Source organism: Cognatundibacterium aquatile, assembly GCF_014699135.1.
Lineage (GTDB): Bacteria > Pseudomonadota > Gammaproteobacteria > Burkholderiales > Burkholderiaceae_D > Undibacterium > Undibacterium aquatile.
The window spans coordinates 115343-173013 of record NZ_JACOFT010000006.1 but is presented as its reverse complement, the minus strand read 5'-3'; the positions used below and the strand labels follow the sequence as shown (position 1 = coordinate 173013).

At 51.5% G+C, this 57671-nt stretch carries 49 protein-coding genes (2 of these 49 running past the window's edge); 38 read left to right on the top strand and 11 right to left on the bottom strand.

The features are described 5' to 3' along the window. Nucleotides 1-217, top strand: the 3' end of a protein-coding gene (locus H8K26_RS15755; RefSeq protein ID WP_190480799.1) for an MFS transporter. Its footprint begins 989 nt before the window's first position; the window shows 217 of its 1206 coding nt (coding positions 990-1206); its start codon lies beyond the left edge, outside the window; its stop codon occupies nucleotides 215-217. A gap of 130 nt (nucleotides 218-347) precedes the next feature. Next, entirely contained in the window at nucleotides 348-2099 is a 1752-nt protein-coding gene (locus H8K26_RS15750; RefSeq protein WP_190480798.1) for a hypothetical protein, read from the top strand. Nucleotides 2100-2220: 121 nt separating this feature from the next. On the opposite strand, the gene H8K26_RS15745 is transcribed toward H8K26_RS15750, so the two are convergent. Beyond that, on the bottom strand, nucleotides 2221-3570 hold the full coding sequence (locus H8K26_RS15745; protein WP_190480797.1) for an MFS transporter: 1350 nt from the start codon (nucleotides 3568-3570) through the stop codon (nucleotides 2221-2223). A gap of 149 nt (nucleotides 3571-3719) precedes the next feature. On the opposite strand from H8K26_RS15745, the gene cyoA reads away from it, so the two are divergent. The 18 genes from cyoA to H8K26_RS15655 all read left to right on the top strand — a co-directional run bounded on the left by cyoA (nucleotide 3720) and on the right by H8K26_RS15655 (nucleotide 29812). Then, complete coding sequence (gene cyoA, locus H8K26_RS15740) at nucleotides 3720-4742, top strand: ubiquinol oxidase subunit II (protein ID WP_190480796.1); 1023 nt, start codon at nucleotides 3720-3722, stop codon at nucleotides 4740-4742. Nucleotides 4743-4744: 2 nt separating this feature from the next. Beyond that, the gene (gene cyoB, locus H8K26_RS15735; RefSeq protein WP_190480795.1) at nucleotides 4745-6748 is read left to right on the top strand and encodes a cytochrome o ubiquinol oxidase subunit I; all 2004 of its coding nucleotides are present in this window, start codon (nucleotides 4745-4747) and stop codon (nucleotides 6746-6748) included. Continuing rightward, nucleotides 6741-7376, top strand: a complete 636-nt coding sequence (cyoC, locus tag H8K26_RS15730) for a cytochrome o ubiquinol oxidase subunit III (protein WP_190480794.1) — start codon at nucleotides 6741-6743, stop codon at nucleotides 7374-7376. Before cyoB ends, cyoC begins: the two co-directional genes overlap by 8 nt. Next, nucleotides 7373-7831, top strand: a complete 459-nt coding sequence (gene cyoD, locus H8K26_RS15725) for a cytochrome o ubiquinol oxidase subunit IV (RefSeq protein WP_190480793.1) — start codon at nucleotides 7373-7375, stop codon at nucleotides 7829-7831. Before cyoC ends, cyoD begins: the two co-directional genes overlap by 4 nt. After that, nucleotides 7828-8682, top strand: coding sequence for an SURF1 family protein (locus tag H8K26_RS15720; protein ID WP_190480792.1), 855 nt, complete (start codon nucleotides 7828-7830; stop codon nucleotides 8680-8682). The genes cyoD and H8K26_RS15720 overlap by 4 nt, the downstream gene beginning before the upstream one ends. Then, the gene (locus tag H8K26_RS15715) at nucleotides 8666-9976 is read left to right on the top strand and encodes an ATP-binding protein (RefSeq protein WP_190480791.1); all 1311 of its coding nucleotides are present in this window, start codon (nucleotides 8666-8668) and stop codon (nucleotides 9974-9976) included. The genes H8K26_RS15720 and H8K26_RS15715 overlap by 17 nt, the downstream gene beginning before the upstream one ends. A gap of 13 nt (nucleotides 9977-9989) precedes the next feature. Next, complete coding sequence (locus H8K26_RS15710) at nucleotides 9990-10526, top strand: response regulator transcription factor (protein ID WP_186898185.1); 537 nt, start codon at nucleotides 9990-9992, stop codon at nucleotides 10524-10526. Between the two features lie 280 nt (nucleotides 10527-10806). Next, complete coding sequence (recC, locus tag H8K26_RS15705; RefSeq protein ID WP_190480790.1) at nucleotides 10807-14253, top strand: exodeoxyribonuclease V subunit gamma; 3447 nt, start codon at nucleotides 10807-10809, stop codon at nucleotides 14251-14253. Continuing rightward, complete coding sequence (gene recB / locus H8K26_RS15700) at nucleotides 14250-17951, top strand: exodeoxyribonuclease V subunit beta (protein WP_190480789.1); 3702 nt, start codon at nucleotides 14250-14252, stop codon at nucleotides 17949-17951. Before recC ends, recB begins: the two co-directional genes overlap by 4 nt. Beyond that, a complete protein-coding gene (gene recD, locus H8K26_RS15695; RefSeq protein WP_190480788.1) occupies nucleotides 17948-19903 on the top strand; it encodes an exodeoxyribonuclease V subunit alpha in 1956 nt (651 codons plus the stop codon). The genes recB and recD overlap by 4 nt, the downstream gene beginning before the upstream one ends. Before the next feature lie 203 nt (nucleotides 19904-20106). Beyond that, nucleotides 20107-20859, top strand: a complete 753-nt coding sequence (locus H8K26_RS15690; protein ID WP_190480787.1) for an isoprenyl transferase — start codon at nucleotides 20107-20109, stop codon at nucleotides 20857-20859. A gap of 48 nt (nucleotides 20860-20907) precedes the next feature. Next, entirely contained in the window at nucleotides 20908-22353 is a 1446-nt protein-coding gene (locus tag H8K26_RS15685) for a mannose-1-phosphate guanylyltransferase/mannose-6-phosphate isomerase (protein ID WP_190480786.1), read from the top strand. 687 nt (nucleotides 22354-23040) lie between these two features. Continuing rightward, a complete protein-coding gene (urtA, locus tag H8K26_RS15680) occupies nucleotides 23041-24294 on the top strand; it encodes an urea ABC transporter substrate-binding protein (RefSeq protein WP_190480785.1) in 1254 nt (417 codons plus the stop codon). Between the two features lie 237 nt (nucleotides 24295-24531). Then, nucleotides 24532-26163, top strand: coding sequence for an urea ABC transporter permease subunit UrtB (urtB, locus tag H8K26_RS15675; protein WP_190480915.1), 1632 nt, complete (start codon nucleotides 24532-24534; stop codon nucleotides 26161-26163). Continuing rightward, nucleotides 26163-27245 (top strand): urea ABC transporter permease subunit UrtC, encoded by a 1083-nt coding sequence (gene urtC, locus H8K26_RS15670; protein WP_190480784.1) that lies wholly within the window; start codon nucleotides 26163-26165, stop codon nucleotides 27243-27245. Before urtB ends, urtC begins: the two co-directional genes overlap by 1 nt. A gap of 20 nt (nucleotides 27246-27265) precedes the next feature. Then, a complete protein-coding gene (gene urtD, locus H8K26_RS15665) occupies nucleotides 27266-28108 on the top strand; it encodes an urea ABC transporter ATP-binding protein UrtD (protein ID WP_223827071.1) in 843 nt (280 codons plus the stop codon). A gap of 51 nt (nucleotides 28109-28159) precedes the next feature. Next, on the top strand, nucleotides 28160-28858 hold the full coding sequence (gene urtE, locus H8K26_RS15660; RefSeq protein ID WP_190480782.1) for an urea ABC transporter ATP-binding subunit UrtE: 699 nt from the start codon (nucleotides 28160-28162) through the stop codon (nucleotides 28856-28858). Nucleotides 28859-28888: 30 nt separating this feature from the next. Then, nucleotides 28889-29812, top strand: a complete 924-nt coding sequence (locus H8K26_RS15655) for an urease accessory protein UreD (RefSeq protein ID WP_190480781.1) — start codon at nucleotides 28889-28891, stop codon at nucleotides 29810-29812. A 99-nt stretch (nucleotides 29813-29911) separates the two neighbouring features. On the opposite strand, the gene H8K26_RS15650 is transcribed toward H8K26_RS15655, so the two are convergent. Together H8K26_RS15650 and H8K26_RS15645 are read right to left on the bottom strand one after the other, a co-directional pair. Then, entirely contained in the window at nucleotides 29912-30097 is a 186-nt protein-coding gene (locus H8K26_RS15650; RefSeq protein WP_190480780.1) for a hypothetical protein, read from the bottom strand. 209 nt (nucleotides 30098-30306) lie between these two features. Then, nucleotides 30307-31128, bottom strand: a complete 822-nt coding sequence (locus H8K26_RS15645) for a hypothetical protein (RefSeq protein ID WP_190480779.1) — start codon at nucleotides 31126-31128, stop codon at nucleotides 30307-30309. A 579-nt stretch (nucleotides 31129-31707) separates the two neighbouring features. On the opposite strand from H8K26_RS15645, the gene H8K26_RS15640 reads away from it, so the two are divergent. The 7 genes from H8K26_RS15640 (at nucleotide 31708) to H8K26_RS15610 (ending at nucleotide 36769) form a co-directional block, all read left to right on the top strand. Further along, nucleotides 31708-32010 (top strand): urease subunit gamma, encoded by a 303-nt coding sequence (locus tag H8K26_RS15640; protein ID WP_190480778.1) that lies wholly within the window; start codon nucleotides 31708-31710, stop codon nucleotides 32008-32010. Between the two features lie 8 nt (nucleotides 32011-32018). Next, nucleotides 32019-32345, top strand: coding sequence for an urease subunit beta (locus tag H8K26_RS15635; RefSeq protein ID WP_190480777.1), 327 nt, complete (start codon nucleotides 32019-32021; stop codon nucleotides 32343-32345). After that, nucleotides 32342-34039, top strand: a complete 1698-nt coding sequence (gene ureC, locus H8K26_RS15630) for an urease subunit alpha (RefSeq protein ID WP_190480776.1) — start codon at nucleotides 32342-32344, stop codon at nucleotides 34037-34039. Before H8K26_RS15635 ends, ureC begins: the two co-directional genes overlap by 4 nt. Nucleotides 34040-34043: 4 nt before the next feature. Further along, on the top strand, nucleotides 34044-34568 hold the full coding sequence (ureE, locus tag H8K26_RS15625; protein ID WP_190480913.1) for an urease accessory protein UreE: 525 nt from the start codon (nucleotides 34044-34046) through the stop codon (nucleotides 34566-34568). A gap of 20 nt (nucleotides 34569-34588) precedes the next feature. Next, entirely contained in the window at nucleotides 34589-35269 is a 681-nt protein-coding gene (locus tag H8K26_RS15620; protein ID WP_190480775.1) for an urease accessory protein UreF, read from the top strand. Nucleotides 35270-35334: 65 nt separating this feature from the next. Then, on the top strand, nucleotides 35335-36027 hold the full coding sequence (gene ureG, locus H8K26_RS15615; RefSeq protein WP_223827059.1) for an urease accessory protein UreG: 693 nt from the start codon (nucleotides 35335-35337) through the stop codon (nucleotides 36025-36027). A 118-nt stretch (nucleotides 36028-36145) separates the two neighbouring features. Next, nucleotides 36146-36769 carry a HupE/UreJ family protein gene (locus H8K26_RS15610; protein WP_190480774.1) on the top strand — a complete coding sequence of 208 codons (624 nt, stop codon included), beginning with the start codon at nucleotides 36146-36148 and terminating at the stop codon, nucleotides 36767-36769. Nucleotides 36770-36792: 23 nt separating this feature from the next. Here the strand turns inward: H8K26_RS15610 and H8K26_RS15605 are convergent, their stop codons facing one another. Then, nucleotides 36793-37428, bottom strand: coding sequence for a TetR/AcrR family transcriptional regulator (locus H8K26_RS15605; protein ID WP_190480773.1), 636 nt, complete (start codon nucleotides 37426-37428; stop codon nucleotides 36793-36795). A 252-nt stretch (nucleotides 37429-37680) separates the two neighbouring features. Between H8K26_RS15605 and H8K26_RS15600 the strand changes: the two genes are divergently transcribed. The 4 genes from H8K26_RS15600 to H8K26_RS15585 all read left to right on the top strand — a co-directional run bounded on the left by H8K26_RS15600 (nucleotide 37681) and on the right by H8K26_RS15585 (nucleotide 45167). Then, nucleotides 37681-38865 (top strand): lipid-transfer protein, encoded by a 1185-nt coding sequence (locus H8K26_RS15600; RefSeq protein ID WP_190480772.1) that lies wholly within the window; start codon nucleotides 37681-37683, stop codon nucleotides 38863-38865. Between the two features lie 92 nt (nucleotides 38866-38957). Further along, nucleotides 38958-40100 (top strand): acyl-CoA dehydrogenase family protein, encoded by a 1143-nt coding sequence (locus H8K26_RS15595; RefSeq protein ID WP_223827058.1) that lies wholly within the window; start codon nucleotides 38958-38960, stop codon nucleotides 40098-40100. Nucleotides 40101-40223: 123 nt separating this feature from the next. Continuing rightward, complete coding sequence (locus tag H8K26_RS15590) at nucleotides 40224-41363, top strand: CaiB/BaiF CoA transferase family protein (RefSeq protein WP_190480771.1); 1140 nt, start codon at nucleotides 40224-40226, stop codon at nucleotides 41361-41363. A gap of 486 nt (nucleotides 41364-41849) precedes the next feature. Next, nucleotides 41850-45167 carry an amidohydrolase family protein gene (locus H8K26_RS15585; RefSeq protein ID WP_190480770.1) on the top strand — a complete coding sequence of 1106 codons (3318 nt, stop codon included), beginning with the start codon at nucleotides 41850-41852 and terminating at the stop codon, nucleotides 45165-45167. A gap of 113 nt (nucleotides 45168-45280) precedes the next feature. Here H8K26_RS15585 and H8K26_RS15580 read toward each other — a convergent pair whose 3' ends face one another. The 3 genes from H8K26_RS15580 to H8K26_RS15570 all read right to left on the bottom strand — a co-directional run bounded on the left by H8K26_RS15580 (nucleotide 45281) and on the right by H8K26_RS15570 (nucleotide 47353). Beyond that, on the bottom strand, nucleotides 45281-45850 hold the full coding sequence (locus tag H8K26_RS15580; RefSeq protein WP_190480769.1) for a cytochrome b: 570 nt from the start codon (nucleotides 45848-45850) through the stop codon (nucleotides 45281-45283). Nucleotides 45851-46098: 248 nt separating this feature from the next. Continuing rightward, nucleotides 46099-46668, bottom strand: a complete 570-nt coding sequence (locus H8K26_RS15575) for an outer membrane beta-barrel protein (RefSeq protein WP_190480768.1) — start codon at nucleotides 46666-46668, stop codon at nucleotides 46099-46101. 403 nt (nucleotides 46669-47071) lie between these two features. Next, nucleotides 47072-47353: a hypothetical protein gene (locus H8K26_RS15570; RefSeq protein ID WP_190480767.1), complete on the bottom strand. Its 282-nt coding sequence runs from the start codon at nucleotides 47351-47353 to the stop codon at nucleotides 47072-47074. A 71-nt stretch (nucleotides 47354-47424) separates the two neighbouring features. On the opposite strand from H8K26_RS15570, the gene H8K26_RS15565 reads away from it, so the two are divergent. The 6 genes from H8K26_RS15565 (at nucleotide 47425) to H8K26_RS15540 (ending at nucleotide 52155) form a co-directional block, all read left to right on the top strand. Next, on the top strand, nucleotides 47425-48546 hold the full coding sequence (locus H8K26_RS15565; RefSeq protein ID WP_223827057.1) for a DUF2855 family protein: 1122 nt from the start codon (nucleotides 47425-47427) through the stop codon (nucleotides 48544-48546). 486 nt (nucleotides 48547-49032) lie between these two features. Then, entirely contained in the window at nucleotides 49033-49407 is a 375-nt protein-coding gene (locus H8K26_RS15560; RefSeq protein WP_190480766.1) for a DUF7674 family protein, read from the top strand. A gap of 60 nt (nucleotides 49408-49467) precedes the next feature. Continuing rightward, nucleotides 49468-49863, top strand: a complete 396-nt coding sequence (locus tag H8K26_RS15555) for an ankyrin repeat domain-containing protein (protein WP_190480765.1) — start codon at nucleotides 49468-49470, stop codon at nucleotides 49861-49863. Nucleotides 49864-49984: 121 nt separating this feature from the next. Next, on the top strand, nucleotides 49985-50824 hold the full coding sequence (locus H8K26_RS15550) for an HNH endonuclease (RefSeq protein ID WP_190480764.1): 840 nt from the start codon (nucleotides 49985-49987) through the stop codon (nucleotides 50822-50824). A 92-nt stretch (nucleotides 50825-50916) separates the two neighbouring features. Next, on the top strand, nucleotides 50917-51396 hold the full coding sequence (locus tag H8K26_RS15545; RefSeq protein WP_190480763.1) for a hypothetical protein: 480 nt from the start codon (nucleotides 50917-50919) through the stop codon (nucleotides 51394-51396). Nucleotides 51397-51540: 144 nt separating this feature from the next. Beyond that, nucleotides 51541-52155: a hypothetical protein gene (locus tag H8K26_RS15540; protein ID WP_190480762.1), complete on the top strand. Its 615-nt coding sequence runs from the start codon at nucleotides 51541-51543 to the stop codon at nucleotides 52153-52155. Nucleotides 52156-52257: 102 nt separating this feature from the next. Here the strand turns inward: H8K26_RS15540 and H8K26_RS15535 are convergent, their stop codons facing one another. The 3 genes from H8K26_RS15535 to nirK all read right to left on the bottom strand — a co-directional run bounded on the left by H8K26_RS15535 (nucleotide 52258) and on the right by nirK (nucleotide 55286). Continuing rightward, a complete protein-coding gene (locus H8K26_RS15535) occupies nucleotides 52258-52908 on the bottom strand; it encodes an SCO family protein (RefSeq protein ID WP_190480761.1) in 651 nt (216 codons plus the stop codon). After that, on the bottom strand, nucleotides 52905-53753 hold the full coding sequence (locus tag H8K26_RS15530; RefSeq protein WP_223827056.1) for a formylglycine-generating enzyme family protein: 849 nt from the start codon (nucleotides 53751-53753) through the stop codon (nucleotides 52905-52907). Before H8K26_RS15530 ends, H8K26_RS15535 begins: the two co-directional genes overlap by 4 nt. Before the next feature lie 75 nt (nucleotides 53754-53828). After that, complete coding sequence (gene nirK / locus H8K26_RS15525) at nucleotides 53829-55286, bottom strand: copper-containing nitrite reductase (RefSeq protein ID WP_223827070.1); 1458 nt, start codon at nucleotides 55284-55286, stop codon at nucleotides 53829-53831. A 465-nt stretch (nucleotides 55287-55751) separates the two neighbouring features. Here nirK and H8K26_RS15520 point away from each other — a divergent pair, with 465 nt between their 5' ends. Then, nucleotides 55752-56945 carry an amino acid aminotransferase gene (locus tag H8K26_RS15520; RefSeq protein WP_190480760.1) on the top strand — a complete coding sequence of 398 codons (1194 nt, stop codon included), beginning with the start codon at nucleotides 55752-55754 and terminating at the stop codon, nucleotides 56943-56945. 94 nt (nucleotides 56946-57039) lie between these two features. On the opposite strand, the gene murI is transcribed toward H8K26_RS15520, so the two are convergent. Then, on the bottom strand, nucleotides 57040-57671 hold the 3' portion of the coding sequence (gene murI / locus H8K26_RS15515) for a glutamate racemase (RefSeq protein ID WP_190480759.1). The gene runs 220 nt beyond the window's last position; the window shows 632 of its 852 coding nt (coding positions 221-852); its start codon lies beyond the right edge, outside the window — the gene reads right to left on this strand; it ends in the stop codon at nucleotides 57040-57042.

Sequence of the window (57671 nt, the reverse complement as noted above, 5' to 3'; positions counted from 1 at the left end):
CGACCTTGAGCCTGAGCGCAGGGCAACAGCAGTAGGTTTGTATAATTTCGTCACCGGCGTGCTGTATCTGCCGGCCTCATTGGTCGCAGGAGCTTTATGGATTATCACGCCAGAAATGGTGTTCTTGCTTGCAGTAGCGCTATCCTTGCTTGCCATCCTCGTTTTTGTGGTGTTGCGTCCGCGTGGCAGCGTTGAAGGTTCGCGGCACGATCAATAAAATATACCTGTGGGCTTTTCCCTTAAATTGAGTCAGAAGTTCAATCTGTTTTTGTAAAAATACTGACGGTATTTTTCATTCGTCCTACACTGAAACTGTTGTCTGTATTTATCAGGAAAGTGAACTGATTATGGTGATTTCAACGGATGCAATTGCTGCTGTAACCCCCGTCAGACTTTCTGTCTTGTCGGCTGTCAGTGCTGTACCGGTCGCAACGGCGGTCGAAGGCAATGTCAGTGGTACGGCAAGTGTGGTCGATGTTTCTTCACTGAGTCAGACATTGGCTACGACAATCGCTTTACTTGGACAGCAAATGAAAGCGATTGCGACAAGTGGCAGCGCTGCTCCAATTGGTGATGCTGCAACAAATTTTGCGACAACGGCATCTCTGGCGAATATGTTCGTCAAGGCATTCAATACCTTTCAAAGCGGTAACGTCAACAGTATTCAGAATCCTCTGACATCTTTTCTGGATAACAGTCTGCTGGACGCAATGGGCGGCGTGCTGGCTGATAGTGGCAACAATTTACTGGAAAGCCTGTCGAAGATAGGCATTACGCTCGACATATCCCTTAGTGCTGATAACACTCAGTTCAGTCTGGATACTGTCGTTTTGCAGAAGGCATACGCCAGTGCACCGCTTGCCACAGCGACCCTGCTGACCCAGGCTTTACAGGCGTTGGCACAGATCGAAACCACGCTGATTGCGCAGAACCAAAGTCTGACAAGTGCAGAGGCCAGCAACGCTGTCGTGGATAATTCCGTTGGCAGCATTTCGTTTGCAAATGTGGCGGCAACGGCGGCTGGTGTGGTCACTTCTGTTGCGGAACCCGTTGCCTCTACTCATTTGCTCGTGCAGGAAATAGTGAGCGCCAAGATGGTGGATACAACTGCCGGGCAGTCGGGTGCGGTTGGGGAAAACAGCGCAAGCAACATTTCGGCAGATCAAGCTATGTCTGCGCCAACTGCGGCTGTCAATGTTCCGCCTTCAGAATTTAATCCGGCTGCATTTAATCCAGTAAATACTGCCGCGGCTCAGCTCAATCCAGCACTTGAAAATCCAGTTATTGAGTCGTTGGCGATGAACTCAGTGATTGCTTCTGATAATGCATCCACGATGGCAGCGCAAGCGCAGACTTTATTATCGGATGAGGTTCTGGGGGCTTTGCTTGTGAGCGACACCAATTTTATCCAGACTGGGTTGGCGGATATTGCAGAAATTGGCAGCTATGGTGTGACAGCAAATTCTTTATCGTCAGCGTCAGTTGATAATGTACTGAGCTCAGTGAGTTCCTCGCAAGCGGCTATCGATGCTGTTTCAGATCGGATCAATGCGGGAGCTGTCAATACTGCTGCCAGTAGCGAAGCGGCGATTGCTAATCCGGTATCAGTGAAAGTGCCTGATGTGACAGGTTCGACCTATGGTCTGAACAATGTCAGCGTTGAAAATACTTTGATCAATAATGCAAACGCTGCAGTATCTGAACTTGCCGCATCCACAGGATTAAGCGGAACCGCAATGGCCACAGCAGCCACAACGACTGTAACAGCAGAAGTAATAAACACTACAAGTGGCGTTGCTGCGACATTACTACCTTTGTCTGGTGGCGTGAATCCCGCTATTTCTGCGGCCGTTGCTGCGTATAAGATGGGCGATGCAATTGAACATCAGCGATCCGGCGATGACCAAGGTGAAACGGATGAAGTTGTTTTCGGTAATGAAATTCCACCTGTGGCTATGGATTTAAAGCAGCATGCCAGTCAGCAAGGTGCTAATGAAGCTGCAGGAAATAAAAAACACGCACAAGCAAAAAATGTTGAAAATCCGGCGGATGTATCTATGAATCTTCAGACTGCTGGCAATATTGACGTCAACGTCTGATTTATCTGGAGTTAGGTTGCGCGGCTACTTGCGTTAAAAAATGGGTGGTAAATGTAAAAAAGCTCTGCAGCAAGCGATTTCTTATCTTGCTGCAGAGCTTCGTTTTTATGTTGGATAGGTGCTAGTCTTTGATTTCCAGTGCCCGGTTCAGGCTTAATGCAGCGATTGAGCAAGCTGCGCCTGAGAGTAGATAGAGACTGACATAGGCGAGGCCGAAATGAGCCGACAGCCCTAGTGCGACCAGCGGTGCGAAACCGGCACCGACCAGCCAGGAAAGATCGGACGTCAAGGCTGCGCCGGTATAACGGTATTTCGCTGAAAAATTGGCAGTCACAGCTCCTGCCGCCTGACCGTAAGATAAACCCAGTAAGGCAAATCCCACCAGAATAAATGTATTCTGGGCAGACTCGCCGCCGTCAAGCAAACTTGGTACAAATACACTCAGAATCGCAATGAATAGCGCGAAGGTTCCCAGTGTATTGCGGCGACCGTAGCGATCAGCGATTAAACCAGACACGATCACACCTAAGGTCATTAATCCTGCGCCAGTTACTTGTATATAAAGTACATCTGTCAGTGAGCGTGTGGAGTACAGCGTCAGCCATGACAAGGGAAATACGGTGACCAGATGGAATAAGGCATAGCTGGCTAACGCGGCTAATGCGCCGATCAAGACGTTTCGCCCTTGTGAACCGCTCATCTCAACAATCTTGGTCGGTTCCAGTTCACGCTCATCCAGCAGGCGCGCATATTCATTGGTGGAAACCAGGCGCAGACGGGCAAACAAGGCAACAACATTAATCGCGAAGGCGACATAGAACGGGTAGCGCCAGCCCCAATCCAGAAAATCTTCCGGAGACAGGTTGGCGAGTAAGTAAGCAAACAGACTGCCCGCGATCATGAAGCCGACCGGGGCACCCAGTTGCCCTAGCATGGCATACCAGCCACGCTTATGTTGTGGCGCATTCAATGCCAGTAAAGATGGCAGTCCGTCCCACGAGCCGCCCATCGCGAGCCCCTGACCGATACGCAGCGCGGCAAGAATGATGATCGATGTGTAGCCGAGATGTGAAAACGTGGGCAGGAATGCGATGCCTGCAGTAGAGATGCCAAGTAAGACCAGTGCCATAGTGAGTTTTGCTTCACGTCCCATATGGCGTTGAATCGCCATAAACGCCACCGTACCTATCGGCCTCGCGATGAAGGCAAACGAAAAAATGACAAATGAATAAAGTGTGGCTTCCAGTCTTTGTTCGAATGGAAAGAAAACTGCAGGAAACACTAATACTGATGCAATGGCGTAGACAAAAAAATCAAAATATTCAGAAGCCCGACCGATGACGACACCAATGGCGATTTCTCCGGGGGAAATCGAAGTATGGTCAGCGTGACTGTTTCTGGGAGCTGGGAGGAGGTCAGGACGTACAGGAATACTGGTGAGTTGCTCACCATTGTGGCTGATACTTGGCATAGTCGTCTCTCGTAGTAGTGTTTTTATCGACGGACGCCTGAAGCCCTGCCCGATATAGCTATGGCAGGGTGGGACAAAACGTCCAATCGCTAATGCTAGTCAGTCCGTGTACATTACCACGATTTATCCTTTACCTTGGACTTTCCTGCATGATTTCCCTACTAGCTCGGCGCGGACTAATACTCCTATGCGTTGCACTGTTGGCTGGATGTGACACTATTGTGTTAAATCCTTCAGGCGATATCGCCGCTCAGCAGAGCAAGCTGATTGTCATTTCTACTCTCCTGATGTTAATCATCATTATTCCTGTCATTTTCCTGACCTTGTTTTTTGCATGGCGCTACAGACAGAGTAATACCAGTGCAAAGTACGATCCTGAGTGGGACCATTCAACCAAACTCGAATTAATTATCTGGGGAGCCCCTCTGTTAATTATCATCGTTTTGGGAATGTTGACATGGATTTCTACACATACTCTTGATCCATATCGAAAGTTGTCACGATTAGATGAAAATCGTCCGCTTGCTGCCAACGTCAAACCGCTGGTCGTGGAAGTCGTTGCTCTGGACTGGAAATGGTTGTTCATTTATCCAGAACAAGGTGTGGCAACTGTGAATGAATTAATTGCGCCAGTCGATGTGCCGGTTCATTTCAGAATCACTGCATCCACTGTAATGAATTCGTTTTATGTTCCAGCGCTGGCTGGTCAGATCTATGCGATGCCGGGTATGGAAACGCAATTGAATGCCGTGATCAACAAGGCAGGCACATATGATGGCTTTTCTGCCAACTATAGCGGTGCGGGCTTTTCTGACATGCGCTTCAAATTTCATGGGATGACGCAGGAAAATTTCAATCAGTGGGTACAGACCACCAAAGCTGAAAAACTGAATCTGAATCGTGCTGCTTATCTGGAGGTTGAAAAACCAAGTATCAAAGATCCTGTGCGTCGTTATGGTTCCGTCGACGCCGATCTGTTTCATGCCATTCTCAATCGCTGTGTAGGGGCTGATCAGATTTGCATGGATAAATTGATGTCTATGGATGTGAATGTGAAGCCAGTATCAAAAGCGAACGAAAAAGCTGTTTCTATGCTCGCTCAGAATCAGCAGGCTGCACGCGGGTCGGATGCTGAAGTGTGTACCACACCACCAGTTACTATTGGAAAATAAAGATGTTAGACCAAATTGATTTGACTAAGCTGATATTCGGCCGTCTCAGCTGGGAAGCGATTCCTTTGCATGAGCCGATTCTTCTTGCTACCTTCGCTGGTGTCGCTTTCGGTGGCCTGGCATTGCTGGGCGCATTGACTTACTTCCGCGTCTGGGGAACCTTGTGGCGTGAATGGCTGACAAGTATTGATCATAAGCGTATCGGTATCATGTACATGATCCTCGGTCTGATCATGCTGTTGCGTGGTTTTGCTGATGCGCTGATGATGCGTGCCCAGCAGGCGATGGCATTCGGTGACTCGGCTGGCTTTTTGCCACCGCACCACTATGATCAGGTGTTCACCGCGCATGGCGTGATCATGATTTTCTTCGTGGCGATGCCTTTCGTTACCGGGTTGATGAACTACGTTGTACCGCTGCAAATCGGTGCCCGTGACGTTGCTTTTCCTTTCCTGAATAACTTCAGCTTCTGGATGACAACTTTCGGTGCATTGCTGGTGATGGCATCCTTATTCGTCGGTGAGTTTGCGCGTACCGGCTGGCTTGCTTATCCGCCGCTGTCGGGTATTTTAGGTAGTCCGGATGTCGGGGTGGATTACTACATCTGGTCGTTACAGATTGCCGGTGTCGGCACCTTGCTCTCCGGTGTGAACCTGATTGTGACTATCGTCAAGATGCGTGCTCCTGGCATGACGATGATGAAGATGCCTGTGTTCACCTGGACTGCGTTGTGCACTAACGTGCTGATCGTTGCTGCCTTCCCGGTGTTGACTGCGGTGTTGGCAATGTTGTCGCTGGATCGTGTTTTCGGTACCAATTTCTTCACGAACGACATGGGCGGCAATTCCATGATGTACGTGAATCTGATCTGGATCTGGGGTCATCCTGAAGTTTACATCCTGATTCTGCCTTGCTTCGGTGTGTATTCCGAAATCGTCTCGACTTTCTGTTCCAAGCGTCTGTTTGGCTACACATCGATGGTGTACGCAACGGTCGTGATCACGATCTTGTCTTATCTGGTCTGGTTGCACCACTTCTTCACGATGGGTTCCGGTGCGAGTGTCAACTCGTTCTTCGGTATCACCACGATGATTATCTCGATTCCAACCGGTGCGAAGATGTTTAACTGGTTGTTTACGATGTATCGCGGACGTATCCGTTTTGAAGTGCCGATGTTATGGACCATGGGTTTCATGGTGACATTTGTGATCGGTGGTATGACAGGAGTATTGCTGGCAGTTCCACCTGCTGACTTTGTTCTGCACAACAGTCTGTTCCTGATTGCTCACTTCCATAATGTGATTATCGGTGGCGTCGTGTTCGGCGTGTTTGCGGCGATTAACTACTGGTTCCCTAAAGCATTCGGCTATAAGCTCGACAGTTTCTGGGGTAAATGCTCATTCTGGTTCTGGACTATCGGTTTCTACTTCGCGTTCATGCCATTGTATGTATTAGGTCTGATGGGTGTGACACGTCGTCTGAGCCATTTTGAAGATCCGTCATTGCAGATCTGGTTCCAGATCGCTGCCGTTGGTGCGGTTCTGATCGCGATCGGTATTGCCTGTTTCGTTATTCAACTGGTGGTCAGTTATCTGCGTCGTGCGCAACTGCGCGATGTGACTGGTGATCCATGGGGTGGCCGTACTCTGGAGTGGGCAACATCGTCTCCGCCACCTGCATACAATTTCGCATTCACACCTCGCATCCATGACAACGATGCCTGGGTTGATATGAAAGCGAATAACTATGTTCGCCCGACTTCCGGATTCCTGGCTATTCACATGCCGAAAAATACGGCTGCTGGCATCATCATCGCTGGTCTCAGCGCGGCTTGTGGCTTTGCGCTGATCTGGCAAATGTGGCTGCTGGCAGGTCTGGGTTTTATCGTCATGATGGTCGCCATCATCATCCATACTTTTAATTACAACCGCGATTACTACATTCCTGCGGACGAAGTTGTCCGTACCGAAAATGAACGCACACGTTTGTTAGCTAGCCATGTCTGATAAATCTATTTCTACTCATGATGCGATGAGCCAGGCTTCTGGTTCGCGCTATTTCGTTCTCGAACATCATCCGGAAAACGGCACACTGCTTGGCTTCTGGCTGTATCTGATGAGCGATTGCCTGATTTTTGCGTGTTTGTTTGCCGCGTATGCCGTACTTGGTCGTAACTACGCAGGCGGCCCGACCGGTGCCGAATTGTTTGATCTGTCCTTGGTGGCAATTAACACGTCTTTACTGTTGCTGTCATCGATTACCTATGGTTTTGCGATGCTGGAAGCGCAGAAAAAACGTCTGAACAACACGCTGATCTGGCTGGTGGTCACTGGCCTGCTGGGTGCTTGTTTTATCGGCCTGGAATTATATGAGTTCATCCATCTGATTCATGAAGGTGCGGGTCCTCAACGCAGTGGCTTTTTGACTTCGTTTTTTGCTCTGGTGGCAACGCACGGTCTGCACGTAACTTTTGGTATCGTCTGGCTGGTCACTTTGCTGTTCCAATTAAAACGTCATGGTTTGACGACTGAAAACAATCGTCGCCTGATGTGCCTGTCCATGTTCTGGCATTTCCTGGATGTGATCTGGATCGGTGTATTTACCTTTGTCTACCTGATGGGAGTTTTGCCATGAGTGCACATCACGAACATACAACACATGATGCGGACCACGGTCATCATGGACATCACGCTCATGACGATCACGCAGATCATGGCAGCATGAAAACCTATGTCATCGGTTTTGTGCTGGCAGTCATTCTGACTGTCATTCCATTCTGGCTGGTAATGGGCAAAGTCTTCAGCAATTCCGGCACGACAGGTTTTGTCTTGCTGGCACTGGCTGCGGTGCAGGTGGTGGTGCACATGGTGTATTTCCTGCACATGAATGCACGTTCGGAAGGTGGCTGGAACATGCTGGCACTGGTGTTTACCGGCATGGTGGTGGTGATTCTGATGAGTGGCTCACTGTGGGTCATGTATCATCTGAATAACAATATGATGCCAGGCATGCAGCATGAAACAACACCTGAATCACTGAAACATACTGAAAATCCAAATGAAATGCACAACATGCGCAATATGCCATGAGTGATCTGAATGCCGGGGCGCAGTCCCCGGTTGCAGCAACAGATATCCCCCGTTCATTATTCGTAAGACATGCTCTTGCGATGTGCGCGGGGGTATTTTTTTTGTGCTTTGCTTTTCTCGGTACATGGCAGATCTATCGCTTGCAATGGAAACTCGATCTGATCGCCCGCGTTGGGCAACGGGTGCATGCAACTGCAATAGCCGCTCCTGATCAACAGCTTTGGTCGGGAGTGAATGCCGCGAACGACGAATACCGACATGTGCAGGTCAGTGGGCTGTTATTGTCTGAGCAGACCAGTTATGTGCAGGCATCCACCGTGCTCGGTAGCGGCTACTGGATGCTGACGCCGTTGCGTCAGACAGATGGTAGTGTTGTGCTGCTGAATCGGGGATTTGTTCCCGCTATGGATAAAGCGAAAGCCGCAACACATCAGGAACAGCGGCAGACCGTGAGTATCACAGGATTATTGCGTATGAGTGAGCCCGACGGTGGATTCTTACGTAAAAACGATGCGGCGGCTGACCGCTGGTATTCGCGTGACGTTGTTGCTATCGGTAAAAAACATAACTTGTCGCCGATTGCTCCTTATTTTATTGATGCTGATGCTACCGACAGTCAGCCGGATGCTGGCTACAAATCCCTGATGGCAAGTGAACATCAGGCACCGGTTGCCGGTTTAACCGTTATCTCATTTCATAACAATCACTTGGTCTATGCACTTACTTGGTATGCTCTCGCTTTGATGGTGGCGGGCGGATATTATCTGGTTATCCGCGAAGACCGCCGGCGTCTGAATAAGATGCAGCGTCATAGTGAAAATGGGAGACATCAGGATGTTCGGCAAGACTGAAAATTACCGGGATATCGTAGCCAGCATCGCCGAAGAATACGAGAGTTCAGCTGGCCACAAAAATATGTTGCAACTGATTCATCTGCGGTGGCTGGCCGTGTTTGGTCAGATTGCGACGATCGCGCTGGTTGTCGGCGGATTCGGCATACGTTTGCCGGTATTGTCGATGGCGTTTGTGCTGGCGGTGTTAATTGCTTTCAATATTGCCAGTCATCTGCGCTGGCACGAGGAAACGAAAGTATCCAACCGGGCATTATTTTTTGCACTGCTGGTCGATGTCGCTATTCTGACGGCGCAGCTGTATCTGAGCGGTGGTACCTCCAATCCCTTCATTTTTTTATATCTGTTGCAGGTCATACTCAGCGCCGTTTTGCTGGAAGTATGGTCAACCTGGTTGATCGTGGCGATCAGTGGTCTTTGCCTGCTCGGATTGTCGAAATTTTCTCACCCCTTACTTTTGCCCTCTGATAACAACGGCGGCATGCCAGAGCTATATATCGATGGCATGATCATTTGTTTTTTACTGAACGCTGGCTTGCTGGTGTTTTTTCTGACGCGCATCAGCGGCAATTTAAAAGTGCGTGATGTCCAGTTGGCAGATGCCCGCCAGAGATCCACCGAAGAAGAACACATAGTGAAAATGGGCTTGCTGGCATCTGGCGCGGCGCATGAACTGGGTACACCTTTAGCAACGATGTCCGTCATTCTGGGCGACTGGAGGAGGATGCCGGAATTCAGCAATAATCCTGATTTAATCGAAGACCTGAGTGAAATGCAAAGGCAGTTGCAACGCTGTAAAACGACACTCAGCAGTATTTTATTGTCCGCCGGAGAAGCGCGTGGCGAATCTTCTGTCAAAACGACGATCAATACCTTTCTCAAACAACTGGTCGAGGACTTTCGTACGACGCGTCCGGTACAGACATTCATCTTTGAAAATCAGATTCAGCAGGATGTTCCTGTCGTGTTTGATTCTGCTCTCAAGCAGATGATATGCAATGTGTTAGATAATGCGCTTGAAGCTTCACCTGCATGGCTTGCCCTGACAGTATCGAGAGACGCAGATGTGCTGGTCATCGTTGTGACCGATACAGGGCCGGGTTTTTTACCATCGATACTGGAAAATCTGGGGCAAGCTTATCAATCGACCAAAGGGCGTCCGGGCAGTGGTCTGGGTATTTACTTTGTGGTGAATGTTGTTCGTAAATTAGGCGGCTCTGTGATTGCCCGTAACCGGCAGGATGGTGGTGCCGTTGTCAAAATAGAGCTGCCACTGTCAGCGTTAATGCTATAAAAAAGGTTTGAATATGTCAGAAAGTCGTCTGTTGCTGATTGTCGAGGACGATACTGCATTCGCGCGTACCCTGTGTCGTTCGTTTGAGCGACGTGCTTATACCGTATTGCATGCAGAAAGTCTGGAAGCGGCAGAAGAAATACTCAAGTCACATTCTCCGCAGTTTGCGGTGGTTGACCTGAAATTAAACGGCAATGCTTCCGGGCTTGCCTGTGTACAGATGTTGCATCAGCAAGTGCCGTCCATGCAGATTGTGGTGCTGACCGGCTTTGCCAGCATTGCGACTGCGGTGGAAGCCGTGAAACTGGGCGCATGTCAGTATTTAGCGAAGCCATCGAATACCGATGATATCGAAGCCGCTTTCGGCCATGTCGCCGGTGTCACTGATCTGGAGCTGACGAATCGTCCGACCTCAATTAAAACGCTGGAGTGGGAACGCATACACGAAGTGCTGGTGGAATCCGAGTTCAATATCTCCGAAGCAGCGCGACGTCTGGGTATGCACAGGCGTACCCTGGCACGTAAGCTCAGTAAGCAGCGCGTGAAATGATATGCCTATGGCAGATCAGGTTATTTGTGAATCCGCGTTAAGGCAATTCCATTAACGTCTTTGTTCTGACCATCTGCGGCATGGTATTGCTGAGATTCCGTTCTCTGCCGAACATACGCACCAACAGTAAAATTTTAATATCTCCCTGAGTGACTTATGTAAAAATACCGGCACAGTTTCGTCTGTGCCGGTACGCTTGCATAGGTTCAGTTTTAAACAGCAGACAGTTGAGCCGGACATTCCTGTTTCTGCTATCTCATAACAGTTCTCGCCTATTTTTATGCCTTCAGTGATCAAGCCAGGGCTGATTATTTTGCACAGTAATCAGTTGGAGCAGTTGAGTGCGGCCGTATTTGAGTGGATACGACGCAACCCCTTGTCGCCGCTGGAAAAAGACATTTTCCTGGTGCAGTCAAATGGTGTGGCTGAGTGGCTCAAAATTTCGCTGGCAGAGAATTTCGATATCAGCGCGGCGAATCGTATCGAACTGCCCGGTCGTTTCTTGTGGACGATCTATCGTTCCATGCTCGGTAAAGCGGAGATACCGTCAACTTCGTCACTCGATAAAATGCCCCTGACCTGGCGGCTGATGCGCCTGATTCCGGCGCTGTTACAAGACAATGATTTTTCTCCGTTAAAGCATTTTCTGGCCGATGGCGATGCCGAACGGCGCTATCAACTGGTGTCCAGATTGGCAGATCTGATCGATTTATATCAGGTGTATCGGACTGACTGGTTACAGGACTGGAGTATGGGGTTGGATCAGTTGCGTCGCGCGAACGGCGAGCTCGTACCATTGCCGGCAGATCAGCGCTGGCAGGCCAAACTATGGCGAGCGATTCTGGCTGATTTACCTGAGGCTGAGCGTTTGCTGGGACGCGTGAATGTGCACCGGCGCTTTGTCGATGCGGCCTCCGGCGGTGTTGCGCCAGCCACACCATTGCCGCGCCGGGTCGTTTTATTCGGCGTCTCTGCGTTGCCGCGGCAGACACTGGAAGCATTATCTGCGTTGGCCCATCATACGCAAGTCATACTCGCCGTGCCCAATCCCTGTCAGTATTTCTGGGGCGATATTATTGAGGGGCGCGAGTTGTTCAAGGCGCAGTTCAAGCGGCAACAATTGCGAAATCAAACTGATTTATCCCTGATCCCGATTGAAGAATTACATGCACACGCGCATCCTTTGCTGGCTGGCTGGGGGCGTCTGGGGCGCGACTTTGTCCGCATGCTCGATGAGTTTGATCAGGCTGAATTGGCGCGCACAGGTTTTGCCGGTTTAAAAATTGATTTATTTTCAGAAGATGCAGGACACTCTTTGCTGACGCAAGTGCAGGCGGCGATACGCGATTTGCTGCCGTTAGCGGAACATCCCCGTTCGCCAGTTGCAGCGACGGATGCCTCGATTGAGTTTCATCTGGCGCATAGTGTTCAGAGGGAAGTTGAGATTCTGCATGATCGCCTGTTAGGGATTTTTGCAGAAGCGGGCAATACAATTCGTCCGCGTGATGTGGTGGTTATGGTGCCGGATATTGCACAGTTCACACCGTCAATACGCGCCGTGTTCGGCCAATATAAAAGGACGGATCAACGTTATATTCCGTATGAGATCGGTGACGTCTCTGACCGTAAAACGAATCCGGTGATGGTGGCACTCGACTGGTTATTACGCTTGCCGCAGCAGCGCTGTCAGCAGAATGAAGTTGTGGATTTGCTGGAAGTTCCCGCGATTGCAGCTCGCTTTGGTTTGGATGAAGAAGATTTACCGGTACTGAAGACCTGGATTAATGGTGCCGGAATCCGTTGGGGCTTAAATCAACAGCATAGGGACGGCTTGGGGCTGGGCGCGACTGGTGAGCAGAATTCCTGGATATTTGGCATTCGCCGTATGTTGCTTGGTTATGCGAATGGCGCTCAGCAGCACTATCACGACATAGAGCCATACGCTGAAGTTGGCGGGCTGTCATCTGCACTGGCGGGCTGTCTTGCCGAATTTGTCGAAGCGCTGATTGCATGGCAAAACAGACTTGCATTACCGCAGACACCGCTGGTCTGGGCCGAGCAGGCGCGGCAATTGCTGACTGATTTTTTTGCCGTATCCGGCGAGAACGACAGGGTGTTGCTCGCTCGACTGCATGAGTCACTCGACAAGTATCTGAATGCATGTGAGCAGGCGCATTTTGACGAAGCGATTCCGCTGGCGGTTTTCCGCGAACCATGGCTGGCATCGATAGACGAGGCAACGCTGAATCATCGCTTTATTTCTGGTGGTGTGACTTTCTGTACCTTCATGCCCATGCGCTCAATGCCGTTTCAACTGGTCTGTCTGTTGGGCATGAATGAAGGTGATTTCCCGCGCAGAACGAGTCAGGTTGATTTTGATTTGCTGGCCCTGCAAGGCATGGCGAGACCCGGTGACCGTTCGCGGCGTGACGATGACAGGTATCTGATGTTGGAGGCGATTCTGGCTGCACGATCCAGGCTGTATATCAGCTGGGTGGGGAAAAATATCCGCGACAATTCTGAGCAGCCGCCATCGGTGTTGGTATCGCAGTTGCGTGATTATCTGAATGCGGGCTGGGATATTGATTTGCAAGAGCACACCCATGAATATCCTATGCAGGCGTTCAGCCGCGCGTATTTTTTTGCAGGGCCGGACCGGCCGCTGACGTATGCACGGGAATGGGGGGCAGCGTATTTGCAAACGCCGCTGCAAACACAGCCACACACGCAGCCGCAAGCGCAACCGCTTGTCGTAGATCACATTATTCCTGTCATGGGAGATGATGCCGATCTGAGTCTGAAACTCAGAGAATTGAGTCGCTTCGTCCGTCAGCCCGTCGCCCATTTTTTTCAACAGCGCTTAGGAGTGCAATTTGCTGATGAAGAGCAAATGACCGGCACCGAGGAACCTTTTAATCTCGATGCTTTGCAAGAATATTTTTTGAATGACAGGCTGATCAATAGCGGTGATGTACCGGGCAATATCGCTGAGCTTGAAACAAAACTGACCGAAAAAGCGGCGCAGCTTTCACGTGAGGGGCTGTTGCCGGTAGGCTTTATGGGGCAGAAATGGCAGCGTCTGCTGGTGGCTGAAATGATGCCGGTGCAAACGGCGTGGCTGACATTATGTGAATTATTCCCCGATCCAGCGGCGAAGTTGCCGGTGCAGTTTCGCTATCAGAATATCAGTATCTCGGATTGGCTGGAAAACCTGCGTACTGATGATCAGCAAACCGTTTCCATCATGCAGATCGCCAGCAAAGTATGCAATACCAAGGGCGAATTACGTGCAGATAAAGTGATTGATATCTGGATCAGGCAATTAGTCGCCGCCAGCCTGAATTATCCTGTGACTTTTTATCTGGTCGCACGCGATGCCAGCCTGTGCATGCCGCCTTTGGCGCAGGCTGCCGCGACAGCAACACTGGAAACGCTGATTGCATTATGGCGCGCGGGTCTTGATGGCATTTTACCGGTCGCCTGTAAGACCGCGCTGGCGCTGATTGCTGGCGATAACCCACAACAAACCTATGATGGTGGCTATAACATGAGCGGCGAAGTTGAGAGTCCTTATCTGGCGCGGATGTGGTCTGATTTTTCTGCATTAAGCGCCGAGTCTGATTGGGAAAGCGTCGCCAGAACATTGTATGAGCCTTTATTTCAATGGGCGCGTGAGATTCAGGTAACGCCTCTGAGTGCGACGACAGAGACGGGAGAATCAGAATGAGCTATCTACTGCATCCATTAAGCTTTCCTTTACATGGCAGTCGCCTGATTGAGGCGAGCGCTGGAACCGGAAAAACCTGGACCATCGCCGCATTGTATTTGCGTCTGGTGCTGGGGCACCGTGGCGAGCATGCGTTTCAACGCGCTTTGCATCCCTCAGAAATTCTGGTGATGACGTTCACGCGCGCCGCAACCAGAGAATTGTCGGATCGCATACGGCAGCGACTGACGGAAGCTGCTGGCTACTTCAGGTCTGGTGAGGTGCCCGCGAATGATCATTTCATCAGCGAATTGATACAGGCTTATCCTACGCAGGAATTGCAACAACAGGCGGCGTATCGACTCAGTATGGCGGCGCAGGCTATGGATGAAGCGGCGATTTTTACGATCGATGCATGGTGTCAGCGTATGCTCAAAGAGCATGCGTTTGATAGTGCTTGTCTGTTCGATGAAGAGCTGATCGCCAGCGAGTCTTCCTTACTCGAAAATGCCGCGCTGGATTACTGGCGGCAGCAGGTGTATCCGCTCGATAGCAATGGATTTTCGCTGGTGACCTCGTTCTGGAATGATGCACCTGCACTTTCGGCAGCGGTGCTGAAGCTGGTGCCGTTTGCCGGTTTGCTCGGTGCGCGTATCACGCAGCCTTTATCCGTTTTTATTGCGCAGACATTGGCGGAACAGGAAAAAATTCTGGTTAATTTGAAGGCTGGTTGGGCAGAGAAAGCCGATCAGATGATGCAATGGTTTGCCGCGCAAAGAGAGGCGTCACCGAAACAATTCAGTGCGACCAAATTAAAACCCGCCTCGTTGGATAAGTGGCTGGCAGGTCTCAAAGTCTGGGCACAGACACCCTCGCAGCTATGGCCGGACGGCTTTGAAACTGCAGCAGAAAAGCTGACACCGGATGCCTTACTGAGCGCATGCAATAAAGGATATGAGCCGGATATTCCCGCCGTATTTAACGACATAGCACCGCTCGCTGCAAAGCTGCGGGAGATCGAACCGATGAAACATGCGCTGTATCGGCATGCCGTTTCTGTCATCGTTGCCCGTGCGGATTTGCTCAAGCGTAGCAGTCGCCAGTTTGGTTTTAACGATATGTTGCAACGCTTGCGTGCAGCAGTCAGCGGACCGAATGCGGCTGCACTGAATCTGCGTATCCGTCAGCAATATCCGGTGGCGATGGTCGATGAATTTCAGGATACATCGCCAGATCAGTATGCGATTTTTGACGCGATTTATCGCATTAACGAGAACGCGGCGACGCAGGGCTTGTTCCTGATCGGTGATCCTAAACAATCGATTTACGGTTTTCGCGGTGCTGATATACAAAGTTATCTGGCTGCCCGCGTAGCGACCACGGGCCGGCATTATCTGCTGGGCACCAACTTCCGTTCCACCCATGCGCTGGTGCATGCGGTGAATCATGTGTTTCTGCACGCGGAAACAAATGAAGACGCAGCGTTTGCCGCGGGTGCTTTCCGGTTCCGGCGTGCCGCAGTTGATCCTATGCCGTTTGAAGCGGTCGCCGCACATGGCCGGGCAGAAAAATTCGTCAATGCCGATGGTGAAGTCAAAGCGCTGAACCTGTGGGCGTCGGCGAATCCGGACATGAAAAAAGACGAGTACCTTTATTTTTTTGCGGAACACTGTGCCGAGCATATTGTGACGCAATTGAATAGCTCGCAAACCGGTTTTCAGAACGCGCAGGGATCGCAGCGATTTCAGCGATTGCAGGCGGCGGATATCGCGATTCTGGTGCGGGATAAATTTGAAGCCGAAGCGATCCGCAGCGCGCTGCAAAAGAGAAATGTCGCCAGCGTGTATTTGTCAGATAAAGACTCGGTACTCAATAGCGACGAGGCCAGAGATGTCTTGCGCTGGCTGCATGCATTCGCCAATCCGCTGGATGATACTATCGGTCGCGCTGCGTTTGCCACCAAAACAGCGAAACTCAGTATCGCGCAACTGGTCACGCTGGCGTCCGACGATGAGGCGTGGGAAACCTGTACCGGGCAATTAAAAGAACTACACTCTGTCTGGCAACGTCAGGGCGTACTCGCGGCGATCCGGCGTTTTATTCACATGCTGGAATTACCGGCAAAATTACTCAGCGAAGTCGGCGGCGAACGAAGTTTAACCAATATTCTGCATCTGGCTGAATTACTCGAAACGGCCAGCATGCAACTGGATGGCGAACAATCGCTGGTTCGCTGGCTGGCAGAGCAAATGGCGGACGATAGTCAGCACAGCGACGAACACATCTTGCGACTGGAGAGCGATGCAAAACTGGTCAAGGTGATTACGATACATAAATCCAAAGGCTTGCAATATCCGTTGGTCTATCTGCCATTTGCCGTGTCGACCCGGGTGACGACACGGATGAACCGCAGTTTCTTTGATTACGTCGATGAATCCGGTGAGCGGAAAATTGATTTTGCTTTGTCGCAGGCAGCGCTGGATGCGGTGAACCGCGCCAGAAAAGAAGAAGACATCCGCCTGTTTTATGTAGCTGTCACCCGCGCCGTGCATGCGCTGTGGCTGGGTGTTTCCTCGAATCAGGACAAAATACACGAGTCTGCGTTTGGCTATCTGCTGGCGGGGGAAACGACACTCAAGGCGGCTGCGCTGAACGATGCTCTGCATGACATGAGCGACAGTTGCGATGACATCGCTGTACTGAATGTAAAAGATTTACCCGGTGTGAGTTTCTACACGCGTCATGAGGCACAGCAAAGTCTGGTGGATATTCCTGAATACACGCAGGAATTTGAACGCGACTGGGCGGTTGGTAGTTTTACCTCGCTGACACGCGGTATGACGGCCACCGGCAATATGACCCGGGTGCAGGACAGCAAGCTGCTGGAAGACGATGACACCGCACCTGTATCGGCATCGGGCAACAGCGCCTGGCATCGTTTTCCGCGTGGTGCGATGCCGGGACAATTTTTACATGAGCAGCTCGAATGGATGGCGGGCGAGGGTTTTGATTTCATAGAGTCCGACAGCTTTGATACCAGACTGACTTCCCGTTGTCAGCGCGCAGGCTGGGATAATCATCTGGACGATATCATCGTCTGGCTAAGGCGCATCGTCACGACTCCCTTATTGCCAGCGAATGTCAGCCTGATCGGGCTATCGACGTTTTTGCCCGAGATGGAATTCTGGTTTCCGTGTGAGCGGGTGAATGCGCAGAAAATTGATTGCTTATGTCAGGAATTTTTTCTGGACGGCACACCGCGCGATGCCTTGGGTGAGCGCGAGTTGCATGGTTTGCTGATGGGCTTTGCCGATCTGGTGTTTGAATATGAAGGAAAGTACTGGGTGCTGGATTACAAGTCGAATGTCGTTGGTGTTGACGATCAGAGTTATCACAAAGCGGGTCTCGCCTCTGCCATGGCGGCGCATCGATATGATGTGCAGGGAGCGATCTATATGCTGGCCTTACACCGCTTGTTGCAGTTGCGTATCGGTGAGGCTTACGACCCTGACATCCATCTTGGCGGTGCGATTTTTTTCTTTATGCGCGGCGTTGCCAACGAAGAGACGCACGGCTGTTACTTGCTTGAGGCAGCCCCGGAATTTCTGGATAGACTCGATCAGCTGATGCGCGACGATGATTCGGCGGCAGGCGATATGTCTGCTGCTGGTAAATCTGACGGTGGTAAATTTGCTGACACAAAGGAAATCCCATCATGATGGTAGCGACACCGCCAGTGCTGGAACGGCTCAAACAATATGCAGAGCGTGGTCATGTCCGCCTTTTGTCTGTCGCCTTTGTGCGCTTCATGCACAGCCTTGGCATGCAGGATCAGCGGCAGATGCTGATCGTTGGCTTGTTATGTGAACTTGAAGCGCTTGGTCATAGTTGTATCAAACTCGAAGCCTTGGTGACTGATCCTTGTGCTTTGTTGGGATGGGATGTGTCGCTGTGGGAAACGCTGATCGCTGATATGGAATTGCCTGCCGACGTTGAAGGTTGGTTGCATGTACTCGGTGGTTCCGCACAAATTTATGCCGCTGACATAGAAAATCAGAACGACCAACAGCAACCGCTGGTGTTACACAGAGCCAGCCTGTATCTGCGTCGTTACTGGCGACATGAAATGGCGATTGCCTCTGCCGTCAGACAACGCGCATCTGCCTTGATGCCTGTCGATGTGGCAGCAGTGTCGCGCTGGCTGGATATCTTGTTCAACGCTTCCGACGAGATAGATTGGCAAAAGACCGCTTGTGCGATTGCTGTCCGCAGCCATTTTTCTGTCATTACTGGCGGGCCGGGGACGGGGAAAACCTACACCGTGGCACGGCTGCTGGCGTTGTTGTTTGCCTTGTCCGCACATCCTGAACGTTTGCGTATCGCACTGGCCGCACCGACCGGTAAAGCCGCAGCGCGCCTGAAGCAGGCAATTGATCATGCTTTGTCTGAACTCGCAGAAAAAATCGGTCCGGCGTTACCGCTGGCGGAATTGACCAACAGAATAGGTGCTGCGCGTACGCTGCATAGTTTGCTGGGCGCTCGCCCGGATACGCGGGCATTTCGGCATCATGCCGGGAATTTGCTCGATATTGACGTGCTGATCGTGGATGAGGCATCGATGGTGCATCTGGAAATGATGGCTTCACTGTTAGCGGCGCTGCCAGATTCCACCATGTTGATTTTGCTGGGTGATAAAGATCAGTTGGCATCAGTCGAGGCGGGGGCGGTGCTGGGTGATCTGTGCGATCGCGCCGAATCCGGAAATTACTCGCCTGCCACGGCGCGCTATATTGCGACTGCCTGCGGCAAAGAGATTCCGGCAGAGTTCATTGCCGATGGCAGCGTGATAGCACAGCAGACCGTGATGCTTAGAAAAAGCCGTAGGTTCAGCGGTGCCATCGGCGCGCTGGCACTGGCTGTGAACAGCGGGCAGACAGACCTTGCGATTGATTGTTTGCGCCGTGCGGATGAGCAAGTCCTTTTCTGGGCCGAATCTGCCCAGCAAAAAACGCTATTGCAAATGGCCTTGCATGGCAGGGCTGGTGCAGAAGGCGGTTATTCCACTTATCTGCAATTGTTGGCGCAAAGGCCGCAGGGCAGTGACGAAGCGCAGTTTCATCTATGGGTGATTGCTGTTCTGAAAGCATTCGAATCATTCCGTATTCTGTGCGCCGTCCGGGAAGGCGATTGGGGCGTCAGTGGTTTGAATCAGGCCATCGAGCGACACCTGCATCAACTGGGACACATCAACAGCCGTAATGAATGGTATAGCGGGCGTCCGGTGATGATTACGCGTAACGATTACGGTACCGGTGTTTTTAACGGCGACATCGGTATGACCTTGCCTGACTTCAGCAAAGACAAGGTACAAAGAGTTTATTTTCTGGATGGCGATAAATTGCGCCACGTGCTGACCTCACGTTTGCGCCATGTTGAAACCGCGTTCGCGATGACCGTGCATAAATCGCAAGGATCTGAATTTCAGCATACGGTGATGGTATTACCGGCCGAAGCGTCACCGGTGATTACCCGCGAGTTGATTTATACCGGTATTACCCGGGCAAAGCAGAATTTCAGCTTATTGACGCCCGCATCCACAGTACTGAGCCATGCAATCGGACGCCTGACGCTGCGGGCGAGTGGCTTGCAAGAAGAGTTAAATATTGTTTAATTGAAAATAAATTCAGAGTTGAATTGCAGATTAATCCTTTGGTTTCCGGCGAAGTCTTTTATAATCCCCCGCGTACCAGATAAGTCGCCCGGAGCGTGGACTGATGACTGATACCTTCGAAATTGATGTGCTCGTATCAACGTTGTGACATTCTTGGAGGTTGTTATCTTGGATAGACGTGTTAAATAAAGAATGTAAATTGTATGAGTAAAGACTTAAGTAAGCCCGCCAAGGCTGAATCAGGAAACATCCCCGAACATATCGCAATCATTATGGATGGTAACGGCAGATGGGCGAAGCAACGATTGTTGCCCCGTTTTGCCGGTCATACCAAAGGGGTGAATGCCGTCAATAAAGTGGTGGAAGCGTGTTGTAATCGCGGCGTGCGCTATCTGACTTTGTTTGCGTTCAGCTCAGAAAACTGGCGTCGTCCACCGGAGGAAGTCTCTCTGCTCATGAAGTTGTTCCGGAAAGTGCTGGTACTTGAGATTAACAATATGTGCCAGAACAATATCCGTCTGAAAATCATTGGTGATCTGAGCAAGTTTGACACCGAACTCAAAGAGCTGATCCGCAATGCGGAAGAAAAAACCGCCGCCAATACCGGGCTGACGCTGACGATCTGCGCTAATTACGGTGGTCGCTGGGATATCGTCAATGCCTGTAATGCCTTGATTCGTGAAGGACTGGATCAGGACAGCATTACCGAAGAAATGCTGTCATCAAAATTGGCTATGGCCTACGCGCCGCCGCCAGATATGCTGATACGCACCGGTGGCGAGGCGCGCATATCGAATTTCCTGCTGTGGCAAATGGCTTATTCCGAATTTTTCTTTACCGATACCTACTGGCCGGATTTTGATGGCAAATCGCTGGACGAAGCGATAGCGTCGTTCCAGAAGCGCGAGCGCCGTTTCGGCAGAACCAGCGAACAGTTGCTGGAATCTGCTGAGTAAAACAGCATAACAACGCTATTTTTTATGTAATGCAGGCGGGAATTATCAATGACCAAAATTGTTCCGGTAATTTTATGTGGTGGCTCAGGCACCCGCCTGTGGCCTTTGTCACGCGCTGGTTTTCCTAAACAGTTTCTGGTGTTATCCGGCACCACCAGCCTGTTTCAGCAGGCTGTGCAACGCGTGAATGCGATTGCAGACAGCGATATTCAGGTCAGTCCTACACTGATCGTGACCAATGAAGAGCACCGTTTTCTGGCGCTCGACCAGTTACGTGAAATGAAATCCGTTGCGGCCAGTCTGTTACTGGAACCCACCGGAAAAAATACCGCACCGGCATTGACGCTGGCGGCTCTCGAAGCTACCGCCAAAGGCGATGATCCAGTCTTGGTAGTGACGCCAGCAGATCAGACCATACAGGATGACGCCGCGTTCACCAGCGCATTGCAGCAGAGCGTGCGTGCCGCCAGCGATGGCGCGATCATTATTTTAGGCATTACGCCTGATCGCCCGGAAACTGGCTACGGCTATATCCGCAGAACCGGGTCGGCAGCATCGTTTGGCGAATCTGCCGTCGCGCAGTTTGCCGAAAAGCCCGATGCCGCGACCGCGCAGCAATATCTGGACAGCGGCGAATACCTTTGGAACAGCGGCATGTTTGTGCTCAGAGCAAGCACCTGGCTCAAAGCGCTGGCGCAATTCCGGCCGGATATTGCGGAGTCTGCCAGACTCTCGTGGTCGGAAAAAACCAGTGATGCTCAATTCATCCGTCCCAACGCGGCTGCTTTTGCCAAGATTCCGGCAGATTCTATCGATTATGCCGTGATGGAAAAATGCCCGCGGTCAGCTTTTGACATACGCATGATTCCGCTGGCCGCCGGTTGGAACGATCTCGGCGCGTGGGATGCAGTCTGGCAGGTCGGCAAACAGGATGCGCAGGCGAACGTGACCTATGGCGATGTGATACAGACCAATTCCAGCAATAGCCTGATTTATTCGTCCAGCCGCCTTGTCAGCACCGTTGGCATTGATCATCTGGTGGTCGTCGAAACGCCGGATGCCGTGCTGGTGGCCGATCGTCGCCAGAGTCAGGATGTGAAGGCGATTGTGGCGCAATTAACGCAGCAGGGGCGGCAGGAACATACTTTGCATCGCAAGGTGTATCGTCCCTGGGGCTGGTATGACAGCATTGATGAAGAAGAACGCTTCAAGGTCAAACGCATACAGGTTAAGCCCGGTGCCAGCCTGAGCCTGCAAAAGCATCATCACCGCGCGGAACACTGGGTTGTGGTCAGAGGAACGGCCGAAGTCACTTGCGGCGATAAAGTCATGCTGCTGACGGAAAATCAATCGACTTATATTCCGCTCGGTGAGGTGCACCGGCTGGCGAATCCGGGCGCGATACCGCTGGAAATCATCGAAGTGCAGTCCGGCAGTTATCTGGGTGAAGACGATATCGTCCGTTTTGAAGACACCTATGGCCGTACGAAGTAAATGCGGTAAGGTATAAAAACAGTGCGGCGCCAGGCAAGCACAATTCTTTTGATGTATGTCATGGCAATGACACAATTTCTTGGTATGATTCATCTCAGTTACTGTACATGCAACTGATATGTATGACGGTAACAAGGTGTGCCGGATCAGCAGATAGCGGGTTGGCCACCGTCCAGAACAAGGGTACGGAGACTGAACAGACAGTCTCCGTATTTTTTTGCGCGCTGCTTTTATTCGTTGCGCACAATGCGAATGCAGGGCTGCACCGAAAAAGACAGAAAGCGCATCGCGTTTCAGATTCAGATGCTTTTCGCCCCGTTCTGGTTCAGGCAGATGCCTGTCTGCCCGAATCACGCACAGATCTGAAATCGCAAAGGCGTCCGCACTCAGACATTGCGGGCATTCGCGCCGCAAATTATCTCAAGCTGGCGCACCCCACACAGCGACAGAGCCTCGCCAAGCCGAAAAAACGCCTCCGCAAGCACTAAATATACTCCCCCCAGTATGTAAAACAGCCCAATATTCATAAGGAGATAAGGCTGTTTTCTGCATATACTCCCCCAAATTCTCTCTATTTCAGGATGCGCTGGCAGATTTTTCAGGCTTTTTGCGAACGTGGCACGCTATCTGCTCATAGGCTGGTGAAGCTTGCAGTTTCTTTGTTACCCACCACCTTCAGGAGAAATCATGACACGTCGTACGGTTTTGAAAGCAACAGCAATAGGCGCAATGGCGCTCGCTACATCGGGCTGGATGGCTCAGGCATTCGCAGCAGATACGATCAAGGTTGGCATTTTGCATTCCCTCTCAGGAACGATGGCGATTTCCGAAACATCGCTGAAAGACGTGGCGCTGATGACGATTGATGAAATCAATGCCAAGGGCGGCGTGATGGGTAAAAAACTGGAAGCCGTTGTCGTTGATCCGGCATCCAACTGGCCTTTGTTTGCTGAAAAAGCACGGCAGTTAGTGTCGCAGGATAAAGTGTCGGTGGTGTTTGGTTGCTGGACATCGGTATCACGCAAATCGGTGTTGCCGGTCTTTAAAGAATTGAACAGCCTGCTGTTTTATCCTGTGCAATATGAGGGTGAAGAGCTGGAGAAAAACGTGTTTTACACCGGCGCTGCACCGAATCAGCAAGCGATACCGGCGACAGAATATCTGATGTCGAAAGAGGGCGGCGCGGCAAAACGTTTCGTGCTGTTGGGTACGGATTATGTTTATCCACGCACGACCAACAAAATTCTGCGCGCTTTCCTGCATAGCAAAGGTGTGAAAGACAGTGATATCGATGAAGTCTACACACCGTTTGGTCACTCTGATTACCAGACCATCGTTGCGAATATCAAGAAATTTTCTGCCGGTGGTAAAACGGCAGTGATCTCGACCATCAACGGCGATTCGAACGTGCCGTTTTACAAAGAGCTTGGTAATGCCGGTCTGAAAGCGACCGATGTGCCTGTCGTAGCGTTCTCGGTTGGTGAAGAAGAATTGCGCGGTGTCGATACCAAACCACTGGTCGGCCATCTGGCCGCATGGAATTACTTTGAGTCCGTCAAAAATCCGGCGAATGCGGAATTCATCAAAAAATGGAAGGCGTATGCGGTCGCGAAAAAATTACCGAATGCTGCCACCGTGGTGACGAATGACCCGATGGAAGCAACCTACGTCGGCATTTATATGTGGAAGCAAGCGGTGGAAAAAGCTAAATCCACCGATACCGATAAAGTGATCGCAGCGATGGGCGGGCAAACCTTCAAAGCCCCATCCGGCTTTGAACTGACGATGGATGCGACGAATCATCATCTGCATAAACCCGTCATGATCGGTGAGATTAAAGCAGACGGCCAGTTCAGCGTCGTCTACAAAACCAAAGCGCCTATCCGTGCGCAACCTTGGAGCCCGTATATCAAGGGCAATGAAGGTAAGCAAAAGCTGTAAGCAGCGCGGCAGTTTTCTCCTTGCGTGAGCACTTCCTGGTGTTTTCCCGACTGACCAGGTCGTTGCTCGCGCGTATGGGGAATATTGCCTGGCTTTGAGCTGCCAATTTTGGTCTGCCAATGCGGAAGCGGCGTTTTCCCGTTTCCGCCTACAACAGAATTTCAAGAAATTTCCACGAATGAATGCGTCTGCAGAACTATGACATTCCAGAAAACGTTGGCACGCCTGCTTGTCACTATGCCCGTCATCTTACTTGGCAGATTACGTGACATATCACGTGGCATCTTGTTCGGCGTCTTGTTCGCTGTGTTGCTACCGGCAACAGCGCATGCAGCGATCGACGCGAGTCAGCTTAAAGCGCTGGCGGGTGATGATCCGGATGCACGTATCGCTGCCGTGAATACGATAGCCGCGCTGGCGAATGATGAAGCCGCGAAAGTGTTGACTGCACTTAAAAATGAAGAACTATATTTCAAAGACGATCAGGTTTTTCTGCCTGAGGGTGAGCAGTTCATCGCCTTAGCCGATGGCAAAAAAGTCGCTTTGCCTGACGGTGCTGATGTCATTGCGATTAATAATCGCTTGCGTGCTGCAGTCGACAGCGCCTTATCTGGTCTGAAGCTGTTTGCGCCGGAGCGCGCAGTTCGTCTTGCGGCGGCGCATGCGCTGCAAAAAGAAGCGACGCCGGAACAACTGCCTTTACTGAACAAGGCGTATGTCAAAGAAAAAGATCCTGAAATCGGCGCATTGCTGCAAATGCTGATCGCGACCGTGAATCTGCATGCAGAAGATCCCGCCATTCGTAAAGCGGCGGTCAAAACACTCGTCACCAGTGCGAATGCGAATCTGAAACCTGCATTGCAGGAAATGATTACCCAACGTCCGGATGGTAGTTATGCCGAGCCGGACGAAAGCATACGCGTCGCAGCGGTGGCAACTCTGAATGCGATTGACAACCGCATAGCCCGCACCGAATTTGTCGGTAATCTGTTTTATGGCATCTCGCTCGGCAGCGTGTTGTTGCTGGCAGCACTGGGGCTGGCGATCACGTTCGGATTGATGGGCATCATCAATATGGCGCATGGTGAATTGCTGATGATAGGTGCCTACACGACCTATGTTTGTCAGTCACTGTTCCGGCATTTTTTCCCGGAAGCGATTGATGCGTATTTATTGCTGGCCGTGCCAGCGGCGTTTCTGGTATCGGGCATGGTCGGTATCGTGCTGGAACGCACGGTGATTCGCTGGCTCTATGGCCGCCCTTTGGAAACTCTGCTTTGTACCTGGGGTATCAGCCTGATGCTGATGCAGGGCGTGCGTTCGGTGTTCGGCGCGCAAAACGTCGAGGTGGCCAATCCTGCCTGGATGTCTGGCGGCGTCACGGTGATGGGCTCGCTGGTGCTGTCTTACAACCGCATCATCATCATTTTCTTTTCTCTGACCGTGGTGTTTGCGGTTTGGCTGATTCTGAATAAAACACGCATGGGTTTATTTGTGCGGGCCGTGACGCAAAACCGCCGCATGGCCGATTGTGTCGGCGTAGCGACCGGTAAGATCGATATGCTGACCTTTGGTCTGGGCTCGGGTATCGCGGGTCTGGGCGGCGTTGCCTTGTCTCAGTTGGGTAATGTCGGCCCCGATTTGGGACAGAGCTATATCGTTGATTCATTTATGGTGGTGGTGCTGGGCGGTGTCGGCCAGCTGGCGGGTACCGTGATTGCGGCATTCGGCCTCGGTGAAGTGAATAAATTTCTGGAACCAGTGGCAGGTGCGGTGATGGCAAAAATTGTGATTCTGGTGTTCATCATTATCTTTATTCAACGCAGACCGCAGGGCTTGTTTGCACTCAAGGGAAGGAGTGTCGACTGATGCGCCATTTATTTTTACGTCCGGCATGGGCGGGCATCGTCGTACTGGCACTGATCGCAGCGCTGCTACCGCTGTGTTATCTGGTATTCCCTGAAGGCCATGCCTTGCATGTGTCGTCGTATGTGATCGGTATCGTTGCCAAGTTCATGTGTTACGCGCTGGCGGCGATGGCGCTGGATCTGGTATGGGGCTATACCGGTATTTTGTCTCTGGGCCACGGCGTATTTTTTGCGCTCGGTGCTTACGCGCATGGCATGTATCTGATGCGTGCGATTGGTCGTGACGGTGTGTATCAAAGCGATTTGCCCGATTTCATGGTGTTCCTCGATTGGAAAACTTACCCGTGGTACTGGTCGCTGACGGATCATTTCTGGTATTGCATGGCGCTGGTGGTGCTGGTGCCCGGTGTGCTGGCGTTTATCTTTGGCTATTTCGCTTTCCGCTCCAGAATCAAAGGCGTGTATTTTTCCATCATCACGCAAGCGATGACCTTTGCCTTCATGCTGCTGTTTTTTCGCAATAACACAGGCTTTGGCGGCAATAACGGCTTTACTGACTTTAAACGCATACTCGGTTTCAGCATCACTGCGCCGGGCACCAAAGCTGTGCTGTATCTGATGACCTTATTGATTTTGCTGGCCGCCTTATTTTTATGCCGCTGGATCGTGCAGTCCAAACTCGGGCGTGTGTTGCAGGCGGTCAGGGATTCCGAATCCCGCCTGATGTTCATCGGCTACGACCCCTTATGGTTCAAGCTGTTTATCTGGACCTTATCTGCGGTGTTGTGCGGCATTGCCGGGGCTTTGTACGTGCCGCAGGTCGGCATTATCAATCCGTCTGAAATGTCGCCGGGAAATTCAATCGAGATGGTGATCTGGGCCGCCGTTGGCGGGCGCGGCACCTTGCTTGGCCCGATTATCGGGGCGTTCACTGTGAATGGGCTCAAGAGCTGGTTTACGGCGGCGTTTCCCGATCTCTGGTTATATGCACTGGGCTTATTGTTTATTCTGGTGACGCTATTCATGCAACAAGGCATATTGGGTTTAGCCGGTAAATTGCGCAAACGTGGGGAGTCCGCATGACTTACTTGATGAACGGCGTGATGAGCGGCGTATTGCGTCCCGGCCAGCAATACGCATCGGCGACCGGCGATCAGGGTGTTTCTTATGGCAGAGTCCGGCAGGCAGGTGTCGATACCACGCATGGTGCGATTCTGTATCTGGAAGATATCGTCGTTTCGTTTGACGGTTTTAAAGCGATCAATCATCTGACGCTGGATATTTCTGTCGGTGAATTACGCTGCATCATCGGCCCGAACGGTGCCGGTAAAACCACCATGATGGATGTGATTACCGGCAAAACCCGGCCTGCATCGGGCACCGCATTTTTTGGTCAGACCATGGATCTGAGCAAGATGAATGAAGTCGAAATTGCGCATGCCGGTATCGGTCGTAAATTTCAGCGCCCCACGGTGTTTGAGCAGCACACGGTATTCGAGAATCTGGAACTCGCCATGAAAATGGATAAACGGGTCAAGACGACTTTATTTGCCAGATTGAATAGCGAGCAGCGCGACAAGATCGCGGCAATACTGCAACTGATACGTTTGCAGGGTGAAGAAAAACGGCTTGCTGGTTTGCTGTCGCATGGGCAGAAACAATGGCTGGAAATCGGCATGTTGCTGATACAAGAGCCGCAACTGATTCTGCTGGATGAGCCGGTGGCAGGGATGTCCGATGCCGAGACCGCACGCACCGCCGAATTGCTCAATGAATTGCGCGGCAAACACTCGATCATGGTGGTGGAACATGACATGGGATTTGTGACTGAGATTGCGCAGCAGGGCAAGGTCACGGTATTGCACGAAGGTGCCGTACTGGCAGAGGGCACGATGCAGCAGGTGCAGGCAGATGAACGTGTGATCGAAGTCTATCTGGGGCGCTGAAAATAAGATGAGGTCAGGCAGCCTACAGCCGCCGTTTAAATCGGGAAAATCATGCTAGAAGTTAATCAACTGCATCAATACTACGGCTCCAGCCATACGCTGCGCGGCATTTCCCTGTCGCTGAAAAAAGGCGAATGCCTGACCTTGCTGGGGCGTAACGGCGTCGGTAAAACCACCTTGCTCAAATGCCTGATGGGCGTGCTGCCTGCGTCGCAGGGTGAAGTGGTGTTTGAAGGGCGCAATATCAATAAGCTGGCGCCGCATGAGCGGGCGAAGGCCGGTATCGCTTATGTGCCGCAAGGGCGCGAGATATTTGCCCGTTTGACGGTGGAAGATAATCTCTTGATGGGCATGGCAACGCTGCCAGCGAAACGCGCCAAGACGATCAAAGGCGAAGTGTATGAATTATTCCCAGTGTTGAAGGAAATGCTGCATCGGCGCGGCGGTGATCTGTCTGGCGGTCAGCAACAGCAACTCGCGATCGCCCGTGCTTTGCTGGCCGAACCCAAGCTGATTATTCTTGATGAACCCACCGAAGGCATACAGCCATCGATTATCAAAGACATCGGCCGTGTGATCCGGCTTTTACGTGAACGTGGTGATATGGGCATTCTGCTGTGCGAACAGTATTTTGATTTCGCACGTGAATTGGCCGATCAGTTTGTGGTCTTGTCACGCGGCGAAGTCGTGGCGTCCGGCACACAGGATTTAATGGATGGCGACGATATCAAACGCCATCTGGCGGTATAGTGTGGTTCTTGTTTTTTGTTGTGAGTCTGCATGAGTTTGCCCATCATTGTTACGACACCTGTCGCTGAAACTATCTCCGAATCTGCTGCAGTATCTGCACCATCAGCCCCAGAGAAAAGCCACTGGCAGGCACGCTTGCAACTGGGGTTCAGCAAAGATGCAGAGACCACACGCCTGATTGAGCGTCAGCACAGCGGCCCGCTGCGGGTGCAAAAGCCTTTGTATCCCGAAGGCGCAGAGATTTGCCACGCGATCATTATTCATCCTCCCGGTGGCGTGGTCGGCGGTGACGAATTGCAGATCAGCGCAACGCTGGGCGCAGGAACCCACGCCCTGATCACCACGCCCGGTGCCGCCAAATGGTATCGCGGCAATGGCTATACCTCAAAACAATCTGTGGTGCTGCATGTCGCTGACGGCGCGGTCATGGAATGGCTGCCGCAAGAAACCATATTTTTTGATGATGCCTGCGTATCCTTGCATCAGGACATCTACCTCAGCGGCAATGCCGCCGTCATTGCGTCCGACATTCTGTGTTTTGGCCGCACCGCTGCCGGTGAAACCTATGCCAGCGGCAGCATCTGGCAACACAGCCGCATCTATCGTGACGGCAAACTGATCTGGTTTGAGCAAGGTTGTCTGGAAGGCCATGGCGAATCCATGCAAAGTCCGCTGGGGCTTGCTGGTCGCTCCGTCAGCGGCATGGTGCTGGCGGCAGGCGCCATGCTCAGCAGCGCACAACTGCTGCAATTACGCGAAGAAAGCCGCGCCTTACTGGATGCGCGCGAACCCCAGGCTTTGTGCGGCGTCACGCAAATGAAGTCAGTGTTGGTGGCGCGTTATTTAGGCAATTCCAGCGAAGTCACCCGCGCATGGATGCAACTGGTTTGGCAACACCTGCGCCCCGTTGTCGCCAGACAACCAGCACGCATACCGCGCATCTGGAATACCTGAGTAGCTCGTTGTTTAACTGCTTTGCGCTGTTTTAACTTCGACTACCGAAAATCCTTGCTGCCGTTAAGCGGCTGTTGTGTTATTCGGCTTTTCCAAGAATTATTTCCTCTTACTCATAATCCGAAAATGCAACAGCATTCCCCAAATAATCACAGCCCAAGAAGCCCACATAATCCATACTCCTAGAGTATCGGCTCCTATTAGGGAAACTCCAAATCCCAATAAGCAGCAAAAGAAACCGATTCCGCCAATCGCGATACCGCGCTCTTCCGCTTTAATTTTCATTGTAACCTCACTGATATGATACTGGTGGAGGAGTTGGGCATTGAGGATGTGGCATCCCTAAAGCAGATTAGAGTTTGCTTTCATATCATAAATCTTACTGCTTTGCTAACTCTGACTCTTAATCGTCGCCTGCGCTTGCTGAATTCAGTGTGAATGATTTCATTTCATGTAAATAAAAAGTTGTGGCTGTTATTCAATCTCAACATTCTTTATTTACTCCCCCCCTCGACCAGATGAATTCCGTAATTTTTTTCTAAATTTTCAACCTCTTTAATATTCGCAGGAAAGTAATATTCTTGAATTCCAGATACATTGAAAGCCATAAGTTCGGCTTTCGACGGAAACCAATAAGCGTTTTCTATTCGCCCTTTCCAGCGGTATGAAATAACTTTTGCCTTTTCATATTTTGAATATAGGGTTGAATCATTTTCTTCGTTACCCGTTAGTTCGTACTCCTCTACCTGCCCTTGCTCGGTTTTAACCGACATGATGATAGACGGGGGCGCAAAAGATGTTTTACTCGCAATTTCACGATAAATAGTTGGAGATATGCCTGCTTTCGCGAATAGTGATTTCGCTGACTTTTCCCCTATCAGAAAAAGATTTTTTTCTGGATCACCATGGGAAATACGCAACTCCGTTCGGACAAGGTCAAATTGTGACGTGATGTCTGCGTGAAATCCTAGTACGGCATTGGATAAGAGAGCCTTCTGTTTCGCCGGAAGAAATATCCAATTTGCGCATGCGGAAAAACAATAATCATTCACGATAACCTTGATATTGCGCTCAAATATAATCAATCCAATTTCTGCGGCAGCATGTACTTCACCGCCACTGGATGTAACGATCAACTCTTTTATATTTTGTAAATCTTCCTTTTTAAATGCGTTTAAACTTTGCTCGGTGATCATTCCAAACGCAATTAAAGTGCTATCGTTTTTCTTCCAAAACTTCATGTCCAAATTCTGCGCTTGCGCATTGAAAACAAACAAACTCAAGACAAATAACAATAATTTATGCAATGTTTTCATTTGTAAATTTCATAAAATTTTTATCAATAATATTCACATTAAAGTAAACGCTATTTCCTTATAGATTTACCTGTATAGCGTCCAGCTACAACACTAAGCTTTGTGTCCATTTCTTCTACGGTGTTATCTTCAGCAGATGTTTCCTAAGCAGTCAACGCCAAAATCAATCTGCGTTTTTTATTCAGTATTCGAATTGCTCGTAAGTTTTCGGCATTTTCATCTCTAACGGTTTTTATATAGGAAAATGCAATATTAACATTGAGTATTGCAATATTACTTATCGATTTTATGTCATGAAAATCCGCATGATTTCTGGCTTTTACGTAAATGCTCCTGATGTTTCCAGCAGCATGATTTGCTCTGCGTCTTGATAGCCGGACACGACATTTCGCGCAAGTCAATAACAAAACTTCCTGCCTGCATTCCCAATCGCACCAAAATAAATCAACCTGCACTTATTTGATGCGCACGTCATTTCGCGGTAGTGCATTGGCGATAGGCATTGGTGCGTTCTGGCTGGTTTGATTCTTGCTGTTTCTGTCAACAACACATTGCGTATGCAGATGAGGAAAACGAACGATGGATCTGAGCCCGAGAGAAAAAGACAAATTACTTATTTTTACGGCGGCGCTGCTGGCAGAAAGACGCAAGGCGCGTGGTCTGAAACTGAATTATCCGGAAGCGGTGGCGCTGATTACTGCTGCGATTATGGAAGGTGCACGCGATGGTAAAAGCGTGGCGGAATTGATGTCCGATGGCACGCAGATATTGAGCCGTGCCGATGTGATGGAAGGGATTCCTGAAATGATTCCGGATATTCAGGTCGAGGCGACTTTTCCGGATGGCACCAAGCTGGTGACCGTTCATCATCCGATTCCATAGGAGGCCACATGATTCCCGGAGAAATGCTGATCGCTGACGGCGATATCGAGCTGAATGTGGGGCGGCAGACGACGTCGCTGACGGTGGCCAATAGCGGTGACCGGCCGATTCAGGTGGGCTCGCATTTTCATTTTTTTGAAACCAATCCGGCGCTGCAATTTGAGCGGCAGGCGGCGTATGGCATGCGGCTGAATATCGCTGCGGGTACGGCGGTGCGCTTTGAGCCGGGGCAGCAACGTACGGTTGAGCTGGTGGCGCTGGCAGGTGAACGGCGGGTGTTTGGTTTCAGCGGCAAGGTGATGGGTGCACTGGATGCGAAGGAGAACAACGCATGAAAATTTCGCGTCAGGCGTATGCCGAAATGTTTGGCCCGACCACGGGCGACCGTATTCGCCTTGCCGATACCGGTTTATTTATTGAGATCGAAAAAGACTTTGCGATCTATGGCGAAGAAGTCAAATTCGGCGGCGGCAAAGTGATACGCGATGGCATGGGGCAATCTCAGCGCGCGCATGCTGACGTGATGGATACCGTGATCACGAATGCGGTCATCCTCGATCATTGGGGCATAGTCAAAGCGGATATCGGTTTGAAAAACGGCCTGATCGCTTGCATAGGCAAGGCGGGCAATCCTGATATTCAACCCGGCGTGGATATGGCAATCGGCGGAGCGACTGAAATCATTGCGGGCGAGGGCATGATCGTCACTGCCGGTGGCATTGATTCGCATATTCATTTCATTTGCCCGCAACAGATAGAAGAAGCGCTGATGAGCGGCGTGACCACCATGCTTGGTGGCGGCACCGGGCCTGCGGTCGGTACTGCTGCAACGACCTGCACACCGGGGCCGTGGCATCTGCATTCCATGATCATGGCAGCAGATGCGTTTCCTATGAATCTGGGTTTTTTAGGGAAAGGCAATGTCAGCCTGCCATTGCCGCTGGAAGAGCAGATCCGCGCCGGTGCGATAGGTCTGAAACTGCATGAAGACTGGGGCACAACGCCGCAGGCCATTGATAATTGTCTGAGTGTGGCCGACAACATGGATGTGCAGGTCGCCATTCATAGCGATACCCTGAACGAAGGCGGTTTTTTAGAGCACACGCTGGCCGCATTCAAAGACCGCACGATACATACTTTCCACACAGAGGGCGCGGGTGGCGGCCATGCGCCGGACATCATCGCCGCAGTAGGTGAGGGCAATGTGCTGCCGTCGTCGACCAATCCGACCCGGCCCTATACCGTCAATACGCTCGATGAACATCTGGATATGCTGATGGTCTGCCATCACCTTGATCCGGCGATTGCAGAAGATATTGCGTTTGCCGAATCGCGCATACGCCGTGAGACGATTGCTGCCGAAGATATTCTGCATGACATCGGCGCGATCTCGATGATGTCGTCAGATTCGCAGGCGATGGGGCGTGTTGGTGAGGTGATTATGCGCACCTGGCAAACCGCCGATAAGATGAAACAACAGCGCGGCGCATTACCGGAAGACAGTCGCCATAACGATAATTTCCGCGCCCGACGTTACATCGCCAAATACACGATTAATCCGGCGATCACGCATGGCATTTCGCATGCGGTGGGTTCGCTGGAGGTTGGGAAAATTGCCGATATCGTGTTGTGGAAACCCGCGTTCTTCGGCGTGAAACCATCGATGATATTGAAAGGCGGCATGATCGCAGCGGCGCAGATGGGCGACCCGAATGCGTCGATTCCAACGCCGCAGCCTGTGCATTACCGCATGATGTTTGGCGCGTTTGGCGGCGGTCTGAAAAAATCGTTTACCTTTGTCTCGCAAGCGGCATTTGATGCCGGATTAGCAGAACAACTGAAACTGAATAAAACCCTGATTCCGGTAAAGAACACGCGCACGATCCGCAAACAAGACATGATCCTCAACGGGCTTACGCCAAAGATGGAAGTGGACCCTGAAACCTATGAAGTGCGTGCGAATGGTGAATTGCTGGTGTGCGAACCAGCAAAAATTTTACCGATGGCACAGCGCTATTTTTTATTCTGACATGATGCTGACACTCCAAACCAAAATTGAACGCAGTGAGAATGCGCCTCAGATCGACGGCCAACTTATCCTGCCGTATGAATTGCGCGAAAAATCGCGTTTGCGTGCGACGCTGCAAAGCGGTGAAGATGTGGCTGTATTCACCGTGCGCGGCACCGTGATGCGCGATGGCGATCTGATGCTGGCAAATGATGGCCGCATTATTCAGGTGCTGGCGGCGGCTGAACCTACTTATAAGGTCGAATGTGCGAATGCGTTTGCATTGCTGCGCTGCGCCTTCCATCTGGGAAATCGGCACACGCAGGCGCAATTAGGCGATGGCTTTTTGCGTATCCGCAAAGACCCGGTACTGAAAGAAATGCTGGAAGGCCTGAATGCTGTCGTGACTGAAGAACTGGCGAGTTTCGAGCCGGAAGCCGGTGCTTACGGCGGCGGCCATCATCATGGCGGCGACGAGATGCATCCGCATAATCCGCTGGCGCCTATCCCGTTGCGGCAACGGATACATCGTCCTTCGGATAAACAGTAAGCAACAACAAATATAAGCACATGCAATCCGCCGCCTTACTTCATCTGTTGCAGCTTGCCAGCCCGTCGTTGCCGATAGGGGCTTACAGCTATTCGCAAGGCCTGGAAGCGGCGATAGAGAATGGCACGGTAAAGAATGAAGCGACAGCGAGAGCATGGATCACCACGTATTTGCGCGAAGTGGTTGCCCGCTTTGAAGCGCCGGTGTTGTGGCGCTTGATGGCGGCATTTCAGCGCCGGGATCAGGCCGCAGTCACTTACTGGAATGAGTTATTTATTGCCGCCCGCGATACTGCTGAATTTCGGGCAGAAACCATACAAATGGGATACTCGCTGGGCAAGTTGGTGGGCGATTTACAGATTGCCGATCCTGCATTGCTGACGATCTTGCAGGCGCAAAGCGAGTTGCCATTACCGACCGCACTGGCTTGTGCCGCCGTCGCGCTGGAGGTGCCTGCGACAGCAGCCTTGCTAGGTATGTTATTTACCTGGGCAGAAAATCAGGCGCTGGTGTGTGTGAAGTCGATACCGCTGGGGCAGGTTGCAGGGCAGCGTTTATTGCTGTCGCTGCGCGCAGATCTGGAAGCCGCAGCGACGCTGGCAGAACATCTGGAAGACCATCAGTTATCGAACTGGTCGCCGGGCTTATCGCTATTATCGATGCAGCATGAAGTGCAGTACAGCCGTCTTTACCGCTCCTGACGTGTTTTACAGATGGAAGTTAAGGATGATGTTTGTCGCCTCAACATGAGAACAACAGGAACAGAATGAATATGAATACAGAAAATTTAAATGCGGAAAATTTAAACGCAGCCGATACGAGCGCAGCGACTGGCAAGAGCGAACCGAATCCCTTGCGTGTCGGCATTGGTGGCCCTGTTGGTTCCGGCAAAACAGCACTTTGCGAAATGCTTTGCAAACGCATGCGCGACGACTATGAAATGGCAGTCATCACGAATGATATTTACACCAAAGAAGACATGGAAATTCTGCTGCGTGCCGATGCGTTGCCAGCGGAAAGACTGATGGGTGTGGAAACCGGCGGTTGCCCGCATACCGCGATTCGCGAAGATGCCTCGATTAATCTGGAAGCGATTGCGCGCATGAGCGCCGATTTTCCTGATCTCGATCTGATTCTGGTCGAGTCCGGCGGTGACAATCTGGCGGCGACCTTCAGCCCTGAATTATCCGATCTGACGATTTATGTGATCGACGTGGCTGGCGGTGAAAAAATCCCGCGCAAAGGCGGCCCCGGCATCACCCGTTCTGATCTGCTGATCATCAATAAAACCGATCTGGCACCGCATGTCGGCGCGAACCTCGACATCATGGCGCAGGATGCCAAGCGTATGCGCGGCACACGCCCGTTTGTGTTCACGAATCTGCGCACCGGTGACGGGCTGGAAACGGTGGTGAGTTTCATTCGTGAGCAGGGCATGCTGGACGAAGTCAGGCCATAAGCCCGTGCGAGGACTGACGCAAAACCGCCCCAGTGGCGTGATGCAATGTTGTGTAAGTCCTGCGATGTTTTTCTGAAAAATTATCTATTCGTATTTATCCAAGCTGAAGGAAAAAATCATGAAATCAGTCACCGTTCAATCCCGCCTTTTACTGAGCTTGTTGAGCTTGCTGAGCGCAACGATGTTGGCCGCTACACCCGCATTTGCCCACGTCAGCGTGATGCATTCCGTCGCCGGAGGCAGCGGCTTTCTGGCTGGTTTCCTGCATCCGCTGATGGGTGCAGATCATTTGCTGGCAATGCTAGCGGTTGGCATCTGGGCAGCGCAACATCAGCGCCCGGCATACTGGCTTTTGCCACTGGCATTTCCGCTGATGATGACGGCAGGTGCTGCGCTGGGCATGAGTGGCATCATCATTCCGGGCGTGGAAGCAGGCATCGCCGCCTCTGTATTGATACTCGGTTTGCTGATCGCGGGCGCGGTGAAATTGCCGCTGGCAGCCAGCACGGCATTGATTGCGGTATTCGCCGTTGCACATGGTTATGCGCATGGGGTTGAAATGCCTGCCGATGGTAAGGCGTTGGCATTCGGAACCGGTTTTGTTGTCGCGACTGCCTTGCTGCATCTGAGTGGCTTATTCGCGACGATCACTGCAAACCGTTTTCTCAACGCAAAAATCAGCCGCTTCGCCGGTGCCGGCATTGCGCTGAGCGGGCTGTTCTTTGTGTCCGCGATGGCCTGATTTTTATTGTAAGAACGCAGGCTTCATGCGGTGGTGGCAAGTTGTATGATGTTTTTCTTCAACGCCGCATGCACTGCCTGCATTTCTGTTTTTTGTCTGTGCTTGTGATAGCGGAACAGCATCAGACCTTCCACCTGCGCAACGATCAGAACTGCGCGTAACATGTACTCGTCATCACTGACATCCGGGTGCATACCGCGTATCAATTTATAGATGGCCTTGCGTTCGCGCAGAATCATCGTATCCATCAGCGCCGAAGCAAATGCATTGCGCGCGGCCAGTGCCCATAGTTCAAAAAACAAACCGTGCGTCAGCGGATCATTCAATTCTTCCAGAAACATATCGATGGCGCTGTTGAGCTGCTCTATGCGCGACAGTTTGCCCTTCGTTGTGGTGATGTGATCGAGTTTTTCCTGAAACGTATTCATCGTCATCAGCAGCACGGCCTCGATCAGCAAATCTTTGCTTTGATAATAGTGCTGCACGTTGCTGAGGCTGATGCCTGCCTGCGAAGCGACTTTGCGCATCGATAAACCAGCGTAACCCTCGGTCGCAAAAATCGTCCGTGCAACGCTGAGTATCGCGTGGACGCGCTCCATGCCTTTTTCTGTGGTTCCGGAAGGTTTGCTTTTCAACGAGGTGTACAGTGCGTCAGGCATGAGTAATGTGTGGAGATGACCGCTTGAGTGAATACGTGTGAGGCAAAATTATCCCATAACGATTGACAAATAGTACGACTGACCTATAATTTTTGTTTAATTGGTCGTTTGACCTATTTTGTTGCCCGCTTCAGCCCGGCTGTTCTGCGGACGATGCGGCAAAGCTGCAAAGTTGTTACCGGAGATGACGCAGCTTTGCTTCAGCGCAGTTTTACATCATCTATCAATCATAAAAATAATCAGGAGACACACATGAATCAGCGGGTATATGTATCCGGCGTAGGGATGATCCCTTTCGTCAAGCCAGGCACCAGCGCGAGTTACGATCAGATGGGCATGACGGCCGGCCGTCTGGCACTCGCTGATGCAGGCATCAGCTACGATGACATCGAGCAGGCGTATGTCGGTTATGTCTATGGCGATTCAACGGCAGGGCAAAAGGCTTTGTATCAGATCGGCATGTCCGGCATACCGATTGTGAATGTGAATAATAATTGTTCGACCGGTTCCAGCGCCTTGTTTCTGGCGCGTCAGGCGATTGCCAGTGGCGCCGTTGATTGCGTGCTGGTGTTGGGGTTTGAGCAGATGAGCCCGGGTGCGCTGGGCTCAGTGTTTCAGGACAGACCGAGTCCGTTTGATGCGTTTGATGCCGTCACCGATCAGTTGGTCGGCATGCCGCAGATTCCGCTGGCGCTGCGCTATTTTGGTGGTGCCGGGTTGGCACACATGCAGAAATACGGCACACCGCTGGCATCGTTTGCAAAAATCCGCGCCAAAGCCAGCCGCCATGCGGTGAATAATCCGCTGGCCTTATTTCGTCAGGAAGTGACACCGGAAGATGTGCTGAATTCCACCATGATCTGGCCCGGTGTGATGACGAAACTGATGGCATGTCCGCCGACCTGTGGCGCTGCTGCGGCAGTCCTGGTTTCTGAAAAATTTGCCAAAGCGCGTGGCTTGAATACGCAGGTCTATATTGCCGCACAAGCCATGACCACGGATACGCCATCGACCTTTAATTCCGGTGACATGATGCGCGTAGTGGGTTACGACATGAGCCAGAGTGCGGCAGCGAAAGTCTATGCCCAGGCTGGCATAGGCCCGGAAGATCTGGATGTCGTCGAATTGCACGACTGCTTTGCACACAATGAACTGATCACTTACGAAGCGCTGGGTTTATGCCCTGAAGGTGGCGCGGAAAAATTCATCGACGATGGCGACAATACCTACGGCGGTAAAGTGGTGACCAATCCATCCGGCGGCTTGCTGTCGAAAGGGCATCCGCTGGGTGCCACCGGGCTGGCGCAATGCTTTGAGCTGACCCAGCAATTGCGTGGCAATGCTGGTGCCAGACAGGTTGCCAATGCGCAGACAGCGCTGCAACATAATCTGGGGCTGGGCGGCGCTTGCGTCGTGACCATGTATCGTCAATCCTGATCCTGTCGTGATGCGATAGTGATCTGATCATAAACGCTAAGAATAAGCGCTAAGAATAAGTACTAAGAAAAAACGATGAACAGGAGAAAACGATGAATTACAGCTCACCATGGATGACGCCGGAACTGGTCTCATTTCGCGATGCCATACGCCGCTTTGTCGATGCCGAAGTAGTACCGCATCAGGAACGTTGGGCAAAACAACAACACGTTGATCGCGAGTTGTGGCGCAAGGGCGGCGAGATGGGCATGTTGCTGGCCGATATCCCTGAAGAATACTGCGGTTCCGGCGGCAGCTTTGCGCATCAGGCGATCGTGTTTGAAGAGCTGACTTATGGCGGTGACATGGCGTTCGGCATCCATGTGAATGCGATTGTGGCGCACTACATTCTGAATCAGGGAACGGAAGCGCAAAAGAAAAAATATCTGCCCTTGCTGGCGAGCGGCGAAATGGTCGCCGCGATTGCAATGTCCGAACCCGGTGCCGGTTCTGATCTGAAAGGCATACGCACCACCGCCTTGCCGGATGCAGATGGTTACCGCATTAATGGCTCTAAAATTTTTATCTCGAATGGCTATCTGGCTGATCTGATCGTTGTCGTTGCCAAAACTGATCCGGACGCGGGTGCCAAAGGTGTTTCGCTGATGTTGCTGGAAACCAGAGATTGCCCCGGTTTTAAAGTCGGTCGCATCCTGGAGAAAATCGGTCAGAAAGGGCAGGATACCTGTGAGCTGTTTTTTGACGATGTGCGCGTGCCTGCGGATGCGGTGCTCGGTGGCGTGGAAGGTCGTGGCTTCGCACAATTGATGACAGAGTTACCGTATGAACGCACGATACTCGGTGTCACCGGGGTTGCCGCGATAGAACGTGCTTTGCAGCTGACAGTCGAGCATACGAAACAGCGCAAGGCTTTCGGACAAGCTTTGATAGAAATGCAGAACACCCGTTTTGTACTGGCGGAAATCAAAACCGAAGCCACTATTGCCCGCACCTTCATCGACCGTTGCATCGTCGATATGCTCGAAGGCCGTATGGATACTGAGCTGGCGTCGATGGCGAAATACTGGATATCCGATCTGCAATGCAAAGTGATCGATCAATGTCTGCAACTGTTCGGCGGTTATGGCTATATGCTGGAATATCCAATTGCGCAGATGTATGTCGATGCGCGGGTGCAACGTATTTATGGCGGCGCGAATGAGATCATGAAAGAAATCATCGCCCGCGGCCTGTAAGCGATTGCAAGTAAATTGATCAGGGTGTCGTTCTGACAGAATCGCGTGTGCTGCTTGGTACGAAGATTATGCGGCAGAAAACGCGACGTACCCTGCATCAGATAATCATTCTCCGGAGGAAGTATGAGTGGTCCATTAACTGGTTTGCGCATCATAGAAATGGTGGGGTTGGGGCCTTGCCCGTTTGCGGCGATGATGTTTGCCGACATGGGAGCGGAGGTGATACGCATAGATCGCCCGCCAGTTCCCGGTGCGGCGAATCCATTTCCTATGCTGGGCACGAAATATGATGTGATGGCGCGCGGCAGGCGTTCGCTGGCGCTGGATCTGAAGCAGCCGCAAGACCGCGCGGCTTTGCTGGAACTGGTCGGCAAAGCCGATGCGCTGATCGAAGGATTCCGCCCCGGTGTGATGGAACGCCTGGGGCTCGGGCCGGACGTCTGCCTGCAGAAAAATCCGCGTCTGGTGTTTGGCCGCATGACAGGCTGGGGACAAGATGGTCCTTTAGCGCAAGTGGCAGGGCACGATCTGAATTACATCGCCTTGAGCGGTATGCTGCAAGCGATGGGGCGCCCCGATACGCCTCCAGCACCGCCGCTGAATCTGGTCGGTGATTTTGGCGGCGGAGCGATGATGCTGGCGTTCGGCGTGGTGTGCGCTTTACTGGAAGCGAAAACATCCGGGCGCGGTCAGGTGGTGGATGCGGCGATGGTGGATGGCTCCGCCTTGCTCGGCGCGATGCTGTATGGCTTCCGTGCTTACGGTGCGTGGAATGATCAGCGCGGTAGCAATATGCTGGATGGTGGCGCGCATTTTTACGATACCTACGCCTGCGCGGACGGTAAATTCGTTTCGGTCGGTGCGATAGAACCGCAGTTTTATCAGTTATTGCAGCAACACGCAGGCATCACCGATCCTGCATTTCAGCAGCAAATGCACACACCTGCCTGGCCGGAGCTGAAACAAAAATTAGCGACGATTTTTGGCAGCAAAACCCGGGCTGAATGGTGCGCGATCATGGAAGGCACCGACATCTGTTTTGCGCCTGTACTCGATATGGCCGAGGCACCGCAGCATCTGCATAATCTGGCGCGGCAGAATTTTATTGAGGTCGATGGCGTGACGCAGCCAGCACCTGCACCGCGTTTCAGCCGCAGCGTGCCGGATGTGCCGCAAGCACCGGCGCAGCCCGGGCAGCACAGTCAGGACATTCTGCGTGATTGGGGTGTTGCGCCAAACAACTCGGTAACAAGCGCGAGCTGATTTGAACGCTGGTCCGGCTGTCGTCCGACCTCGAAAAAAGCCCGGAAAATGAAGAAAAACAGGGAGTATCTGCCGTTTTCGCCTTCATCTCCTTATAAATAAAGGGCTTTAAAATATACTGGGGGGAGTATATTTAAGCTGTTTTTGACGTTTTGCAGGCAAATTCCCCCTTGTGCTGGTTTGTGCTACTGGTGTCCCCGGAGTTGATGCGTCTCTCTATGACTGATTTTGGGCGGCAGAATCTGCGATATCTTCAAGCTGTTCCAGAATATTCTTTGTCACCGCGCAAGACGCGACGCCCGCCATCGTGAAACTGAAACGAAACTACAACTAAACTGCAACTAAACACGCATTCAACGGGAACTATTTGCCTGTTTTTCGTATCCGATAGACGCCAAATATCATCTGCGCTCAGCCTGTTTCTACAAATTGGCAGGACAACGGCGGGCGAAGGTGAACTGAAAAAAATCAACAGGGAGAAAATTGATGCGAGTTTCCAGACTTTTGCCGGGTGCACTGGCAGTGATGATGTGTTTTCCGGCGGCGTCTTTCGCAGCCGATGCTGAAAAACCAGCCGCTGCTGACGCTAAAGCTGAAAAAAAAGCGGATGCCGACAAGAAAAAATGGGATGTGAATAATCCGCCCGGTGAAAAACAAACGGTGAATATCGATACCCGCAGCGGCACCTGGATGAGCGTCGATGTCAGCCCCGACGGCAAGCAAGTGGTGTTTGATTTACTCGGCGACATTTACAGCCTGCCGGTCAGCGGTGGCGAGGCGAAAGCACTCACGCATTCGCTCGCATGGGAAATGCAGCCGCGTTTTTCGCCGGATGGTAAACACATTGCGTTTATGTCGGACGCCGGTGGTGGCGATAATGTCTGGGTGATGGATGCCGATGGCAGCAACGCGCGCGCCGTTTCCAAAGAAGATTTCCGCCTGTTGAATAATCCGGTCTGGCATCCGGATGGCAATTACATCGCCGCCCGCAAACATTACAGCGGCACGCGTTCGCTGGGTTCCGGTGAAATCTGGATGTATCACACCAGCGGTGGTGCAGGCATACAACTGAACGAAAAGCCGAACTGGCAAAAAGATCTGGGCGAACCCGCATTCTCTCCGGATGGTCGTTATGTCTATTATTCGCAAGACACGACAGGCGGCACGTCGTTTGAATATAACAAAGATTCCAACGGGCAGATTTATCAGATTTTCCGCAAAGATTTACAGGACGGTAAAGTCAAAGCCATTGTCAGCGGCCCTGGCGGTGCGGTGCGCCCTGTGCCTTCGCCGGATGGAAAATACCTCGCCTTCGTGCGCCGTGTGCGCAATCAATCTACCTTGTTCCTGAAAAATCTGGAAACCGGCGCTGAAACTGCCGCCTGGCCAGAGCTGGAACGCGATATGCAGGAAGCCTGGGCGATCCACGGCGTGTATCCTGCGTTTGCGTGGATGCCGGGCAGTAAAGAAATTGTGGTCTGGGCCAAGGGCAAATTATGGCGTCTTGATCCGTTCGCAGGCAAGGCGAATGAGATTGCTTTCCACGTCAAAGACAGCCGTGAGATTCGTCCGGCATTACGCTTCGCGCATGAGGTCGCGCCGGATCAGTTCGATGTGCATCAGCTGCGCTGGGTAAATGTGGCACCGGCAGGTGACAAAGTGATTTACTCGGCGCTGGGGCATTTGTATATCCGCGATTTACCGAATGGCACACCGCGTCGCCTGACGAAACAAACCGAGAATTTTGAATATTTCCCCAGCTTTTCGCGCGATGGTAAAAGCGTCGTTTACACCACCTGGAATGATCAGAAACTGGGTACGGTCAGAGTGCTGGATATCGCCTCAGGCAAAGACACTGTAATCACGAAAGCACCGGGTAAATATGTGCAGGCACGTTTTTCACCGGATGGTAAGCAAGTTGTTTTCGTCAAAGCCAGAGGCGGTTACCTGACCACGCCGTGGTATGCAGTCGAAACAGGTGTGTATATCGCCAATGCCGACGGTAAATCTGCACCGGTACTGGTGACGGAAGACGGCAGCGCACCGCAGCTCGGCAAAGACAGCAGCGCCGTGTATGTGAGCCGCACCAAATACACCGGCGAAGTCGATTGGACAACATCGCTGGTGCGTGTGCCTTTGGATAAATCACCGGAACAGGCGGTGGCAAAAAGTGAATTTGCCGGTGAGTTTGCGATCTCGCCTGATGGCGAATGGCTGGCATTTGGTGAGCGTTTCCATGCGTACGTGACGCCGCTGCCGCTGGCGGGTAAACCAATCACGATAGGCCAGAAAATGGATGCGCTGCCAGTCAAACAGCTGGATGTGAATGCAGGCCAATATCTGCATTGGTCGGGCGATAGCAAGAAAATTCATTTTGCGCTGGGCGATGAATTGTTCACCCGCGATCTGAAAGATGCCTTTGCTTTCGTGCCCGGTGCGCCGAAGGAATTGCCGAAATTCAGTGAAAACGGCATGAAGATAGGCTTTGCACAAAAGGCCGATAAGCCTGCCGGGGTGACGGTGATTTCCGGCGCCAAGATTGCGACCATGAAAGGCGATGAAGTGATAGAAGACGGTCGCATCGTCATTAAAGATAATCGCATTGTGCAGATAGGCAAAACGTCAGAGGTGGCGACACCTGCCGGTGCAACCGTGATTGACGCCAAAGGCAAAACCATATTGCCGGGCATTGTGGATGTGCATTGGCATGGCGGCATGGGCGAGGGCGGCATTATCCCGCAACAAAGCTGGATCGATTATGCGTCGCTCGCTTTCGGTGTGACGACGATACATGATCCGTCAAACGACACCAATGATATTTTCACGCACAGCGAATTGCAAAAAGCCGGAGAAGTGGTGGCACCGCGTATTTTTTCAACTGGCACAATTCTGTACGGTGCAAAAGGCAATTTCAGCGCTGTGGTGAATAGTCTGGATGACGCGATGACGCATCTGAAACGCCTCAAAGCAGCAGGCGCGATTTCGGTGAAAAGTTATAATCAGCCACGCCGCGAACAGCGTCAGCAGATTCTGGAAGCCGCACGGCAGACAGGCATGATGGTGGTGCCCGAAGGTGGCTCGCTGTTCCAGCACAATATGACGATGGTCGTCGATGGTCATACTGGTGTTGAGCACGCGCTGCCGGTGGAAAAAGTTTACGATGACGTGAAGCAGTTGTGGTCGCAGACTAAGGTCGGTTATACCCCGACACTCGGCGTTGCTTATGGTGGTCTGGATGGCGAACATTACTGGTATGCGCGTACTGACGTCTGGAAGCATCCACTCCTGTCTAAATACGTGCCGCGCTCGGTATTGCAACCGCGCAGCGTTCGTCGTGTGACCGCACCGGAAGAAGATTTCAATGTGTTCCGTACCGCAGAAACCGCCGTGGCGCTGGAAAAAGCAGGCGTGCCTGTGAATCTGGGGGCGCATGGTCAGCGTGAAGGCCTGGCGGCGCATTGGGAAATGTGGACGCTGGTGCGCGGCGGCATGACACCAATCGAAGCGATCCGCAGCGCGACGATTAACGGCGCGCGCTATCTTGGTCTGGATAAAGATGTGGGTTCGCTGGAACCGGGCAAACTCGCTGATCTGATGGTGATAGATGGCGATGTGCTGAAAGACATCCGCCAGTCTGACCGCATTACGCAAGTCATGATTAATGGCCGTTTATACGATACGGCCAGCATGAACGAAACCGGTGCAAGCAAAAAAGCCCGCAAGCCATTCTTCTTTGAAGGAATCAACGGTGTGAACGTGCCGGTGGAAGCCAATGATTATTCACATAATCATGCAGAAGAATAAGCTGTCGAGCTGCCGTTCCGTAAAAAATGAATGCAGTGAATGAAAGGCATTCCAGGCAGCAAAAGAAGTGAAAAAAGCCGGTGTTGCAAATGCACCGGCTTTTTTTTTGAGATTTATTTTCCCAGCATACGCAGCAAGGTTTTATCTTTATCGACAATGTGATGTTTGAGTGCACCGGCAATATGTAAAACCAAAAGACATATCAGCAGATAGCTGATGTATTGATGGCCTGCCTGACCGAATTTATATCCGGCTTCCCAGATAGGGAGAACTTCATTGACGCGTTGCGGGTCTGGATTTTCCTTCACGATTTCCAGCCCGAAAATTCCAAAGCCATGTCCGCTGAAACCCGAGTGCATCATACCGAACACGGGAATCAGAACGCTGCCGATGATCAACCCCCAGTGCGTGATTTTTCCTAAAAATTTCTCAACTGGACGATAGTGCCCAGCCGGATGCGGCCAACCATTTACCGCTCTCCAGATCACACGAAAAATAATCAATACCGACAGCAGTAAGCCTATCGATTTATGCAGGTCGTAGAGATTCCACAGCTCATTTTTCGTCATGATGATGCCCACGCAAAGCAGCGCGACCATACCGAGTGCGATCAGCCAATGCAATACGCGGCTGGTTTTACTTAATCTGTCTGGCTGGTCTTTGGATAAAAAGGAATTCGACATGCTTGTCAACTTTCTGAGAATGATTCGGAAGAGGGATCATATCTGAAATCTGCTGTGCCCAGAGGCCGCACCGTGTTTCAGCAAGTGATGCGAAAGGAATCAACGATGATGGCGATTTTTTCGCGAAGATCATCGCTGATTCAGAGTGCGGTTTTGGGGGATCAATATTGTGAGTGTATTGTTCAATAAAAAAAGGCATGCCTGAGCATGCCTTTTTTTATGATGGATTGCGCGGGGCAATCAGAGCATCAGAATGCGTATTGAACGCCAACGGAGAAGTTGGAGATCGTTACTTTTGCGCCGTCAACGTCAGCAACTTTTGCATCACGACGTTCGTATTCAGCGCGCAGGTTAACATTGTTTGCTACTTGATAGGTAACACCCAGGCCTGCAACTGCTTGTGCGGAATTTTTAGACACAGAGCCTTTTACTGCACCGATAGAGGCATTGACTTCGCCTTTGATGTAGCCAACACCCAATTTAGCAAAGCCAACGAAACCATTGACTGGTGTAGTTTTGAATACGCCAACGAGGTCAACGCCGCTTGCTTTGAGTTCGGCCTTGATACCACTGACATTGGCAGTTGCTTTGCCCAGAGAGAAGTAGCTGGCTTCTACAGCGATGTTAGGGTACAGATCCAGTCCGCCCAGTAATTTAAATGCTGTGTCTGATGTGTCGCATTGTGTTGTGCCTTGGCAGTCTGCATTCCATTTTGCCTGGCCAACTGTACCGCCAACATAAGCCTGTGCGGATGCGCTTGCGCTCATAGCGAAACCAGTGGCGAGCAGAGCTGCAGCGATAATATTTTTCTTAATCATGTGTAAAAATTTTTTTTATAGGGATAAGTAAGTGATGTACCTGAACGTATCTGGCATCACCGGAATCTGACGTTGATTCAAGTCAATTTCATTAAATAAACGCCAATAAACATTTTACATTTTTAACATTGTTGTCGCAAATGTAATTATTGTGTTGCATGCAATGTGTATGTTTGAAGCAACTAGTTTGCTTTGAAGAGTCCTTAATTTTGGCAAATAAAAAAATAATGGTCTTTTTTTGTTATTGATGTAGATATTTTTGCTGCAATGCAGTATATTGGAACTGTCTCCTCCAACACCTCTCAGGTTTTGGATTTAAGCCCGCAAATGCGGGCTTTTTTTTTGTCAGTGAATTTCTTGGTTTTGTAAAATCAGAGCTTGTGAGCGCCTGATTTTTCTGATTTTATTGCATTGCACCAAAGTGGTGTTCAGGTTGGTGCATTCCGCACTTTAATTTCTTATCTTGTGTTTGAGTGGAATATTCGATGTCCATCTTGGTGCGTTCTGTGCTTTTATTTTGTTGGCTGTGTTTTTGCCGCTGCGCTGGTTTTTTGTAAAATGCATCAAATTTGCCCGTCATTACGCCTTTTGTAGTCTGGTCTGGATAAACAATGGCATCGGTGGCGTTGCCGATGAGAAGAAGCACAATCATCGATAGTGACGAGGCGCATTTTTTTTGAATCACAACGGTGACCGGGGGAAAAGATGTCAAAAAACATGCAATACTGCATTTTTTAATAAAACAGATAACGAGACATGAGCATCCAGCCGAAAGAATTTATCGTCAACAAAAGCCACTTACCTGAATCCAGATTCGTCCCTTTGCGTGTACCAACGCTGGGCGAGCTGCAAGACGGACAGGTGTTGCTGCAGATAGACCGCTTTGCTTTTACATCCAATAACGTGACCTATGCCGCTTTTGGCGAGGCCATGCAATACTGGAATTTCTTTCCTACGGAAGATGGCTGGGGGAATATTCCGGTCTGGGGCTTTGCCGACGTGATCGCGTCCAAAGCCGACGGTGTGCAGGTTGGTGAGCGTTTTTATGGCTACTACCCGATGGCGACGCATCTGACCGTGAATGCGACCCGAGTCTCAGACGCTGGTTTTATGGATGGGGCAGAACACCGTCAGGCCATGCATGGCTTGTACAACCATTACGTCAGAACCACGACCGACCCTGGTTACACCAAAGAATCGGAAGACGTGCAGGTGCTGCTGCGGCCGCTGTTTATCACATCCTTCATGATCGATGATTTTCTCGATGACAACCAGTTTTTCGGTGCGCAATCGGTGCTGATTTCCAGCGCCTCCAGCAAAACGGCGTATGGCCTCGCGTTCATGCTGTCGCAGCGCAAGGACAAAGCCTGCAAGGTGATCGGCCTGACCTCGGCGGCGAATCTGGACTTCGTCCGCAATATGGGAATTTACGACCAGGTCATCAGCTATGATCAGGTCGCCACACTGGCGGCGGAGCAGGCCGTGGTCTATGTCGATATGGCGGGCAACGGGCAGTTGCGCAGCCAGCTGCATCATCATTTCGGCGACAACATGAAATACAGCTGCGCCGTCGGCGGCACGCACTGGGACGAACTCAGCGGTGCATCCGGTTTGCCGGGTGCGCGACCAACCCTGTTTTTTGCTCCGGCACAAATCAAAAAACGCATGACAGACTGGGGCCCGGGTGGCGTACAGAAACGCCTCGCAGACGCATGGCAAGCCTTCATGCAACCCGTCATGGCGGCTGAAAAACCGTGGATGCAGATCAGCCACGGCTATGGCGAAGCCGACGTACGTCAGGTCTATGAAGCCATGCTGAGCGGCGCCGCCCGACCAGATCAGGGGCATGTGCTGTCGCTGTGCCGCCCGCTGGATTAAACGAATTTCATAACCAATATTGTCAGAGTGCAGGCAAGTCACCCGACTTTCTGCCACTGATTTTTTGTGCTATACGCGTTGGCTGGCAGCCTCAGGTGCTCTCCATACACTTTTTCAGCCCTTCAAACCCCGAAAATATACTCCCCGGGGTATATCTATAAGCCCAATGTTTCTGCAGGGATTAAGGGTGTTTTCTTAAAAACAGGGGGGAGTATGCAGGATGCGGACGTTTTTCCCGGGCTTGGGCGTATGCGACTGTGCGCCCAACTGACGTGATGCCCCGACATATTTGAGCCTGCGACGAACGCAGACAGGTTCCTGTTGTTATACTGTGTTTTTAATCAGTATAACGAAAAAAAGCTATACCAGATAAGGACTTGCGAGGCATTGGAACTTGTTGCTTATTTTCTATTCATCTGATATTTTGCCATTTTGCACTTTAAAACAAGTTAGCCTTCTCTTCCGATGATCGAGCAGACCGAAACCATGCAAATCCTCGTTGACGCCTGTCCGTCATTCGAGGATCAGTGGAAACAGCACGTTGAGGCCTTTGGGAATGACGTCTTGTACTTGGCCGCAGGGGAGTTCGCAGCACACTTGCTTGAGCGCTTTCAAGCTGGAGATGCCGAGGCGTTCAGGGCGGTCGGTATTGCTATCGAGAGGCTGCACACCGAGGGAACGCCCTGGGTTCGAGAGTTCGCCACCATCGGTGTGCTAGAAGGGATTCAGAATGTTTGGAGCCACTCGGCGACGAGCCCCGAAGCGTTCTTCCCGTTCCTCGGCCTGGAGTCGCAGCGCTGGTGGCGAGGGCTTAACAAGTTCTGGTCAGCGGAGTCGCCCTATGTGGCCGCCGAAGGCTAACCCTGTGCTCCAGCGGACGGCTTCGCCGCCCGCTGAGCTCGCACGTTGGGCGTCATTATCATGGCCATGAATGAACGTGTCGTTGAATTGCTGAATCGCATTAAGAGCTCGCCCGATTTCAGTTACGTGGTCTTCGACTCCATCAATGCAACAAATGCGCTTGGAGACAATGCTCTTCATGCTGTTTGTGTATGGGGCGATCTAGAGTCCGCCCAGCTTCTCGTCTCCAATGGCATTAATATCCATCAGGAGGGTGAGCTTGGCTTTACTCCGTTGAGAGTCGCGGTTGATTTTGGTCACTTCAAAATTGCCGAGTACCTAAAAGCCAATGGGGCTGATCCAGCATCCATTGACGCACCTGAGAGGTTCGACCGTGAGCGGAATGATCTGCATTTAAAAAAGCTCGGGGAAGAAATCGAGGCTCTAGAAAAGCACATCGAAGGAGAGTGCCCGTGACGCCCAACAATTCCGTCGAGAGGGACCGCCCACAAGCTGTGCTTGCGGGGTCCCTTCGCGGCTTCGCCGCTACGGCGGCCCCTCACGTCAAACGTTATGCAGCATAATCGGAGTCCATTGAATGAACGTCGTCACCACCCTAGAGCAGATTAAAAACAATATCGCAGAGCTGGAGCGAGGAAGAAGAGCAAGGAACGAAGAGCAAGCGGAATACAGGACACTGATTAAGCGTGGAACCTGCTTCTTGCCATACGAGGCTCAAACGGGACTCTCATTCGCGCCATCAAGGTTTGTTGGATATATTGATAATAAACTAGCAACTCATGCAAACAATCCAGGCAGAGATGGGCGTGTTACGAACGCTGCCATAAATGCGGTGCTTGGATCCAAGCCCATTATTAACACCGTGTTGGATAAGGCTTATTTTAGTTTCTGTGAGTCAATTGGGGTAAATCCATCGAAAACAGGAACGTTTGGCGTTGAAAGAAAGTACTGGATTTCCCCTGAAGTTTCTGAGTTGCTTGATGAAATTGCTGAGAAAGATGTTTCTCAAAACCCCAACCTCACGGAAACAGAAAAGCAGCAATTGGTAAAGGCGCGCATCGGCCAAGGGGCGTTTCGGGAGAGCCTTATTTCCATGTGGAGTAAGTGCTGCGTTACCGGCTGTGAATATGTCAGTATTCTTCGGGCATCACACATAAAACCATGGAGAGACTCCACGAACGCTGAGCGTCTAGACAAATTCAATGGGCTTCTTCTGTCACCAAATTTTGATGCTCTCTTTGACAAAGGACTCATTTCTTTCACAGATAGCGGCGAAGTACTGATATCAAAAGCATTGCCGACTGCCGCACGCAAAGCGCTTGGATGTTCCAATGATGCCAAGGTATGCCTCCAGCCAGCGCATATAAAGTACATGAAATGGCACAGAGATAAGGTGTTTGTAGATGCTGCGGCATAACAATTCGGTCCAGCGGAAAGTCAGTCAGCTTCGCTGTCTGACTGCCGCTGACCTTCGTTGTTAGGCTCCCTTTTTTACACTTTGGAGGAAACATGCCAGAACCACTCATCACAGGATCAGCTATTGCCGCTGGCTGGAAAATTCTTGGCTCGCTTTACGATAAATACAACGCTTGGTCCGTAAAAAAAAGCAACTCGAAAAAAGCTCAAGAGCTCAAAGAGCGCGCTGAGAAGTTGATGAACGAGATCAACTCAAAAATTCTCGGCGGTGCTAGCAGCAGCGATCCCGACCTAGCGCCAGTGATTAAGGAATTTCTCAACCTACTTGCACAAGATGCAAAGCCGCAGGGATACGAAAAGACGCAAGATTGGATAGTGCGCGCCAGCAGACCCGCCGTTTCCGGAATAAAGCCCGTGGCGAAGAAAGCCGCAGCCAAGCCCGTTGCAAAGAAAGCCGCAGCCAAGCCCGTTGCAAAGAAAGCCGCAGCCAAGCCCGTTGCAAAGAAAGCCGCAGCCAAGCCCGTTGCAAAGAAAGTCGCAGCCAAGCCCGTTGCAAAGAAAGTCGTCGGTTAGCCGGTCGTTTGATGGCTACAAAGCGGCGGCGTGATACCGCCTAACCATTCCGTCGAGAGGGACCGCCCACAAGCTGCGCTTGTGGGTTCCCTTCGCGGCTTCGCCGCTACGGCGGCCCCTCACGTCAAACGTTAAGTACCAAACATGTCCCCCGATTTACTACCATCCATTCCAGAAATACGACGGGTCACGCAATCGCTTGCGATGCTGGATGTGATACTTTGTCCGGAATGGGAATATCGCTATTACAGCTTTGATCGCCATTGGGGGCAGGGTGAAGAGATGGCCTCGATGCGGAATGGCTGCGGCGATGACTGGTTCTTGCTGCTGGACGCTGCCGGGGCGGCGCTCAAGGGTTACGCGCACGAACTGGCTGATGATGCTGAACTTCCTCACAACATTCAGGTGCAGGTACCAGCGAATTTTGCGTCATTTTTGCAGGAGCCGGCATTTTCTATGGAATGCGCAACTTTTTGCTACTGGCGACAAATGGGCGATGTGGGCTGGAGTAAGGTCAGCAGCAGTTTAGGTCATGATGGTTCCGACGACATGCTTGCGCTGATCGTTTCGGAGCCTGCGGCCTATAAAACTTGGGCGGAAGAGTACTACGAAGTTGCTGTGTCGCTTGCCGCGGTAGAGGCGTTGTTTTCTCATCAGCCGCTTGATGATGCGCTCATTCTGGCGTTGAATCCTGATGCTGATTTAAGTGAGGTCTATGCCGAGGCTGACGCCATTGGCTACCCGACGAACGTCGTCTGACGTGTCTGTCCGCTTGCCGACAAAAGAAAAAGCCCTGCGTCAGATATCTGATGCAGGGCTTTTTTTAACGAGGTGTATTGAGCGTATTGACCGCTTGTGCTGTTACGGATTTTGCAGGGCTTTTCTGACTTGTTTCAGGAAAGCCGGATCAGACTTGCCGATTTTCTGTGTGCGCCCCACAATTTTGCCATTGCCATCCAGCAGTATCATGGCTGTGGTGTGATTGAATTCCCCGTCTTCCAGCAGGCGGTATTGAATACCCAGTGCAGCCGCAATCTTGCGGACGCTGGCAGGGTCGGTACGGGCAATGGTCCAGTATTTTGAATTCAGTTCATGCTTGCTGGCAACCGATTGCAGTGCCTGCGTATCGTCGCGTGCCGGATCGAAGGTTATCAGCATCATGGACAGATTGTCGCGCTCTGCCGGGGTCAGGTCTTTTTCCACCAGCCGCATCGATTCGATCAGCATAGGGCAGACGAATTCACATGAGTTATAAAACATGCTGACCAACACAGGTTTGCCGCGCTTGTCTGCCAGTGTGAAGGATTCGTTATTCTGATTGCTCAGTGTGGCAGCAATCTTATAAACCGAATTACCGGGCAGGGGTTTGGCAGTTGCTGTGGCGGTGACGCTGGCGCTGCTACTGGAAGTGGAGCCGTCAGCGGTTTGCGCCAGCACGGATGTGGCTGATGCCAGCAAAAGGCAGCTTGCCGAGAACAGCAGGCCGGTAGTCAATGAGTTCAGTCGTTTCATGGTTTTTCCTGAGGTAGGTTTTTCGCACAGCGAAAACCCAGTTGTCGCGTAGTGTTGGCGCCATTCATGGCGGACAGCAAGGCAACGCGCATGAGTATGGCAAAGTTATCTCTATCCTGCAGGCTGATTGCTCCGGCGCCGCAGTACTGTAATTGATCAGGGTCGCCCTGATTGCGGCTGTCTGCACTGACCAGCAAGGCATTGAAGTCGTCCACCCATTCCCAGATCAGGCCATGCATATTGCTGATGCCGTAGTAATTGGGCGCACCACCGACTTTGACCGGGCTGGAACTGCCGGGTTGGGAATACCAGGACAAAATCTTTGCCCGCCATTTCGGATCCTTGCGCGCATCGGCATGAGTTTCGTCGGCCGCTGCGACATATTCCCATTCATACCAGGAAGGAAGCCGTCCGCCTTCAGATTCGCAGTATGCCTGGGCGGCAAACCAGCTGACCTGTGTTACCGGAGTATCCGCCTGACTGGCTTCGGGGCCGGTGTCAGGTATCTGGCTGAGGTAACTCTCATCCGCAAAAATACTGGGGATATTGGCTTTTTCCCATTCAGGGTGTGCTTTGGTAAATGCAAAAAACTCTGCTGTTGTCACTGGTTGCGTGCGCAGATAAAACGCATTGATTTTGACGGGAAGATTGCTGAGGCCGCGTCCGGCAGACAGCACACTATCGATGCTGCCTGCCGGAATGGCCTGATAATTTTCCATCGATGCTGCCTGTGCTATCCCGCTGATTGATAGCAGTGACGCCACGATCAGCAAGGGAATTCCGAAGGAAACCCGTAAGCTTGCCAGCACTGTGGATGTATTACCTGGTCTGGACAAAGTACTCAACGGGTTCTCCGGTGGAAAGTAAATCAAGTTCAGTAGCTATTCAATCTATGCGCAATATCTGCCTGGTATTGGCGATCAGTGTTCAGCCGACGCTTTTACCGGGGTTTTCGCACGGATGGCCTTCACATCATCGCTCTTGATCTGGCCGCCTTTGTTATCCCAGCTGTTGAGGATATACGTCAGGATATTGGCGACTTCATCATCATTTAACTGATTCATCGGCGGCATCACAGAGTTAAATTCGCTGCCATTGACTGTGACTTTGCCACTGAGTCCCTGTAGCACTACTTTGATCGCACGCTGATGATCGGCGTTCAGGTAATCTGATTTTGTCAGAGGAGGAAAGACGCCCGGCAAGCCAGCACCATTGGATTGATGGCAGACTGAGCAGGTGCCTTCAAACAGGGCTTTTCCCGCCAGCACCTGATCTTGCAATGTCAGTGTGCCACTGGCTGCGTTGGCTGTCGCTTTGGTGACGGCAGCCAGGTTAGGGCCGGCACGGTCACCCAGGTAAACCGCATCGACCTCTTTACCGGAATAGATGGCTTTATTTTCAGGCCCATCCACTTTGATAATAGCCAGCGCACCCTTGTTGAATGCACGGAAGATGGAGTGGTCCACCATCACGAAGCTGCCCGGAACTTTGGTTGTATATTCCACGACCGCAGCACCACCAGCCGGGATCAGCGTAGTTTGTACATTTTTCTGGAAATTAGTGCCGCCTTCAAAACGTACCTTGTCGAAAATCGCACCGATCACATGGAAGCTTGACACCAGATTTGGGCCACCATTACCGACGAACAGACGGATTTTTTCATTGGTTTTAGCTTTGAGTGCCTTGTCGCCAGTCAGCGCGCCTTCAGCACCATTGAACAGAACGTAAGTTGGTCTTTCGTCGATGGCTTTTTCCATGTCAAATGGTTGCAGGCCTTTTTCACGGTATTTGCCGGTGGTGTAGAAGTCACCTTGCATGACGTAGTACTCGTGATCGACAGCAGGTAATCCTTCTGGTGGCTCTACTAAGATCAAACCATACATACCGTTACCGATGTGCATACCGACCGGAGCAGTTGCGCAGTGATAGACGTAAATGCCTTCATTGAGGGCTTTGAAAGAGAATTGGGATTCATGTCCAGGTGCAGTGAAGCTGGATGCTGCGCCGCCGCCAGGGCCTGTCACGCCGTGCAGGTCAATATTGTGTGGCATTTTGTTGGCAGGATGATTCTTCAGGTGAAATTCAACGGTGTCGCCCTGACGAACGCGGATAAAGCTCCCCGGAACCGTGCCACCAAATGTCCAGAAGGTGTAGCTCACCCCTTCAGAAATGGGCATTTCTTTCTCGATGACCTCCAGATTGACAATCACTTTTGCCGGATATTTTCTTTTAATCGGTGGCGGAACATTCGGCGGGCTGGTTAATATAGCCTGAATAGGCATACCCTGCGGTGCGCCAAAATCACCGGTGGATTTTGCAGCGGCTTTAACATTACCTGCAGCACTGGCGACAGGGGCGGTGATCAGGGTTGTGACCATTGCCAGCATTGCACAAGCCGTTTTAATTATGAGCTTCATATAAATACCTCTCAAATGATGATGGGACGTGCTGCAAAATTTTCCGGGGAGCTGCCATTTCTGTATTGCTCTGGAAAACTGGTGTCGACATCGGTGTTGGTATAAAAAGTACTGTCCGGAATGGTTACCGGTCTGATCCAGCCGAATCTCAGAGTAAAGCAAAGTGATTGCTGCAGCTATACGTCGTTAGGAGGATGTCGTTCTATAGAATGGGGGATGAAGCATATCTTTGATGCGCCTCACAGGTGGTATGCGGACAGATGGCAGAATGCATACTCACAGATACAGTTTTCCCTCGTAAAAACACTATGTGTATCCTGTTTCGCGACGCATGTATGTCAAAATGACGCCTGACTGCATTGTCTTGTGTTGCGCAACCGCATCAATGCAATGTCTTACTTATTGATAACTATCCGGAGTCATACCATGTTTCAGCACGTTGAAGCCTATCCTGGCGATCCTATCTTATCTTTGAATGAAGCATTTGGTAAAGATCCGCGGCCAAATAAAATTAATTTATCTATTGGCATTTATTTCGACGATGCAGGAAAAATCCCGATGTTGCCATCAGTGCGTGCTGCGGAGCTGAAAGTAGTGGCTGAGGCGGGGGCACGTCCTTATTTGCCGATGGAAGGCGCGGTGAATTTCCGTACAGCGGTTCAGCATTTGTTGTTTGGTGCCGAGCATGCGGCGGTCAAGGCTGGTCGCATTGTGACCTTGCAGACGGTGGGTTCCAGCGGTGGCCTGAAAGTCGGCGGCGATTTTATTCATCGTTATTTCCCCGGTTCCGTCATGCTGGTGAGTGATCCGACCTGGGACAATCACCGTGCCGTGTTTGAGGGCTCGGGAATCACGGTTAAAACGTATCCATACTATGACGCCGCGACTGGTGGTTTGCGTTTTGATGCGATGCTGGAAGCATTGAAGGCAGCAGAAAAGAAAAGCGTCGTCTTGTTGCATGCATGCTGCCACAACCCGACCGGCGTTGATCTGACGCAAGCGCAATGGCAGGCCCTGGTGCCCGTGCTGAAAGAGCGCGAGCTGATCGCTTTCCTCGATCTGGCTTATCAGGGTTATGGCGATGGCATAGAGGAAGATGCGTATGCGGTACGCTTGCTGGCCGATGAGGGCTTGAGCTTCTTTGTCGCTAATTCGTTTTCCAAGAGTATGAGTCTGTATGGCGAGCGTTGCGGTGCATTAAGTGTTGTTTGCCCGGATGCGGCGCAGGCGGTGAATGTGCTTGGTCAGATGAAGGCAACAATTCGTCGCAATTATTCGAATCCGCCTCTGCATGGTGGCCAATTAGTGGCGCGTGTGTTGACAGACCCTGAGTTGCGCCCGATGTGGGAAGCAGAGGTGGTTGCGATGCGTGACCGTATTCAGTTGATGCGCCGTCAGTTGCATGATGTGCTGAGTGCGAAATTGCCTGGCCGCGATTTCAGCTACTTCCTCACACAACGCGGCATGTTCAGCTACACCGGCCTGACTGCAGAACAATGTGATCGCCTGAAAGACGAGTTCGGCGTGTACCTGGTGCGCTCGGGTCGTATGTGCGTCGCTGGTCTGAATACTGGCAATGTGGAAGCAACGGCGAAGGCAATTGCGGCCGTGCTGAGTTAATGAGGTTATACCTGGTGCTGCTCGGTTTTGCTGAACACTGCTAAATACTGAGCATCACGCTCGCAAATAAAAACGGCGCCGTTGAGCGCCGTTTTTATTTGTCTGTCGGTATATGTTGTGGGACTACTGTGTGTATCGTGGTTGCAGGCATTTTCAATAACTGTGTGAACGCCGTTTTCAGGCTGGATTGGCTGCCCGTAGTCCAAGCGGTGACGTCGGCGGTGTCACTGCTATGCGTTAGCAAATTCGTTTTGATGAGCCGTCGTTTTAATTGCTGAGCGACAGCTAATCCGGTATCGATGATGTGTACTTGTCTGCCCGGTTCTGAGGTTTGCGCAATCACATCGTTGATGAGTGGAATAACGAACGGGTAATGCGTGCAGCCGAGCACAATGGCATCCGCACCAGCATTCAATAATGGAGTCAGGTATTTTTGTATCAAGGTAGAGGTTGTGGAGGAATGCAGTTCGCCTTTTTCTATCTGGCTCGCAAGTCCTATGCAGGCTCGCTGTTCCACTTTGATGCCGGTCGTCTGCGTCAGATGATCGCGCAGATCCTGAAATTTTTTGCTATGCAAAGTGCCTCGTGTCGCGAGGACGCCGATGACGCCGGATTGAGTCAGCGCTGCCGCAGGCTTTAAGCCGGGTTCAATGCCGACGATGATCAGATCAGGGTGGCGCTGGCGAAGTAATTGTATCGCCGCTGCAGTCGCTGTGTTACACGCCA

Excerpts from the sequence above, each read along its gene's own strand:
- H8K26_RS15540 (WP_190480762.1), top strand. The coding sequence starts at position 51,541 with ATGTCCCCCGATTTACTACCATCCATTCCAGAAATACGACGGGTCACG.
- H8K26_RS15605 (WP_190480773.1), bottom strand. The coding sequence starts at position 37,428 with ATGCCTGACGCACTGTACACCTCGTTGAAAAGCAAACCTTCCGGAACC.
- recC (WP_190480790.1), top strand. The coding sequence starts at position 10,807 with ATGCCTTCAGTGATCAAGCCAGGGCTGATTATTTTGCACAGTAATCAG.
- H8K26_RS15580 (WP_190480769.1), bottom strand. The coding sequence starts at position 45,850 with ATGTCGAATTCCTTTTTATCCAAAGACCAGCCAGACAGATTAAGTAAA.
- H8K26_RS15545 (WP_190480763.1), top strand. The coding sequence starts at position 50,917 with ATGCCAGAACCACTCATCACAGGATCAGCTATTGCCGCTGGCTGGAAA.
- recB (WP_190480789.1), top strand. The coding sequence starts at position 14,250 with ATGAGCTATCTACTGCATCCATTAAGCTTTCCTTTACATGGCAGTCGC.
- cyoC (WP_190480794.1), top strand. The coding sequence starts at position 6,741 with ATGTCTGATAAATCTATTTCTACTCATGATGCGATGAGCCAGGCTTCT.
- cyoA (WP_190480796.1), top strand. The coding sequence starts at position 3,720 with ATGATTTCCCTACTAGCTCGGCGCGGACTAATACTCCTATGCGTTGCA.
- urtA (WP_190480785.1), top strand. The coding sequence starts at position 23,041 with ATGACACGTCGTACGGTTTTGAAAGCAACAGCAATAGGCGCAATGGCG.
- H8K26_RS15655 (WP_190480781.1), top strand. The coding sequence starts at position 28,889 with ATGAGTTTGCCCATCATTGTTACGACACCTGTCGCTGAAACTATCTCC.
- H8K26_RS15750 (WP_190480798.1), top strand. The coding sequence starts at position 348 with ATGGTGATTTCAACGGATGCAATTGCTGCTGTAACCCCCGTCAGACTT.
- H8K26_RS15685 (WP_190480786.1), top strand. The coding sequence starts at position 20,908 with ATGACCAAAATTGTTCCGGTAATTTTATGTGGTGGCTCAGGCACCCGC.
- H8K26_RS15620 (WP_190480775.1), top strand. The coding sequence starts at position 34,589 with ATGCAATCCGCCGCCTTACTTCATCTGTTGCAGCTTGCCAGCCCGTCG.
- H8K26_RS15535 (WP_190480761.1), bottom strand. The coding sequence starts at position 52,908 with ATGAAACGACTGAACTCATTGACTACCGGCCTGCTGTTCTCGGCAAGC.
- H8K26_RS15555 (WP_190480765.1), top strand. The coding sequence starts at position 49,468 with ATGGCCATGAATGAACGTGTCGTTGAATTGCTGAATCGCATTAAGAGC.
- urtC (WP_190480784.1), top strand. The coding sequence starts at position 26,163 with ATGCGCCATTTATTTTTACGTCCGGCATGGGCGGGCATCGTCGTACTG.
- nirK (WP_223827070.1), bottom strand. The coding sequence starts at position 55,286 with ATGGTCACAACCCTGATCACCGCCCCTGTCGCCAGTGCTGCAGGTAAT.
- H8K26_RS15600 (WP_190480772.1), top strand. The coding sequence starts at position 37,681 with ATGAATCAGCGGGTATATGTATCCGGCGTAGGGATGATCCCTTTCGTC.
- H8K26_RS15710 (WP_186898185.1), top strand. The coding sequence starts at position 9,990 with ATGTCAGAAAGTCGTCTGTTGCTGATTGTCGAGGACGATACTGCATTC.
- H8K26_RS15645 (WP_190480779.1), bottom strand. The coding sequence starts at position 31,128 with ATGAAAACATTGCATAAATTATTGTTATTTGTCTTGAGTTTGTTTGTT.
- H8K26_RS15595 (WP_223827058.1), top strand. The coding sequence starts at position 38,958 with ATGAATTACAGCTCACCATGGATGACGCCGGAACTGGTCTCATTTCGC.
- H8K26_RS15690 (WP_190480787.1), top strand. The coding sequence starts at position 20,107 with ATGAGTAAAGACTTAAGTAAGCCCGCCAAGGCTGAATCAGGAAACATC.
- H8K26_RS15560 (WP_190480766.1), top strand. The coding sequence starts at position 49,033 with ATGCAAATCCTCGTTGACGCCTGTCCGTCATTCGAGGATCAGTGGAAA.
- H8K26_RS15720 (WP_190480792.1), top strand. The coding sequence starts at position 7,828 with ATGAGTGATCTGAATGCCGGGGCGCAGTCCCCGGTTGCAGCAACAGAT.
- H8K26_RS15585 (WP_190480770.1), top strand. The coding sequence starts at position 41,850 with ATGCGAGTTTCCAGACTTTTGCCGGGTGCACTGGCAGTGATGATGTGT.
- H8K26_RS15550 (WP_190480764.1), top strand. The coding sequence starts at position 49,985 with ATGAACGTCGTCACCACCCTAGAGCAGATTAAAAACAATATCGCAGAG.
- ureG (WP_223827059.1), top strand. The coding sequence starts at position 35,335 with ATGAATATGAATACAGAAAATTTAAATGCGGAAAATTTAAACGCAGCC.
- H8K26_RS15650 (WP_190480780.1), bottom strand. The coding sequence starts at position 30,097 with ATGAAAATTAAAGCGGAAGAGCGCGGTATCGCGATTGGCGGAATCGGT.
- H8K26_RS15715 (WP_190480791.1), top strand. The coding sequence starts at position 8,666 with ATGTTCGGCAAGACTGAAAATTACCGGGATATCGTAGCCAGCATCGCC.
- H8K26_RS15635 (WP_190480777.1), top strand. The coding sequence starts at position 32,019 with ATGATTCCCGGAGAAATGCTGATCGCTGACGGCGATATCGAGCTGAAT.
- H8K26_RS15745 (WP_190480797.1), bottom strand. The coding sequence starts at position 3,570 with ATGCCAAGTATCAGCCACAATGGTGAGCAACTCACCAGTATTCCTGTA.
- urtB (WP_190480915.1), top strand. The coding sequence starts at position 24,532 with ATGCCCGTCATCTTACTTGGCAGATTACGTGACATATCACGTGGCATC.
- H8K26_RS15610 (WP_190480774.1), top strand. The coding sequence starts at position 36,146 with ATGAAATCAGTCACCGTTCAATCCCGCCTTTTACTGAGCTTGTTGAGC.
- ureE (WP_190480913.1), top strand. The coding sequence starts at position 34,044 with ATGCTGACACTCCAAACCAAAATTGAACGCAGTGAGAATGCGCCTCAG.
- urtE (WP_190480782.1), top strand. The coding sequence starts at position 28,160 with ATGCTAGAAGTTAATCAACTGCATCAATACTACGGCTCCAGCCATACG.
- H8K26_RS15590 (WP_190480771.1), top strand. The coding sequence starts at position 40,224 with ATGAGTGGTCCATTAACTGGTTTGCGCATCATAGAAATGGTGGGGTTG.
- recD (WP_190480788.1), top strand. The coding sequence starts at position 17,948 with ATGATGGTAGCGACACCGCCAGTGCTGGAACGGCTCAAACAATATGCA.
- H8K26_RS15520 (WP_190480760.1), top strand. The coding sequence starts at position 55,752 with ATGTTTCAGCACGTTGAAGCCTATCCTGGCGATCCTATCTTATCTTTG.
- cyoB (WP_190480795.1), top strand. The coding sequence starts at position 4,745 with ATGTTAGACCAAATTGATTTGACTAAGCTGATATTCGGCCGTCTCAGC.
- H8K26_RS15575 (WP_190480768.1), bottom strand. The coding sequence starts at position 46,668 with ATGATTAAGAAAAATATTATCGCTGCAGCTCTGCTCGCCACTGGTTTC.
- cyoD (WP_190480793.1), top strand. The coding sequence starts at position 7,373 with ATGAGTGCACATCACGAACATACAACACATGATGCGGACCACGGTCAT.
- ureC (WP_190480776.1), top strand. The coding sequence starts at position 32,342 with ATGAAAATTTCGCGTCAGGCGTATGCCGAAATGTTTGGCCCGACCACG.
- urtD (WP_223827071.1), top strand. The coding sequence starts at position 27,266 with ATGAGCGGCGTATTGCGTCCCGGCCAGCAATACGCATCGGCGACCGGC.
- H8K26_RS15640 (WP_190480778.1), top strand. The coding sequence starts at position 31,708 with ATGGATCTGAGCCCGAGAGAAAAAGACAAATTACTTATTTTTACGGCG.
- H8K26_RS15565 (WP_223827057.1), top strand. The coding sequence starts at position 47,425 with ATGAGCATCCAGCCGAAAGAATTTATCGTCAACAAAAGCCACTTACCT.